The organism is Microcoleus sp. K5-D4 (genome assembly GCF_036704575.1).
Classification (GTDB): Bacteria; Cyanobacteriota; Cyanobacteriia; order Cyanobacteriales; family Microcoleaceae; genus Microcoleus.
In genome coordinates this window covers 1-57,671 of record NZ_JAUBSD010000020.1, presented here as the reverse complement: position 1 = coordinate 57,671, position 57,671 = coordinate 1, and the positions used below count along the sequence as shown (strand labels likewise).

Sequence of the window (57,671 nt, the reverse complement as noted above, 5' to 3'; positions counted from 1 at the left end):
AAAATTGCCGCTGCATCTGCCCGTTTTGTTCCCCGTGAATTCTTGAAATTTCTCAAAAGAGAAAGCATCGTTGATGCCAGACTAGGAGACTCTGTACAAGCAGAAATGACGATTATGTTTGCCGATATTCGCTCATTTACAAGTCTGTCAGAAAGTATGTCTCCCAGAGAAAACTTTGAATTTCTTAACTCTTACTTAAGCCGAGTTGGCCCAGTTATCCGCGAGTACAACGGTTTTATAGATAAATATATTGGTGACGGAATTATGGCTTTGTTTCCTAACAGGGCTGAAGATGCTGTGCAAGCAGCAATTGAGATGCAGCAGCAAGTGAAAATTTATAACAGACACAGGCAAAACAGTGGCTATCAACCTATTTCGATAGGGATTGGTTTGCATACGGGGACTTTAATGTTAGGTACGATTGGCGAAGCGGAACGAATGGAAAGTACGGTGATTTCTGATGCCGTTAATTTAGCTTCCCGCGTGGAAGGATTGACAAAGCTTTATGGGGTGGCTATTGTAGCTAGCGTCCAAACCCTTTGCCGGATAGACGATCCTCAACATTACAAGTGCCGGTTTCTCGATCGCGTTCAAGTAAAAGGAAAACAAACACCTGTTGCGGTATTTGAAATTTACGATGGCGACTCGCCGACAATGATCGAACTAAAAGCACAAACTCAAACTTATTTTGAACAGGGAATTTTTTTTCACTACCAGCAGCAATTCGCGCAAGCAAGGCAAATGTTTCTGCGCGTTTTACAAATCAACAAGTATGATAAGGCAGCATCTTTTTATGCCGAACGCTGCGATATGTTGATGAAAAATGCAGTCATAATGACTCTGGAAGGAATAGAGATATAGGTAATGGGGAATTGGGAATTGGGAATTGGGAATTGGGAATTGAGAATTGGGAATTGGGCATTGGGCATCGGGAATTGGGCATTGTGCCGAAAAGAATTAGGAAATGGGCATCCGCTAAGATACTGAACAGTGAACAGTGAACAAATAACTTAATTTATGCGCTTCAAATCCCTTGATGTTTTTCGCGGAATTGCGATCGCCTCCATGATTCTCGTCAACAACCCCGGTAGTTGGAAACAGGTGTATCCGCCGCTAGAACACGCAGAATGGCACGGCTGCACCCCGACAGATTTAGTATTTCCGTTTTTCTTGTTCATCGTTGGCTGCGCGATGTCTTTCTCGCTGTCTAAATATATTCAAAATTCTTCAAAAACCGGAAGAGACACCTCAAAAATTACACAAAAAAAGGAAAAATCAGAATCTGCTAAAAACCCTCTTTCTTCTTCCTTCTTCCTTCTTCCTTCTTCAAATATTTACTGGCGAATTGCGCGCCGCGCGGCGATTTTATTTATATTAGGGTTGCTGCTAAATACATCTTCGATCGCCCTTGACGTACTTCTCAACAGCGCCCCAGTGGAAAACTTCGGTAAAATCCGCATCATGGGAGTATTGCAGCGCATCGGCTTAGCTTATTTCATCAGTGCGATCGTCATTCTCAACCTTTCCCCCCGCAATCAAAAACTGCTCGCTCTTGCCCTGCTTTTGGGCTATTGGGCTGCCTTAACCGTATTTACTGTAGGGGGGTACACTGCCGGCGAACTCACGCCAGAAGGAAATTTAGGAGGATATGTCGATCGGCTAATTCTTGGCAGCCAGCATCTTTACAAAGGCGGCCCCTTCGATCCAGAAGGACTGTTGAGCACCTTACCCGCAGTTGTAACAGTCCTGATCGGCTACTTTACAGGAGAATGGCTGCGCGTGCAGCCAATCAAAACCCGCACCAGTATCAACTTAGCAATCTGCGGCCTCAGTTGCGTGGTAATCGGCCGTTTGTGGGGATTTTTATTTCCGATCAACAAACAACTTTGGACAAGTTCTTATGTAGTTTTTACTGCTGGCTGGGCCTTGCTATTGCTAGCAGCTTGCTACCAAACAATTGAAGTGCGGGATTGGAAATGGGGGAGGCCGTTTGAAATCATGGGATTGAATGCAATTTTCCTGTTTGTTGCTTCCGGTATTGTCGCCAGAATTCTCTTAAAAACTCATATCGGTACTGGTGCAAATGCTCCAACAACTTACACTTGGATTTATGAAAACTGGTTTGTGCCGTGGGCGGGGCCGCTGAATGGTTCTCTGGCATTTGCCGTGACTGCGGTATTATTTTGGTGGTTAATTTTGTATGGAATGTACCGCCGTGGTTGGGTGATAAAAATTTGAGTCAAACAGTTGAGTAATACCAAATTCGGGTTGGATCTCCCCTCAGCCATTAACATAGCTTGCGATATAGCTTAAGCGGGCGAAGTTTCTGGGAACCATCATAAATGGGGTAAATAAGCCGGGTTTGGTATAACAAGTAGGTGGTTGGCAAGTAATGAGTAACAAAACTTAACCCTCAAAGGCTCTTGATTATAATACTGTTTATAATACATTTATAGAAATTATGCAAAAACAACGTATTTCTGTCATTACGAGCCAAGGGAAGTAATCGGAACCGTTTGTTTTGAGCCTGATAGTGCGTAAGTCCTGATTTACTTACATCTTTGTTGATATCAATTCCCTGTTATTGGAGCAGGGGTTGCAATCCGAGGATGTCAGTTAATTAATAATACGTATAATACTATCGCAGGAAGATAAATAGCCTCTATTAGTTAATAAATTAGTTCAACAGCTTGGCGTAAAAAGCCTAACCTTTTCACTTGATATAATGGTTTCATGTTTTTTCCGCAAGCCCTACCTAGATGTTAACTACGCTACGAACGGCTGAAGAAATAGAGCGTATATACATAGATGGGGAATGTTTTCTGTCTTCAGGGTGCGTAATTTGTTAGACTCTTTGAAGTATACCGCCAATTGTACTATTAGTCTCTGTGTGTCGAATTATGCCTACTTTTGTTGAAAACCTTGCCAGTTTTTTACCGATTCGTGTCTTAAATTGTTTTGCTGCCGATCCTACTCCTCTTGCTTCTCCGGCTAGTGGCTCTTTTGAGGCAGCAGTGTTATTTGTTGACATCTCTGGTTTTACTGCTCTTACTGAACGTCTTGCTCAAAAAGGTTCTCTTGGAGTTGAAGAATTAACGACTCATTTAAATGCTTATTTTGGTCAATTAATTGAATTAATAATAGCACATAAAGGAGATATTATTAAGTTTGCTGGCGATGCTATGTTGGCGATTTGGCCGGCGGAAAGTTTGTCTTTAGATCTAGCGACTTATTGTGCGGCGCAATGTGCTTTGGCGATTTTAAATGATTTGGGTGAATATCAAGCAGCCAATGCCCAGTTGCGATTGCATATTGGTATTGGGGCGGGTAACTTAAAAGAGTTTTACATCGGCGGAACGAATGGCCGATGGGAGTATCTTGTGGCGGGGGAACCTATTGCTCAAGTGGCGCTTGCAGAAACGGCTGCGGGTATAGGTGAAGCTTGTTTGTCGCTGACGGCTTGGGAGTTAATCAAAGACCAGTTTGTGGGAGAATTATTAGCTTCTAATGTGGTGCGGTTGGAGGGATTTAATCTTTTAAAGTCTGTCGCGGATAGAAGGTTTCTAAATGTGGTTGAATCGGCTCCCACCCCGATTTATGATGAGATGCAAGAACGACTGGAAAGATATGTAAGTTTGGGGGTTTTGCAGCGTTTAAAAGTAGGTCAAACTGATTGGTTAGGCGATTTACGACGAGTGAGTGTGATGTTTTTAAATTTGCCTGGGATGGATTATGATGCGGAGGGGGCTTTAGATTTTATTTCAACTATACTTAATGCTATCCAAAATATTTTGCAAGTTTATGAGGGAACTTTAAATAAGTTTTTGGTAGATGATAAAGGTAGTACATTGGTGATTGGTTTTGGTTTGCCGCCGTTTGCCCATGAGGATGATTCGGTGCGTTGTGTGATGGCGGGAATGGCGTTATTAGAAAACTTAAGAAGTTTAGGATTGCAACCGAATATAGGGATCGCGACTGGTACTTGTTATAGTGGTGTAATTGGCAGCGAGCAACGTCGAGAATACACGATTATCGGGGCGGTTGTGAATTTAGCGGCGCGATTGATGCAGGCGGCGAAAGACGGAATTTTGTGTGATAAAGGGACGTTTGAGTTGGCCAAAGAAAAAATACAGTTTGAATCGTTAACTCCGATTAAAGTTAAAGGTATAGAAGAAGTCGTTCAAGTATTTTGTCCGCTTGGGGATGTGCGTAAAGATTTGCCTTGGTGGATGGCAGGAAAAACGGAAAAGTCGATTGTGGGGCGGGAAAAAGAACGGTTGTTGTTAGGAAATAAATTAGAGCAGTTGAAAGCGGGTATTTCTGGGGTGGTTATGATTTGTGGGGATGCAGGAATTGGGAAGTCTTGCTTGATAGAAAATTTGCTTTTGCAGGCGCAAGAATTGGGGGTCGGAAGTTTGGTTGGTGCGGGGGATGCGATCGCTCGATCGAAGCCTTATCATGCTTGGAACGAGGTATTTAGTCACTTGTGGGATTTGTCTTTTTTACCCGATTTAGAGGCGAAAAAACGTCAGGTTTTAGATTTATTGGAGGATGAACCGCAATGGTTGGAAAAAGCGGCACTTTTAAATGGGGTTTTGGGTTTAGATTTGCCGGATACAGAGGTCTCGGCTGGGTTGGTGGGGCAGCCACGGGCGGAAGCGACGCGGGATTTGTTGGTGCAATTGTTGCAGGATTCGGTGAATCGCTCTCCTAAGTTGCTTGTTTTCGAGGATGCCCATTGGTTGGATTCGTCAAGTTGGGCGCTGATTTTGGCGGTGGCGCAGAAGGTGAAGCGCTTGTTATTGGTGATAGGGACGAGACCAATGGGTGAGCCGATGCCGGAGGAATACGATCGAGTGCTGATGATAGAAGGGGTAGAACAGTTGCATTTGGAAGCAATGCCGGCTACAGATACGCGACTGTTTTTGTCTCAGCGTTTGGGGGTAAAAAGTTTGCCCGATCGCGTGGTGGAGTTAATTGAGAAAAAAACAGAAGGAAATCCGTTTTTTAGTGAGGAATTGGCTTATGGTTTGCGCGAGGCGGGGGTGATAGAAATTCATGATGGGGAGTGTCGGATTGCTGCGGGGGTTGGTAATTTGAGTGAGCTAAAGTTTCCTGCTACGGTGCAGGGGGTGATTGCTTCGCGGATCGATCGGCTTTCTCCTAGCGAACAGCTTACATTGAAAGTGGCGAGTGTGATTGGTAGATCTTTTGGATTTCAGTTGTTGCGAGATATTCATCCTATTGAGGGGGATAAGCCTGAGTTGGCTAATTATTTGATGAAGTTACAGCGGTTCGATCTTACCCCGATGGAGACGCCAGAGCCGGATTTGGGGTATATGTTTAAGCATATTATTACTCAGGAAGTGGCTTATGGTTTGATGTTGTACTCGCAGCGCCGGCAAGTTCATGAATTTTTGGCGTTGTGGTATGAAAGAAGTGATGAAGAGTTGTCGGGATTTTATGCGATTTTAGCACATCATTGGAGTAAAGCGGGGGTTGCAGAAAAGGCGATTTTTTATTTAGAAAAGGCGGGGGAGCAGGCGGTGCGGGCGCACGCTTTGCGGGAGGCGCTGGGGTTGTTTACAGAGGCGTTGCAGTGGTTAGAAACCTTGCCGGGTACGGTGGAGAGAAAAGAGCAAGAATTGCGGTTGCACATAGCTTTGGGTGCGCCGCTAACGGCAATTAAAGGTTATGGTTCGCCTGAATTAATTAAAACTTTTACCAGAGCGCGGGAATTGGCGCAAGAACTCGGAGAAACAGCGAATTTTTTTCCGATGTTGTGGGGGTTATTTGCAGCCCATATTGGGCAAGGAGATACAAAAACCGCCGGAGAATTAGCACAACAACTTCTTTGTCTAGCAGACAATTCCGAAGATTCGGGAATGCAGGTAACTGCTCATCATTCTATGGGTGCGAACTTGCTTTATATGGGAGATTTAGTTCAGGCTCAATTTCACCTAGAACGGTCTTTATTCTATTACGATGATCAAAAACATTCCTCCCTTGCTTTTATTTATGGACAAGATTCGGGCGTAGCGAATTTTGCTCTTCTATCAATATGCTTGTGGTTACGTGGTTATGGTCGGCAAGCTCTTGAGAAAAAGGAACAATCCTTGAGTTTAGCTAGAAAGATAGGACACCCGTTTTCTTTGGCCCTTGCTTATTTCTATGAAACTCAGATTTATCACTACTTACAAAATCTACCTAGTACCCAAAAATATGGGAAAATGACAATTAATTTCTGCATGGAAAACGAGTTTTATTTCTGGGGGACTTTGACAAGTATTGTCGTGGGTTCGGCAAACCAGCAGTCAGGAGAAATCGAGTTAGGTTTGACACAAATGCAGCAAAATTTAACAGCTTATTTAAGCCTGGGGACAAGATTAGGACAAATTTATTATATGATGTTGACGGCTATCGGTTATCTGAATGCTGGTTTGGTGGAAGAATGTGTAAGCTTGATTGATAAAGGTTTGGAATTAGCAGACCCAACGGGCGCTTATTGGAAAGCCGAACTCTACCGGATCAAAGGTGAAGCGTTAATTATGCAATCAAAAGATGCAGAGGCGGAAATTTGTTTTCATAAAGCGCTTGAAGTTGCTCGCTCTCAGGGTGCCGTGTCTTTGGAACGACGGGCGATTATAAGTTTAAGCGAATTTTTACACCGCTGTGGCAAAACCGAAGCTGCACAACAGTTTATGACACAGCTCGATCTAAATGCTGAAGAATTTGACCCAGTGGATCGTAAAAAGGGGATGACATTGCTTGCAGCGATCGGTTATTGTTGAGCTATGCAGCCAGATGGCTGCTTAAACTATAGTTTTCCCATCTTTTCACTAGAATTATAACCATGACTCAACCCACTCTCAAAGCGACTGAAAGTTTAGATAATGTTTCTAGTCAGTCGGATAAATCACATTTTCCGCAGGCGATGTTGTCTGTGAGTCGAGAAGAATTTGATGCTTTGCAATTGACGGTAAAACAAGGGCTAACAGAAATCTCTACTGAACTGCCACCAGATTTAACAGGATATGTCTTTATTGTGGGACCGGCAGGTTCGGTTGATTCGCCCCCCAAAAAACCCAATTCTCCACACATTGTTGACCCCAGTACAAATGGCTGGACTCCTCTATATAACGGCGATGGAATGCTTTACCGCATTGGGTTTGAAAATGGCAAGGCTCATTTGAAAACACGCATTGCCAAACCCCTTAGTTATTGGGCAGATAAATATACTTATGAAAATACTTATAAAAATTCCAACTATGCAACTTTAGGCTTTAAAGATTTTGGCATTGCCCGTGCTTCTCTGGCTTTGGGGGTTACTTCCCAACTCAGTGTTACATTAACGCCTTTTAAAAAATACCAAGCCGATCCTTATCGTTTGTTAATTACTGTGGATATGGGCCGCTCTTACGAAGTTGACCCAAACACTATGGAACTGGTACAGCCAATAGGTTTAATTAAAGATTGGAAAGCTGTGAACCCGCTGTTTCCCAAGCAACCTTTTCCGCTGAGTATGAGTTGCGCTCATCCGTGTTTTGACTATAGCACGGGAGAGTTATTTACAATTAATTTAGGTCGCTCAATCTCTTCATTTTTACCAACTTTGCGACAATTTCTTTACCAGCTACGGATTTTAACGAAACCTTTGAAGAAATCTTTAGGGTCAAAGAAGACAACCAGTCCTCTGGATGGGTTCATAGAATGGCTGAGCAACTTATACAAAAATATCCTCAAAGCGTTTTTAAGTTTAGGCAAAGCGATTTATCAACTCATCGAAAAGATATACAAAACTGTCCTGCAAATATTGAACGCCTTTGCTAAGGATGATTTTGTTGAATTAGTGTGTTGGCGGGGAGAAGAAAACTTTGACAGGTGGAAAGTCGTTTTACCCAATGGCAAGCCGATTAAAGTCAAACAAACCTTGCACCAGATGGGTCTGACTAAAAATTACATTGTTTTGGCAGATACAGCGTTTAAAATTGCTTTAGAAGAACTTTTATTTGCTGAACATTGGGAATTAATTGAAGAAATAGAATTTTTGATTCGAGAGTTAACAGACATTCCCCAATTAGCAGATACAAAAGTGTGGATTGTTCCTCGGGAAAAATTAATACCTGGAGAGAAAACAGTCACAGCGCACGAAGTTATTATCCCTCGCGAAATTGCTCATTATGTCGTTGAATATGAAGATGCAGATGGCATTGTTATACATACGGTTCATAGTTGTGCTTGTGATGCGGCGGAGACAATTCGCCGTTTTGATAAGTCAGTCTATAGCGATGTCGAAATCAATAACCGAATGCGAAGTTTACCCGGCGTTTTAGTGAGTGGGATGGACGTGGGTATCATTGGATGTCATGTTATTGACCCTGCAAAACTCCCTAGTTCTGATGCTGTGAGATCCTGTTTAATTGAACGTGATTTTAGTTGGGGAGATCCGGTGTATGCCTATAGGGAAATGACGCTGAAGCAGCCCGAAAAAATTGATGATATTTACTGGATCTTTTTTGGAGCCTGGGAAGAACTGTTGCCGCAGTTTGTTGGGGATATTTATAAGGATTATAAATATCGTAAATTCCCCATCAGTAAAGTAAAAGCCATCAGCCAAGAAGGCAGAGCAAGTACGTTATGTCGGGTTCATGTTGAGCGCAAAAAGAATGATCAGCAAGGCTTAGAAATTGAACTGACCACGCCAGATTATTATGAGTTTCCGGCAGGTCATTTCGCCAACTCTCCCCAGTTTGTGCCGCGTCAGGGAGGGGATAGCAGTTCAACAGATGGTTATCTGATTTGTGTGGTTCTTTCGGATCGTAATGATGGCTCTAATAACAGTGAACTTTGGCTGTTTGATGCCGCAAATTTAAAGAGTGGCCCCAAATACAGGCTGTGTAGTGAACAAATCAATATTGGGTTTACAATTCACACAACTTGGTTGCCAGAAGTAGTTTCGCCGCCAAAGTCAGATTACAATGTGCGAGAGGATTATGAGCCGGTGGTGTCGGAACTTGTGAATAAATATTTGCAGTCAAGGGATGGAGACACAAAGAAAATGGGTGAGGACATTCGAGCGTTGTTTGATGAAATTTACCAGCGATTTGAGGGCAAATAAAAATCTTTAAATTCAGCAATTTTTGCGAGTTTTTTTTCTGGTAATTTTCGGGGTAGGGTTGGGTTTTCACACGGTAAACCCAGCCTAATCTGTACACAACTACAAGTTTTTATATGACCATGAATACTCAAATAAACCCTGCTTTTTCAGAGATGACGAAAAACTACCCTCTGTATGTACCACAAGCAGTAATGGTGGCGAAGCGGTGTGAATTAACCGAGCTTGAGCTAAATATTATTGAGGGAAAATTACCGGAGGATTTGCAAGGTCATGTGTTTATTGTGGCACCGGCTGGCTCGGTTGATTCTCGTGGTTTACCCTATCCTGATGGAACTCCAATTTTCAACGGCGATGGCATGATTTATCGCATTGATTTTAATACTCAACAACCAGCAAAAATCACGACACGAATTGCAAAAACTCCTTGTTATTATGCCGATGAAGCAACAAAACGCGGAAGCGAATATCACAAATATGGGTTTCAAAATCACGGACTCACTCGTTTTTCTATGGCGTTGGGAGTTCGCAATCAATTAAACACGGCATTTGTGAAATTTAAAACCTCTGAAGATACAAATGACCGGCTGTTAGTTACTTATGATGCAGGTCGTCCTTATGAAATTGATACGGAAACTTTGGAAGTTGTAACGCCGGTGGGTGCTAATGCAGAGTGGCGGCCTGAAGTTTCTTTATCTATGCCATTTGGGCCAGTCTTGAGTACGGCGCATCCTTTTTTTGATGCGGAAACCCAGGAAATGTTTACGGTGAATTATGGCAGATCAATGGGGAATTTCATGCAAGCAATTCCGTTTATTTATGAGGCAGAAAAGCTACCTCATGCCATCAAAAAACTTTTAGAATTGATTTTCAATTTTCTCAATACCCTAAACGTTATTAAGTTTTTACTTAACTGGATTGCTAAAATTATTTGGGAGGCTTTTAAGTTAATTAGTAGCCTTTTTGAAAATGTTTTCAAATTTAAAATGCAAAATTTCGTTTATTTAATGCGCTGGAATGGTAGCGGCCATATTGAACGATGGAAATTGGTTTTGCAGGATCGTTCCCCGGTGGTTATCCACCAAAGTCTGCATCAAATAGCTGTGACTCGTAACTATGTGATTTTGATGGATACAGCGTTTGGTGTTGGGATAGCGGAAATTTTTAATAACCCACTTCCCAACAGAAAACAAACAGAAAACTTTCTGAGAGATATTTTATCGCGTCCACTTTCTCCCGATTCTTATGTGTACATTGTCCGCCGCGAACGACTGATAGGAGGACAGCAACCGGCTTATTCTAAACAAGAAGTTGAAGTTGTGGCAAAACAAGTAGTAATTCCTCTTGAAGCCTTTCATTTTGCGGCTGATTATGACGATTCAAACGGAAAAATAACGCTCCATATAGGACATATTTGTGCTGCGGATTCGGGGGAGTGGTTGCGTAGTTTTGACTCTGGGGCTGATAGCGCAGAAACAGCTGTACCGCCACGCTTGTATGGAATGCTCAGTGGTGAGGCAGATATTAGCCGGCTGGGACGTTATGTTATTGATGTAGAAAGTGGACAAGTGGTTGAATCAAATGTCATTTCAGATGATAAGTTAACGTGGGGTATGGCGCTGAACACCTATTGCGATACATTGCCATCTGGTAAAACTGCTGAAAAAATAAAAAATATCTACTGGAATTCGGATGGATTCTGGCCTGAATTGCTAACAAAATTTATTTTAAACTTGTATAAAGACTATAAATATCGAGTGGTGTCAAATGAGGATTTGCTAAAACTTTTAGATCGACAGGAAGGAAAGCCCGCTTGTTTGTTGCGCCTCGACACTCAAGAAATGAAAATAGCTGATGCGTTTGTGTTTATGCCAGAAATTGAAGCCGATAATACAGCCCAAGGATACATGATAAACTCCCCGCAATTTGTCCCGCGTGCAGGGGGAAATGGAGATTCGACAGATGGCTATATTGTCTGTACAATTTACTTGAAAAACTCGTCAGAAATTTGGGTTTTTGATGCAAAAAACTTGGTCGGGGGGCCGATTTGTAAGTTAGGTCATCCTGAATTAAAATTTGGGTTTACGCTACACACAGCTTGGTTACCAAAAATTGCTAAACGCACAGCAAGTTACAATATTTCTGTTGAGGAAGATTATAAAGATGTAGTTGCACAGCAGCCGGCAGAAATTCAAGAATTATTTGAGAAGGAAATTTACCCGCATTTTAAATCGAAAAACCCCTCAGTTTGAAGTCTGATAAGGACAGATTGACATCCTCCCCGGCGTCAGCGCACGGGGATTCCTAAGAATCGCTGACTTAGGTTTCTGCTTCGTAATAGATCGCCCTTGGATCGGAAATCCGATCGCACCCCCGCCACAATTTCCCCAAATGACCGCCCCAATCCCTTCCAACTAAAGGATTTTGCCGATTTCTCGATCGCGCGCCACCCCTCCCTAACTATAAATGAACCCAAATCGCTAAAATTAAAAAAAGATACGTAATAGGCAGGCCCGGTCAATGATCCCAACCGTTATAGAACAATCCGGTCGCGGCGAACGCGCCTTTGACATTTACTCGCGACTCCTGCGCGATCGCATCGTCTTCTTGGGCCAACAGGTTGACTCAGACTTAGCCAACCTGATCGTTGCCCAATTGCTATTTTTAGACGCCGAAGACCCGGAGAAAGATATTTACCTCTATATCAACTCCCCAGGGGGTTCGGTAACAGCAGGTATGGGCATTTTTGACACGATGAACCACATCCGCCCCGACATTTGCACTATTTGTCTCGGTTTGGCCGCCAGCATGGGCGCTTTTCTGTTGAGTGCCGGCGCTAAAGGCAAGCGGATGAGTTTGCCCCACTCCCGGATTATGATCCACCAACCTCTAGGCGGAGCTCAAGGACAAGCAACCGATATTGAAATTCAGGCCAAAGAAATTTTGTACCACAAGCGCCGCCTGAACGAACATCTTGCCAACCATACCGGTCAGCCGCTTTCCCGCATTGAAGAAGATACCGAACGGGATTTCTTCATGTCCGCTGAAGAAGCAAAGGACTACGGATTAGTCGATCAAGTGATCGATCGCCGTCCTTCCGCCAGCCGCCCGATCGCCGCTGTCGTCTAAATAAAAAGTTAAAAATCAAAAATGAGGAAATACTCTTCATTTTTGATTTTTAATTTTTAACAGTCATATAGCAGTTTTCAGTGGAGTGAATTACAGATGCTGGGGCGCATGATACGGCGTCCTAGTTAAGTCCTTACTGTATTTCATACAATTGAAAACTGCTATATGTAGCTTTTTATAAAAAACATCACACCTAGAAACCCTACATAATTACTAGGGCAAAGATTCGAGATATTGCAGGAAGTCGAGCAATTCTACTTGATTTAAGAAATGGCGCGCTTCTTTGCCATAACCTTGTTTGAGATAATCTTTTCCTTGGTTGGGAGTCCAGCCCAACCGCTTGATTTCCTCAGTGGTTCTGCTGTAGATTTCCAGATATTCTAGAAAATCTACTAACTGTTCGCTAGAAAGCTCTCTCTGGGACGACTTGCCGTAATTTTGTTCGAGACAGTCGCTTTCCTGTTTTTTCTTCCATTGCAGGCGTTTGAGGATGGCGTCTATTTCGGCGATCGTATCAGAATTATCCTCGATCGCATCGCTCGGAATTCCTACTGCGATCGGTTGCAATTCCCTGACTTCGGCCGCACCCTGTAGCAGTTCACTTTGGCTAGAAGTAGGCACATCCAGTTCCTGAAGTGGTTCGCCGTAGCTAGAAGAAAGCCAAGCATCCGAGTCTAACTGCTTCGGTACAAATCCAGTAGCCTCCGCGCGATCGACCGTTGGCGGCAACGGTTCCGGTACAGGTGCGATCGGCTCTTCATTTAATTTCGCTTCAGTCTTGACAAAATTGCTTTGATCTGTTGGCGGCAATTTGTCAGCAACAGGCATTTCTAGAACCGGGAGAGGAACACTTGTGGGCCCAACAGGAACCGGAACAGCAGCAGGAGGGGGAGGGGGAACAGCAGCAACCGGGGAAACAGCAGCAGGAGGGGGAACAGCAGCAACCGAAGCAACCGGAGCAACCGGAGCAACCGGAGCCGGATCGACACTCGCGATCGCACGATCGGGCGCAGCAAATCCAAGGATAGCGATCGCTCGCAACCGGGCGCGGTCTTCCGCATCCTCAACAGACTCAGCAGCCGACATAGCAGTAGCAAGAGTTTTGCCGTCAACCTGAACCAGACAGCGAACAACAAACTTACCGTTATGAACAGTCAGCAACTCACAGATTAACTGTCCAGCGGGATAAAGGGCGCGAAATTCAGCAAACATAATTTTTTGACCCCGAAACCAGAAGGGGCTTATGACTTAAGTGTAGTACAGCCCAGAGAAAACTATTTTCTGAAAGCACCTATTCAACATACAATAAATTAAAGGTGAGTCATCCGCGCAACCTTTCACGCCACTAAACCCCATCCCACATCCGGCAGTTTAAGCTAACAAGCACCGGGCGTCATTTCTACCTATAGGAGATGGCACAGCAACTAAGCAAAAGTAGTAAAAGTCTCCGGTTTTGTGTACCTTGCACTTTCTACAGCACAGATTGCTCCCGACTCGCTCGTTGCACCTCGGTCCGCAAGGACAGATCGCGTGCAAAAAAACAAGGGCATCGCAGCAGCGAGCTACTAGCAATTTTGCCTTAAAGATCCGGTAAATTCTTTGCTAAAGCAAGAAGCAAGAGGCACTTCAAAAGGAAGAAGGAACAAGGCAGAAGGAAGAAGGCAGAAGGAAGAAATGCAAATTTTATCCCTCTCCATCCCTCCATCGGCTCATCCTCGACTCAAGCCGTCGCTTTCAGTATCGAGCCATCTTTTAAGAACCGACAGGGGCTTTCTAATTTGCGAAGTGCTCGGCGCTGTTGACCTAAAAGCAAACAAACCAACGCTAAAAAATTGTATTGGGGAATAGCGTGCGGGACATTTGTCTGCACCGTCAGCAGTCAGTTCAAGACAGACAGCAGACAATTAGCACGAAGCCGGTGTCGGGAGAGAATCTCAAAAAAACCTCGCGATCAAACAAGGTGGCTGTGCTCGCGTCTCCACCTATTAACCCGCGCATTTGTTGGGAAGCAGGCACTGCGAGGGCCCGAGGGAGTGCGGCTGATTTCGCCAAAATTAGACTAATTGCTGGAAACAAGAGGATCGATCGCTACATGGAATTTTCTATCGCTGCACTGCTGGCAAATTTTACAGAAGACAAATTAGTGGCCCCTAAAGCATTGGAGAAAAAACTCGACTGCAACGACGCCACCAGTCAACTCAAACTTCAAATCGCATTAGAAGCTCTAGAGAAAATTGGCATATTAGTCAAAGACAAAGGCCGCTATCGCCGAGTAGCTGAAGACGACGTAGTAGAAGCAAAACTGCGCTGTTCGAGCAAAGGATTTTGCTTTGCAATTCAAGACGCCGAAGGCTCAGAAGACGTTTATGTGCGGGAAAGTCACCTCTCGACAGCTTGGAATGGCGATCGAGTTTTAGTCAAAATCATCAAAGAAGGTAGCCGCCGCCGATCGCCCGAAGGCGAAGTCATGCTCATCCTCGAACGCGCCAACCCCTCGGTACTCGCGCGAGTCAAGCAAACCGCCACCCCCACCGGCCGCGTCAGCTACAGAGCAATCCCCCTGGACGATCGCCTGTTGTTTGAACTAGACTTGCTCGCAAATGGCACAAATCTTCAAGAGGCGATCGACCACCTAGTACACGTCGAAGTCAAGCGCTACCCCCTCGGCACGCACCGCCCAGTCGGCAAAGTAGTACAGGTACTCGGTTCCGACGCCGAAGCCGCTGACGACCTCGACATCGTATGCTGCAAACACGACTTGCCGCGATCGTTCCCCGCCGCCGTCATCAAAGCAGCCGAAAATTTGCCCAGCAAAGTAAAAAAAACCGACATCAAAAAACGCCTAGATTTGCGTAACATTCTGACTGTTAGCTTCAGCAAAAACGTACCGGGAACCACCAACAGCGAAAACAATGCTCCTCAAGCCCAGGAGGAAAATCTCTCCGAAGGAGGAGCCGAAAACGAGTTTGATCCGACCTCATTCCTCTCCGATCCGCCAGTGGAACGCGCTTTGTCGATCGAAACCCTGAAGCCCGGCCGGTGGCAAATAGGAATCCACATCAGCGACGCCGCCGAGTACGTGCAGCCAGAAACCCCGATCGACCGCGAAGCCCGCAAGCGAGGCACCGCCGCCCATCTGGGAGAAAAAATCATCGCCGTACTGCCAGAAACCCTCAACGAGCGCTGCTCTCTGCTGCCAGATACCGAACGGCTGACCTTCAGCATACTGCTCACGCTAGATGAATCGGGAGAACTCTTAGAATACGAAATTCAAGCCAGCGTCATTCAAATTGACTACCACCTCACCTACCAGCAAGCTCAAGCAATTATCGAACCAGGCGATGCCGAAGATCACCCTTTATCATCCGCCCTCCGTCCTTTCCTCGATCAAATGTCGGCTGCCTCACAGGCTGCCAGAAAGGCAAGGCTCAAGCGGGGAGCTTTTGAACTAAATTTGCCCGATGCTAACTCTCACTTCGACGACGAAGGGGAATTAGGAGCTTTTGCATTCGCTCTCCCCGCCCAGTCGGCTGTCTCCGAGTTGATGGTACTCGCCAACCAAGCTGTCGCCACTCACCTGCAGGCCTTGGGAGTCCCAGCAATCTACCGCGTCCAGCCGATGCCAGACCCGGCAGACATTCAAGAGTTCATCAAACTCTCCAACAACCTCGGAGGCGAACTGTATCTCGAAAGCGAAGAAGAAGTTTTGCCCTTGGACTTCCAGCGATTTACCCAGCAGTTTGCCGGCCTTAAGTCCGAAAGAGTTCTCACCTACCTGCTAGAAGATACGATGAAGCCCGCTGTTTACAGCACAACTCCCAAGCCGCACTTCGGTTTGGCGCTGTCAGAGGGTTACACGCGCTGCACTTCGCCGCTTTCCCGCTACGCCGATTTGTTGATACTGCGGGTGTTGCAAGCGGTGTTCGAGCAAGGCCGCAGCAGCCGCACAACACGGGCTAAGGAAAAAGTTGACTTGCACCATTCCTCCTGTCACGGTCAAATTACTTGGAATGTTCTCCCCCCAGATTTGCACCACGAATTTGAAACAGAGTTTGCATCGGCCGTGGTACACCTGACGGAACGCGAAAGGGTTGCTGAGGATGCCGAAAGCGATTTGCAGGGATTGAAGAAAACCGGATTGATGAAAGAACGCACCGGCCAAACTTTCCAGGGTTTGATTACAGGCGTGCAGTCTTATGGTTTCTTTGTGGAAATTGAGGTGCGGCCGCCGGAGAGCGATATCCTGCGAGTTGAAGGACTGGTACACGTTTCTTCGCTGAAGGATGACTGGTACGAATATCGATCGCGCCAGCAAACTCTGGTGGGTCGCAAAAACCGCAACCAGTACCGTTTGGGCGATCGGGTGGAAGTTCAAGTCAAGAGCGTTGACTACTACCGCCAGCAAATTGATTTAGTTGCAGTTGGCGGCGGCAGTCAAGCTTTTGATGATGATGAATAATCAGTTGACTGTTGACAGTTGACTGTTAATTTTCCTCAATACTTAGTTGTCATTGTCTAGCAACTAAGTATTTAGAGGTGGGCGAAAAACTATACTCAGCAATCATCAAAAAATAATTAATGACTAATATCAAATCCGATAGCATCGGAATTGTAAAATACAGTAAACAGTTAACAATCACTGACGGTGCAACCGGAATTTATATAATTTATCTGCGTTAATCTGTGTTAATCTGCCTATATCTGCGGTAAAAAGAAGAGAATTTATTTACCGCAGATGACAAGGGAGGAACGCTGATTCACGCAGATGAAAATAAGAGATTTATGAATAATTCCGATGGTAACAGAGTTGATATAACAACTAATTACTAACAGTCAACAGTCAACTAAAAAATAACTAATGACGAATAACTACCCCCTGATTGTAGGAGTTACCGGTGCATCGGGACTGATTTATGCGGTGCGAACTCTGAAGTTTATGTTGGAGGCCGATCGCGCGATCGAACTGGTCGCTTCCAAGTCTACTTACATGGTTTGGCAAAGCGAACAGAACACCCGAATGCCCGCAGAGCCGACGCTTCAAGAGGAATTCTGGCGGGAACAAGCAGGAGTAGCCACAATGGGTAAACTTCGGTGCCATCCCTGGCAAGATGTCGGTGCTAATATTGCTAGTGGCTCCTTTCGCACTCAAGGGATGATCGTTATTCCCTGTAGCATGAGTACGCTGGGCAAATTGGCGGCTGGCTTGAGTTCGGATTTACTCGAAAGAGCGGCCGACGTTCAGCTCAAGGAAGGGCGAAAATTGGTACTCGTGCCTCGCGAAACGCCTTTTAGCTTGATTCACCTGCGGAATTTGACTACCTTGGCGGAAGCTGGAGCTAGAATTGTACCAGCGATTCCTGCTTGGTATCACAATCCGCAAACTATTGAAGATTTGGTAGACTTTGTGGTGGCTCGCGCTTTAGACCAGTTGGGGATTGATTGCGTTCCTCTCAAACGCTGGAAGGAAGAAGAGTAATAATTAGTAATTAGTCATTAGTCATTAGTTATTAGTCATTTACAAATTACCAATTAAAATTTGATATGCGACCTGTATTTTTGCTAGTAATTGTGGTGGGGCTGACTATTTTTGCCCTGCAAAATGTGGAGCCAGCATTATCTCTGGTATTTTTGGGAATTCGATCGCCTGCTGTGCCCTTATCTATCTGGATTTTGGTGAGCATGGCGGTGGGAGCTCTCACATCTTTATTGATTTCTGGTTTGCTGGCTTTTTCAAATTACCTATCTTCAACGCGAACCCGCACCGGCCGATCCAGTCGCAGCCGTCCCGATACTTTCCCCGAAGACGGGAGAACACCTTACACGCCACCTCCCCCTCCTAGAAAACAGGAAATTGACCCGGATCTGAATAGGGAAAATAGCCAAACTCAGGCTGCTGGTTCTTACCGAACAGACTACGGTACGCCGGCCGGTTACAGTTCCCGGACTTTCCTGCAAGAAACTCCGAACCCGGATGGGGCGAAGAATTACGCTCAACCGGGGACTTATGCAGCAGCAGACGATGAGGACGATTGGGTCTCAGATGGCTCAAAATCAGGCTCTCAAGGGGGTGATGACGATTGGGGGGACGATCGTGATTTTCCCGATCGACCGCAGGTAAATGATGTTCCAGCGGCAAATCCGAGGGCTTACGAAGCTCAGCAGGAACCGAAAAGCAAATCTTGGGCTGGCTCAGTATATTCTTACGGCTATAGAGATCCGAGCCAGTCTGGGGTGGGGCAAACTGAGGCTGTATACGATGCGGAGTATCGAGTGCTGGTTCCTCCGGGAGGGGATATTCCTAAACCCGCTGATGAAGCACCAATAAATCCTCTTGCAGAAGCAGAGGATGATTGGGGATTGGATGAGGGTGATGAGTTTGAGGACGATGATGGCCTCAGTGGCGGATCATCGATTAACCTGAAAAAATAGAAAAATATCGGAGGATTTGGCAGTGGATGGGTTGAGGGGAGTAAATATCTATCTTGTCGGGATGATGGGTGCGGGGAAAACAACGGTAGGGCGGATTTTGGCAAAAAAATTAAAATACCGTTTTTTTGATACTGATGAACTAATTGTTCGAGTTGCTAATCAGTCAATTGCTGAGATTTTCGATCGAGAAGGGGAAGAGGCTTTTCGGGAACTAGAAACTAAAGTGCTGGGGGAATTGTCTGCGTATCAAAATTCGGTCGTGGCTACGGGCGGCGGCATTGTGACGCGATCGATGAATTGGGGTTACTTGCACTACGGTGTAGTAGTTTGGTTGGATGTGCCTGTGGATCAATTGTACGATCGACTGCGTTCGGACACCGCTCGACCCCTACTGCAGGAGGGCGAGATCAAATCTAAGCTGCAAAGCCTTTTGAAAGAGCGAGAGCGTTTCTACACTCAAGCAGATGTCCGAGTCTATGCTGGTGTGGGGGAAAGGCCTGAAGCAGTGGCGACTAGGGCGATCGAGGAAATCCAAAAAGTTATCAAATCCGAAACCGGGCCCGATCTCAATTGATACTTTCAGAAACCGGGTTTCTAAGGACTTTTGGTATTAGTTCCCAAAAATAATGCAACTCTACACAAGCTCCCAAGCACCAGATTCATCATTCATTCCCAAAATCTAAAATCTAAAACCTAAAATCTAAAATGGTATGACTTCGGTAAAAATACTGATTTTTGTCTCAGTGTGTCCGTTTAACCATCCAATATTTTGAAATCCACCGGGTTTGAGTGGATGTGAAGCGTAACTTTTATAAGTATGAGGATATGGCGATGGGGAGATTTTATACAACAACTAATGGCAGACTCATCTGATGCGTTAAAGTCGGCTATTGAGTTCTCCCTAAAAATAAAAGGGCCCCACCGCTGAAGGGCTGTAGGGCGCAAGGACAGTTAAACGCTAACTTGATTGTCGGGAAATTTAGCATCAATGCTATCCTCCTATGTGACGATTTTACGATCGTCCATTCACTCATTAACTCTCCCGTATCAAAAAATGTAACCCAGCACCGATCAAATTCCACCTGCCCTATTCTAAAAACAATACCTCATGCATTCTGACTAGCAGCTCCCTAAAGCTGCTTTTTTATTGCGATAAGTTTTTGGGTGCGGGACTTGCGGGATCTTGGCAATAACATTTTGAGCAAAAGTCGCTACAGTTCAATACTGCCATAGGGGTTTTCAGTTCCACCCCAGGTTTGTCGGTAATTGGTAATTAGTAATTAGTAATTGGGAATTAGTAACCCGCAACGGGGAATCGGCAATTGAGATGCTGTACCTCACCAGGCTTGAAAACTGCTATGATTACGGCGCGGAACGGGGAATTAATCCGGTGGGAGATTGAAAAAAAATAAGCTGTATTTATTGAGGGGCGATCTGATAGTTTTCGGCTAAATATCCGTTGCGAGTTATAGAATTTGGTTGGATGAATTTCCCGTTCCTCATTAAGAGAATACGATCCTGCCTGTCCTTGACCAAAACTCGATCGCTCCGCCCAACCCCACACCTGTTAAAGAAATGGTAGCTAATACCGCAAAAGCCCGCCAATTCTTCCAACCAGACATTTGAATATCGAGTCTTGCCAAAGCTCCGGCTGAAATCAAGAGTAAACAAGTAGCAAAAAGGTGCATCCAGGCAAAAACTACCACTGCCACAAAAGCTCCTACAATAATAGAAAGAAAAGCACCAATATCACTCGAAAACCACCGCAAAATTAAGGCCTTTATGCCTCTCAGAGGGAACGCCAAGGCGACAGCCAACACTAAAATTGAAGCTATGGCTAGAAACCAAGTCAGGTGCGGTGGAACATCAAACTCCGATAATTTCCAGCCCAAAGTGAAATAAGTAACAAAAAGTAGAGTTAGGGAAACCCAAGAGTTTTTTTTCATCCAATGGCACAATTAGGAGAACCAGGCAAAAAAAAGATGATGATCCCGATGAGTTTGTACAGTGTCTAGAGGTTAGTAGAAATAGCTTGCACCGGACAAGTGGGGATGCACTGCTCGCAAACGATACACCGCGATCGAGCAAAACTTAGTTTAAGGCTTTCTGGGTCAAGGGTCAAGGCTTCTGTCGGGCAAACTCCCGTACACAAACCGCAGTGAACGCAGATATCTTCGTCTATGAGTATTTCCCGACTGGCTAGGGAAACGCCGATATTTTGCGATCGCATCCAGTCGATCGCCGCTTCTAGTTGGTCGATGTCCCCTGATAACTCTAGCACCAGTTTGCCCACTTGATTCGGAGCCACCTGAGCACGGATAATGTTGGCTGCAACATTAAAATCCTTTGCCAGTCGATAGGTGACAGGCATTTGGATCGATCGTTGAGGAAACGTCAGTGTTACCCGTTTTTTCACCCTGCAAGTCCTCGGTAATTTACAAACAATCTTTGTTATCTTCTGTTTTAGCGCACTTAGTCTAATTACTGCCTTTAGCACAATTTTTTATGAGATGGGTCTGATTATCTCAAAATGTGGTATAATCTGAATCTAATATTTAAAATAAAAACATAGAAATCAAAGCGCCATTTATTTTATGACCCAGAATTCCCCCAAGTCAACTGTTGCCCCCGCCGCCCCAAATCCCGAAACAAAAGTCGCCACGCGCCTCAGAAACTTATTGATCGTGTTAACAGCGATCGCCCTTTCAATATCCATCTTCTTCGGGCTGCAAACCCAAACGCCGTCAAGCAGTCTCACCGACATGGCAAAAGCTTCAACGCCATTAGAAACAGCTTTGGTAAATGGCAAACCGACACTCATGGAATTTTATGCTAATTGGTGCGGTAGCTGTCAGGCAATGGCTAAAGATCTGAGCGAAATAAAACAGAAATACGCCGAACCGATGAATTTTGTGATGCTGAATGTAGACAATGACAAATGGCTGCCAGAAATCACAAAATATCGAGTAGATGGCATTCCGCACTTTGTCTATTTGAACGATAAAGGTAGCGCCGTTGCGGAAACGATGGGCGAAATGCCGCGCAGTATTATGGAAGCTAACTTAGAAGCTTTAATTGCAGGAAAACCTCTGCCACACGTCCAAGCAGGCGGTCAAGTTTCTAATTTTACTCCCCCCACAGGGCCTGTGAAAACAAGTAGCTCTGACCCCCGCGCCCACGGCTCTCAAGTACAGTAAAAGAAGTCATTAGTCCTTAGTCAGTAGTCAGTAGGAATAAGAGGCGTTGCTGATTTACGGTATGAAAGGCTAAATATGCCAGTCATAGAAACCAGTATTGACACAGCTTGCGGATTTTCAACTTATTTTTTTCATACCCTGATTAAGCAACGCTTTAAGTTCAAGTTATGATAAGGCTCACTCGTGGCTAGTGGAAGATGAATATCAGCGAGGTGATAGTAGGCTTTTAGCCTCGGCAATAGTTTGAGACTGTGATATTATGAGGGCGATCGCACCTGACCCAAACCCTACAGTTTTCTTGCTGGAGAAGCTGAGCAGCCAAGTGCGATCGCGTAAGTGGGAAGGTATGGTTAATTCCCTGAAAAGGTGGGGGACTCAATTTAAAATGCCAGCAAGAAAGCGCCGATCATTTGTAAGATATGGATGACAAACTCAATAGACAGTCCCAGTGAGCCGGCCAAGGAGCCGATGGCTGTCGCTATTTCCGTAACACCGGCACCTGAACTGATTAAAGCTATCAACTGGCTAATAATTTCAATAACAGTGGGTACGCTAGTAACCAAGCCAAATAGAGCCGCAACAGAAACAGATCCCACTTTGAGAGCTTCGAGTAGTGCCGTTAGCTGCACGATCGCGTCTGGCCCTTGGGTGTGAATGTAATCTAAAATTTGTGTGATTGCTGCTACAAGTGCATCCATGCTTATTTCCTTTTAGCGTCAAATACCTACGATAAATCAATACTCTTAGTCAACTAACTGAAAAAGCAGTTCAAAAAATAGTCGAATTATTTCAAACCCACTCAAATCCTTTCTCATATCGATACGAGGCAAAAAAACGACTATTTATTAGCTTTAACCCGTAATTTTTCTCACAATTCTTCTATGCTTATCAATGACATCAGCAAACTCTTTGATCGTCTCCTTTTGCTCTTGGGACAGCGGACATTTCAGCTTGGGTTCTTTTTTTTGTTTGTCAGCCATGAGCTTAATACTCCTATGTTTTGCTATAGTTTGTTAGCGGAAAATGCTTGCTTATCTTTGGATAATATCATTATATTTATAGTGATGTCCAGTCATAAAAAGTCAGAAAATGTAAGTTATTTTACCTGACGCTAACTCTCAAAAAAAGTCAAATGTTGCCATCCATGTCAGAAAATGTCATAAAATAGCAGGTATAATAGGCTAAACCCCTAAACTTAACTCACCGATGGACGTTAAAGAAGTCTTGAGATTTGCCGACGACCTGGTTTTCGCTAAGACGGGAGAACATTTGGAGGATTTGCAAGAAGCTATCTTGGGGGGTGTATGGGAAGGTCAAAAATACTCTCAAATCGCAGAAGCATCGCATTGTAGCGAAGGTCACGTCAGGAATGTAGCTTCAAAATTATGGAAGCGTTTATCAAATGTATTAGATGAAGAAGTCACTCCATCCAATTTACGATCGACACTGGAGAGACGACAATTATTCATCATTTCATCAAATTCGGGAAACGATTTTTTTATTGGTAATGTCAATGTCTGTAAGGATAGTCAATCTTCAGAATATCCAGAAAAGCGATCGCCCTCAACCCCCACCTCAGACACCTCCCAACCCCAAACCAGACTAGACTTAGCAGACGCACCTCATATTTCATCATTGTGCGATTCGCCTGATGGCGATAGCTTCGCTTCACGCACATCCGAACTCGCCACCCTCGAAAAATCGATCGTTCAAGACAAGTGCAACCTTGCAGCCATATTAGGAATAAGCGGCATCGGCAAAACCGCACTTTCCCTCCACCTCATCCAAAAAATTCAGCATAACTTTGAATACGTCATCTGGCGAAGTCTCCGCCACTCCCCACCGTTAGAAACTACCCTAAAAAATCTCCTAGAATTTCTCTTAAATAAACCAGAAATCGAACTCCCTAGCAGCATTCCCGATCGCCTTTCCCTATTAATGGAATATCTGCGAAAAACCCCCTGTCTCATTATCCTCGACGACGTGCAAACCATTCTCAGCAGCGGAAAATTAGCAGGAAATTACCGCCCCGAATGCGAAAATTACAGCATCCTCTTCAGACAAATCGGAGAAACAACCCACAACAGTTGCTTAATCCTCAACAGTTGGGAACCACCCAGAGAAATTACCGCGTTAAAAGGTGAAAATTCACAAGTTCGCAGCTTACAACTCAAAGGCATAGGTACAGCAGCAGCCGAAATTTTCCGACAAAAAACTTTACTCAATCCCGAAACATGGGAAAACCTAATTAACACCTACCGAGGCAATCCATTGTGGTTAAAAATAGTCGCCACTACCATTCAAGAAATATTCCGAGGTAGGGTTGCAGAATTTTTAAAATATGATATGCTATTTTTAGGGGAAGAATTGGCTGCAAACTTGCACCCGCAGATAAATCGTTTGTCAGAATTAGAGAAAAACCTCATCTCCCGCCTCAGCCGCGAAGCAAATTCAGTTTCAATAGAGCAATTACTACAAGATGCCGATTTATCGCCCTCTGAGTTATTCAACGGGCTGCAATCTTTGGGGAGGCGATCGTTAGTTGAAATAGAAGAAATGGAGAATGAAACGCTATTCAGCGTTTGTCCTGTGGTGAGACAATATGTAATATCAAATCTAGTTAATTAGCCACGAACTCTGTAGGAAGACGGCAATGCCGTGTCTTCAAAATAGGAGACACGGTATTGCCGTCTTCCTAGCCGCAGCTATGATTTAATATGAAATTATGAATACTGCTGAACCTTCATTAACTAAAACCGAATTAAGAAAATCGCTCCTCCACACCCGCAAATCCCTATCAGCACAAGAATGGAGACAAAAGAGCGATCGCATCTGCAATCATCTCCAAAACTCGCCCCTATTCACCCAAGCAAAAACAATCCTCGCCTATTTCAGTTGTCGCCAAGAACCAGATTTAAGTCCCCTATTTGTAACTCCCCGCAAATGGGGATTTTCCCGCTGTGTAGGCAAAGAGCTATCCTGGCACATCTGGCAGCCCGGAGAGGCTTTACATACTGGAGCTTATGGCATACTCGAACCCCTGCCGGATGCTCCTAAAATAGACCACTCAGAAGTAGATTTAATGCTCGTACCCTCAGTAGGCTGCGATGTGCGTGGCTATCGCTTGGGCTACGGCGGTGGCTATTACGATCGAATGCTTAGTTTAGCTGAGTGGGAATCAAAAGTTACGATCGGCATTATCTTTGAATTTGCCTTGCTCGCCCAGCTACCAGTTGACTCCTGGGACAAAGCGCTGCACGGAATTTGCACGGAAAGCCATTTGACAATCGTACAGCAAAAATTAAGAAGGTCGATCGAGCAATAAATTTTCAGAAATTATCCCTAGATCCATGTTTATATATATTCTATTTAGGACTTGCACAAGTCTTTTTGAATCTAGAATCTAAAACCTAAAATCTAAAATACTATGGCCCAGCGCTACGTTCGAGTTAAAACAACACAAGGACACATCCATTACGGTTTACTGCAACTAAGCCACAGCGTTCAAGTATTTGATGCACCGCCCTGGTTAAAAGGACAACCAACCGATTTGGAACTTTCACCAGATACTTACCAAATTCTCGCCCCGTGCTCTCCCTCAAAAATTGTAGCCGTAGGCAAAAATTATGTCGATCACGCCGCCGAGATGGGAACCCCAGTACCCGAAGAACCCCTGTTGTTTTTCAAGCCTCCGAGTGCCGTCATCCCAGCAGGTGCAGAGATTCGTTATCCGCAGCAGTCGGAAAGGGTAGACTACGAGGGAGAATTAGCCCTGGTAATTGGCGAACATTGTACCAACTGTACTCCCGAACAAGCACACAGCAAAATTTGGGGCTATACGATCGCCAATGACGTAACAGCTAGAGATTTGCAAAAGCGGGACAACCAGTGGGCGAGGGCCAAAGGGTTCGATACATTTTGTCCCTTGGGGCCTTGGATTGTCCGCGAACTGAGTCCTGCAGCACAGTTGCAGACTTTTATCAATGAGAGCGAGCGACCGGTACAGTCATCCCAGATCGATCGCATGGTTTTTTCCCCAGACTTTCTCGTCTCCTACATCAGTCAAATAATGACCCTAATTCCCGGCGATGTGATACTGACTGGAACGCCACAAGGAGTAGGGCCGCTACAAATAGGCGATCGAGTCCGCATCGAAATTGAAGGCATCGGCAGTCTTGAAAATACAGTAGTTATTAGTAATGGGTAAGTGGTAATTATCACCAACAACTGTCAAGTGCCAACAGCCAACTGCCCATTGACTAACGTACCTGCATATAAACAGCATCCGAAAGCGGAGGAATCTCTGCATAGCGTCCCAAAAGCGACTGCACAACTGCATAGACAAATGCAGCAAAAGCGCCCAAAAACACCATGTTATACAGAGTTTCCGTAATAAATGCGACTTGTAAGCCGTTAGAAAACGGCAAAACCAGACCGCACAGCATCAAAACAATGTCTAAAAGAATTGCCTGCATCGCATTAAAACGAATGAAGTGACTGATGTTTTCGTTTCTAACTACTCCTAAATACAGAGCAAAGAAGATAATCAAGCTAGCAAAGGGCAAACTATAAATTTGCATCAAAGGAGCTAGCGGTATCAACAACAGTTGCAGGACAGGAAACTGTGTAAACAGAAACCTGCCAAAGGCAAGCCCGTCAACCAACGGGAGCAAATAAGGCAAAGAAGCAAAAATCCGGTCTGGAACAGTTGTAGATCCGCGCCAAGTCATAATGAACTCTCCTGAGTCGATCGATTAACTATGAATTCCATTAAACTCAGGATAACGCAGCAGCAGGGTTTGTGTTTCGACTCTGCCGGAACTTGCTTTTCACTCAGCAGGGAGCAGCCTCAACTACCAACGGCAGGCTTTCTTATTTAATATTGGCAATGACGAAGCCCATTTGACACTCGTACCGATCGGGCAAATTTTCCGTAGGTTTAGCAACTGGATGTCCACAGCGAAGCTCTCCACCGCTCCAGCGCGGTTGGCCAGTGCGATCTGCCAGCAAACAACTTTGGCAAACACACTGAGGGGCAAGCATCTGATTTTCCATTAAAATGACTAACATTTGATACCTCCGACAGGTTTCACACCAGTAATTTCATTGTATGTCAGGAGTTGGGGACAAACGGCTTAACCTGAACACAACGTAATATTTATATCAATGGGGCGAAATCCGTAGTACGGTATAAGATCCCCAATTCCCAATCCCAAATTTGTCAAGAGGTTGATTATTGTGACGGACACTAACTTAGAATTCCTTTCCAAAACCGATCCGCTGATTGCCGATTTAATCGGGCAAGAGCTCCAGCGGCAGCGGGATCACCTAGAACTCATCGCCAGCGAAAACTTTACCTCCGCAGCGGTAATGGCAGCTCAAGGCTCAGTGCTGACCAATAAATACGCCGAAGGCCTGCCAGCGAAACGGTACTACGGCGGCTGCGAATTTATTGACGGCATCGAGCAAATTGCGATCGATCGCGCCAAACAGCTATTTGGAGCCGCTCACGCCAACGTTCAGCCCCACTCCGGCGCTCAAGCCAACTTCGCAGTATTTTTGAGCTTGCTGGAACCCGGAGACGGAATAATGGGCATGGATTTGTCCCACGGCGGGCACTTGACCCACGGTTCGCCAGTGAACGTATCCGGCAAATGGTTCAAAGCTTTTCACTACGGCGTCAGCCAAGAAACAGAACAGCTCGACTACGACGAAATTTTGGCACTTGCCAAAGAAAACCGACCGAAATTGCTAATTTGTGGCTATTCAGCATATTCGCGAATTATCGACTTTGAGAAGTTTAGAGCGATCGCCGACGAAATCGGAGCCTACCTGCTCGCCGACATCGCCCACATCGCCGGGTTAGTCGCCACAGGGCATCACCCCAACCCCCTCCCCCACTGTCACGCAGTCACCACCACCACTCACAAAACCCTGCGTGGCCCCCGTGGTGGCTTGATTATGACCAATGACCCGGAATTAGGTAAAAAGTTTGACAAAGCAGTTTTCCCCGGCACTCAAGGTGGCCCCTTAGAACACGTCATTGCGGGCAAAGCAGTAGCTTTCGGCGAAGCCTTAAAGCCTGAATTTAAAACTTATTCCGGTCAAGTAATTGAAAATGCGCGCGCATTAGCTGCACAGTTGCAGCAGCGGGGTTTAAAACTCGTTTCCGGCGGCACGGACAATCACTTAATGCTAGTTGATTTGCGATCGGTAAACATGACAGGCAAACAAGCCGACCAATTAGTCAGCGGTGTGAATATTACTGCTAATAAAAATACCGTGCCTTTCGATCCGGCATCGCCCTTTGTCACTAGCGGTTTGAGACTCGGTTCGCCGGCGATGACCACCAGGGGAATGGGAACAGCAGAATTTACCGAGATTGGCAATATTATTGCCGATCGCCTGCTAAATCCAGATGATGAAAGCGTCGCAGCCGACTGCCTGCGTCGAGTAGCAGCACTGTGCGATCGCTTCCCCTTATATCCCCACTTGTACTTAAAAGTGCCGGCATTAGCTTAATTTTCCTGATCGGCAATGGGAAATTGGTAGTTGGAAGTGTACGGGTAAAAGGGTAAAAGAGCAGGAAAAGATTGAGAGTTGCCGGTAGCGATATTGACAAGCGGTTTTCACCAAAAATATCGATCGCCAATACGGTTTTTAGTAAAGATATTTGTCGGGCGGGGCTGGTTTGACTAACGGTATTTGTCGGTTGTGAAAGATACCGCTCAACTGGGCCCGCTCGCCAAATATCGACTTTTTTGCTCGCGAAAAAGTCGATATTTCAAATCGTTAATTCGAGAGTTATGAATGAACAACCTGACTATTCGCCCCAGGGTAACTGCCATTGTGGCAAATCTCCGACTCCCAAACCCCCAGTCGCTCTTCAAGATGTTTCCTTGTTATAAGCCATCTGAAATGTAGTAGACTCTGCCTGACAGCCTAATTGCCCCGCACTATTTAAAATTGATTTCAGATGCCGTACCAGTATCTGTACCACATACTCGCTTTCCTGGTTTCTGCGATCATCGTCCTCTGGAGTACGCCAATAGTCAAAAAAATTGGTCTCAAAAGCGGGCGAGTCGATCGACCAGGCGAGCGAAAAGTCCACAAGCGCCCTATGGTGCGCTTGGGAGGAGTGTCCATCTTTCTCGGCACTATCACTGCCCTCTTATTTGTCTGGCTCTCAGGAGGCTTCATTGATGCTAACGGACAAGTTCTCAATCCCAAAGACGAATACGAAATTTGGGGAGTAACCCTCGGCGGCATCGGATTCTTCCTCATCGGTTTAGCAGACGACCTATTTTCGCTATCGGCATTAAAACGCTTGCTCATGCAAATTGGCGTATCCAGCATCGTTTGGATGGCAGGCGTACAGATTGAGTTTCTGACAGTTCCCTCCTTGGGACTGACTAATATTGGCTGGCTGAGCTTGCCAATTACCGTGATTTGGCTCGTCGGCATGGCGAATGCCATCAACTGGATTGACGGTTTGGACGGTTTAGCGGCCGGAGTTTCAGGGATTGCAGCAGTTGTGATGCTGATTGTCAGTCTGGCGATGCACCAACCGGCGGCGGCCCTGATTGCAGCGGCTTTAGCTGGCGGGGCCTTGGGATTTCTGCGCTACAACTTCAATCCGGCTCAAATCTTTATGGGAGATGGCGGGGCTTATTTTATCGGGTTTACTCTCGCTGGAGTGGGAGTAATTGGGTTAGTTAAAACTACGGCTGTTACTTCTGTGTTGCTGCCATATTTAATTTTAGCTGTACCGATTTTAGATATGTCGGCGGTGATTCTCGATCGACTTCGCAACGGCAAGTCACCGTTTATTGCTGACAAGCGCCATCTCCACCACCGACTTCTAGAAGCCGGACTATCCCATCGATTTGCGGTTTTATTTATTTACTCACTGACACTGTGGGTGGGAAGTTTAGCCCTAGCTTTTTCGCTTCCGAGCGGCGTAATTTACGCTATGGGTGCAACAAGTTTGCTGGGATATGCTAGCTGGAAAGTTTGGAGACACGCTCGATAGTTAGTTGACGGTTGACGGTTGACGGTTGACTGTTGACTGTTGTCATTCCCCAATTAATTCCCCAATCTAAAATCCAAAATCTAAAATCTAAAATTGAATGGTTGCTGAAATTATTTGTGTTGGCACTGAATTGCTGTTAGGCGATATTCTTAATAGCAATGCCCAGTTTTTAGCCAAAGAATTAGCAAGTCTGGGAATCCCTCACTACTATCAAACAGTGGTGGGGGACAATCCAGAACGTATCAAACAAGTGTTAGAAATCGCTGTCAGTCGATCGCAGCTTTTAATCTTCACCGGAGGCCTGGGGCCCACACCAGACGATCTGACAGTCGAAACGATCGCCGATTTTTTTGGGGTTCCCCTCATCGAAAAGCCGGAAATTATCGCAGATATCGAATACAAATTTGCCCAGCGGGGACGCACCATGAGTCCCAGCAATCGCAAACAAGCTTTAATTCCAGAAACTGCCGACATTCTGCCGAACCGCAGCGGTTCTGCACCGGGCATTATTTGGCAGCCGGTTTCTGACGTGACAGTAATGACATTCCCCGGCGTACCGGCGGAAATGCACTTGATGTGGCAAGAAACCGCCGTTCCTTATCTGAAAAATGGCGGCTGGTGCAGCGCCACTATTTACAGCCGCACATTGAAATTTTGGGGGATTACTGAGTCGGCATTGGCCGAAAAAGTAGATAGTTTTCTGAATTTAACTAATCCTACTGTGGCTCCCTACGCCAATCACGGCGAAGTCAAACTGCGAATTTCGGCCCGCGCGGAGTCGTCCTTAGCTGCGAAAAACTTGATTGAGCCGATCGAACAACAGTTGCTGCAGATTGCTGGCCTAGACTGTTACGGTGCCGATACCGATACCCTAGCCTCGACTGTCGGTAAATTGCTGCTGTTGGCTGGCGAAACTCTTAGCGTGGCTGAATCCTGCACGGGAGGCGGGTTAGGAGCGATGCTGACCGGTGTTGCCGGGAGTTCGAGGTACTTTTTGGGCGGGATTATTTCTTACGACAATCGGGTTAAGGAAGGATTATTAGGTGTTAATCCGCAAGATTTAGCCGAATTTGGGGCAGTCAGCCACCAAGTGGCAAAACAAATGGCTGCGGGAGTGCAATCTCGCCTCAACACCAGTTGGGGATTGAGCATTACAGGCATCGCCGGGCCCGGAGGCGGCACAGACGCTAAACCTGTCGGACTGGTTTATATCGGTTTAGCGGGCCCCCGCGGCGACGCAGAAAGTTTTGAATACCGCTTTGGCGATGCCCGAGGCCGCGATTGGATTCGGAATCTGAGTAGCTGTACGGCGCTCGATCGGCTGCGGCGTAAATTATTGTTGGCAAAAGCTTAGAAAAAATCCTACGATTGGTCAATTGTCAACAGTCAACCGTAAGCTTAAGCTTTATTTAACACTCTATACTCCGATATAATTCGGCAATTTTCCTTTTGCCTCTTGATTATCTGTAAAGATTCGTTATGATAATAAGATAGGACTGATTGGCCAAGATACTGACTCTCTCCATTGCTCAAAACAACCAGCAAGTGAGAAAGCAAGTTTGACCTTTGGTTTCAAAGTCGTGCTTGCTTATTTTCAGATATTTAGCCGTCGGTTTAGCAATCTAGACTATAAAAAAAGGAGCTATCCGTTCAATGGAAGACATTGAAAAGGTGCTGGAACAAATTAAAGAATGGGTTCGCAAGCTGATAGAAGGACTGCTGAGTCCCGAACCTGAACCGGAACTCGAACCTATTCGTATTCCTGTCAACCAACCTAGGAATCGCAGGTAGTCGGGACTGAATTAGAACTTTGAGGTTTAAGGTTTGACGTTTGAGGTGGCAGACTCGTTCTAAATCTCATGTCAAAACTCTCATAATTTTTGTTGCACTGGAAATTTTAAAATTGTTAAATATCCTGGTACTTCACGGCCCTAATCTGAATCTATTGGGTCAGCGAGAACCTGGAGTTTATGGTTCTGCGACTTTAAATGATATCAACAAGTTGCTAGAACGAGAAGCGCAAGCCCTCCAGGTGCAAGTCTCAATTCAGCAGTCGAATCATGAAGGGGTATTGGTGGATGCAATTCACTCAATGTTAGGGCAGCACCAAGGCTTATTGATTAATGCTGGAGCTTATACTCATACGAGTGTGGCAATTAGAGACGCGATCGCCGCGGTGAATATCCCTGCGGTAGAAGTTCATCTGAGCAATATTTACCGGCGGGAAGCTTTTCGGCACCACTCGTTTATCGCAGCAGTGGCGATCGGGCAAATCAGCGGTTTTGGCTCAGAAAGTTATCGGCTGGGGTTGCAAGCTCTAGTTAGTTACCTGATTAAAAATTAAAAATTTACCGATTATAGCGATCGGATGAGGGCAGGTTTTAGATGGAAAACCAGCCCTTATATGTTTGAGTTGAATTCCAATTAATCACAAGAGTTAGGCAAAGAAGGAAACCAGGAAGAATTCTAAATTACCAATTACTAAAAACTTGAGTTAAATTCAAATGCGGCATTCCCTGTTGAACAAGTTTCAAGGAACCATCCTGGGGGCAGTTTTAGGAGACTCTATAGGCCTGCAATACCAGAGGCAACTCGTGGGTATTCCCCCCCAAACAGAAGACTTGCAGCCGATTTTACAACTGACGAAACACCAACAATTGACCGTAAGTGGCGCAACATTGGGGTTGAATTATGTCAACAGTAAAATCCCAACTGGCAAAGACTCATCGGCATCCGGGAGACTTGCGGTAGCGTGCGCTCAAAGTTTAATTAGGTGTAGAGGTTTAGATTTAAAAGATTGGCGCGATACTTGGGAAGCATTTGCCAAGTCGCAAATCTACCATCCCCGCAACAGTGAGTTTCAAACCCTGCTTAACCCTGGTGAAGCTGCCGTGGCTGCGCTGCCATCCGCGATGTTTTTTCACGAAAATAAAGCCAAGCTGCGAGAAAAAATCATGCTGGCGATAGAGGTGTGGCACAACGAAAACCAGCCAGAATGGGAAACAGCAATTTTAGCAGTAGCATATACGCTCGCCCGATCGCTCAAAGAAAGACTTGACCCCGCGACAGCGATCGAGCAAACACTTGCCTACCTGAAAACAGATAATGCCTTAACAGAGCTGCTGCTCCAAGTGCAAATACTACTAGAAAAGGGAGCCGATTTAGAAACAGCCGCCACTCATCTGTGCAAAAGCGCCACAGCTTTGCGAGAAAGACAGGGCGAAGATGAAAAAAAATTACAAACCGAGTCAATTGTCAACCCTGGAAATTTCATTCCCATTGCCTTAGCTTTCTACTGCTTTTTGAACACCCCAGAAGACTTGCGGTTGTCCGTGGTGCGGGCCGCCCGCTGTGGCATAGCCGGACAAATAACCTGCGCTTTGACGGGAGCTTTGTCTGGAGCCTATAACGGCGTTGCTGCGATTCCTGTAGAATGGCGACAGGTATCTTCGGCTGAGCTTAAATCCCAGCAGCTAGCCGACGGCCAAGAACCTTCGCTCTGGCGAACTGGCAGCGATGTAAAAATTGTAGAGTTAGCAAATAACCTGTTTGCTGTTTGGGCAGGAGTTTACAGCCCAGATGCCCGACTGGATTCCGCAGCGCTAGCCCGATCGGTGGCTGCACCTTATGTCATTAGACCTCGTAAAGTATAAAGTTGGGAACTTTTGACGGTAAGGGGAAACCAGAAATTAGCAATTAGAAATTAACAAGTCAAAAGCAAAAGTGGAAGGAGAGCGACAATTAAAGATTAAAAAGTGAAAAATTAAATCGGACACGCCTGCCCCAACAAGCCAGGTTTAAACGAGAATACGGGGTTGGAAAACGAAGAATCTACGGAGAAACAAGGTTTTTAGCCCTCGCGCGCGAGTTCTGTTCAAGACAGACAAGGGAAGCAAAGAAGCTGCTTGCGTTGTTGGCCACCGTCAGGAAAGCCAACTGCTGGCAATAGTCAGGCAAAGTAGCCTGGAGGGTTGAATATTCAGCCACGGTAGTTCGGATAAAATCAATCAAGATGCATAGTCAGAAATTCTGACAGAGCTGCTGGATAACAGTGATATATCTTCGACACAAATGAATACGCTCTCCTCATTGATGCGGCAGATTGAGCAGCTAGGGGCTGCGCGCTCACTGCGCCAACACATTGCTAAAGTGCAAAATGGCAGCAGCAAAGCAGATACCTCACGCGCTGGCGGGCCTCTCCTGAGCCGTTTGTCGCGCCCGAAATGGATTCTTCCCGAGACTTTTACTACTAAATTTACAAGTAAAACCTCCAAATCAAGCCTCAAAAATCAAGCTCGTTCCCCTATGTTGGCGCTGGTAGCGGTAGTTTCCCTAAGCAGCACTCTGGGCCACCGCTTCTACAACCAGCCGAAGCTGGATGTGGGGACGAAAGCTCCTCAGACGATTAAGGCTCCTGCTACTGCTAGCATCCCCGATTACAAAACTACTGAAGAACAGCGGAAAGCAGCGCGGAGCGGGGCTGTAGCGATATTAATGCTGGATTCTGCGGTCGATAGACAAATTTATCGAGAATTACAACAATTTTTGCAGCAGGGAAGCGAGCTGCGGGAAGCGGTAGGCCCGTTTCCGTTTGCGAGTCCCTCGGTGCTCTCAAATGCGGCTCAGATTTACTTGCGGGGCTGTCCCGAGTGGGAGTGGCGATCTATTGTGGCGCAAGCGGGGGACAAAAGTGCAACTTCCGAGCGATTGAGTTTGGATTCCGCCGCAATTGCTGCGGCAACAGATAACAAGTCTCAGCAAGATGCGATCGCTCAACTGCAAGCTTACAGCCGATCGGTCCGGGCAGCAGAGTTTCAAAGCCTGACAGAAACTATTTCCTCTGCTCGCCGCCGCTATCTCAATGCTGTGGAGGCGCTGGGACAACCCTCGGTTTTGGGGCTGCCACAGATTTACGATACTTCGCTGTTTGATTTGTCGGATGCAGCTTGGCAGAAAACCCAAACCGGTATGAGTCGGGCGGCAAAAAGGATGGTGGCTCAAGGTATCCCGCAGGGGTTGCCAAAAGAGATTTTGAAAGAAGCTGTGAAGCTGCAAGTTGCTGATGAAGTGCCGTTAGAGTCCCAAGCTTTGGCGGTGGAGGGTTTAACAGCGATTTTGCAGCCAAATCTGGTGAGAGATCGCGAGGAAACCAAACAGCTAGCTGAATTAGCGGCGCAAAAGGTGAAACCCGTCATGATCGCAGTAGATCAGGGCGAAATAATTGTTGTGCAAGGAAAAGAGATCTCGCAGGAAGATTTCGTGTTGCTGGACTATTTTGGTTTAAGCCGGCGGGGGGTGAATTGGCTGGGGCTGACGGGTTTTGTTTGTTTAGTCGCGGGGGCAATTGCGATCGTACTGCTGGTGGAAAGGCACTACCGGTTGCGCCGCAGAGATCATTTGCTATTGCTGCTGCTGACTTTGAGCGCGCCGGTGCTGGTGAGTTTGGGGCTGCCTTGGACGAGTTTGCCGGCGATCGGGATTTTAGCGGGTGGCTTCTACGGTTCGGCGGTAGGAGTGACTGTGGTGGGGCTGCTGTCGGTGCTGCTGCCCGTTGGCTTAAATGTGGAGTTGATTCATTTAGTCGCTAGCGGGGCGGGGGGATTGCTAGGCGCTTTTATGGCTGGGCGGCTGCGATCGCGCGAGGAATTGGCTCTTTTGGGCTTGGCTCTTGGGTTGACTCAGGGCACGGTTTATCTGGTGGGGACTTTGATTGCCAGCGCCGCTGTCGGTGCGATTTGGTACGTCGTGCTCGGTACTGTGGGCGCGCAAAGTTTGGCCGGTTTGGCTTGGAGCGTTGTGGCGATCGGCATCAGCCCTTATTTGGAACACGTTTTTGACTTGATTACGCCGACTCGGCTGGCGGAACTTGCCAATCCCAACCGCCCGCTGTTGAAGAAATTGGCTGCCGAGGCTCCGGGGACTTTTCAGCACACGCTGTTTGTGGCGAGTTTGGCGGAGGCTGCGGCCCGGGAACTCGGCTGCAATGTTGAGCTGGTCAGAGCTGGAACATTATACCACGATATTGGAAAAATGCACGACCCGCTCGGATTTTGTGAAAATCAAATGGGTGGAGGTAACAAACACGATGAAATTAATGACCCTTGGGCGAGCGCGGAGATTATTAAAAAGCACGTTAGCGAGGGCTTGGTGATGGCGCGGAAGCATCGATTGCCGAAGGCAATTCAGGCGTTTATTCCCGAGCACCAAGGTACAATGTTAATTGCTTATTTCTACCACCAAGCGCAGCAAATTGCTGCCAAAGAAATAGAAGATTTAAAGATTGCTTTGCCAGATGCCGATAATTCAAAGTTAACAATCGCAAGTCGCCAAGTGAGGGAGGAGGATTTTCGCTACGATGGGCCGATTCCGCAGTCGCGGGAAACCGGGATTTTGATGCTGGCGGATTCTTGCGAGGCTGCTTTGCGATCGCTCAAGGATGCTACTCATGAAGAGGCTTTGAATATGGTTAATCGGATTTTGAGGGCTCGCTGGCAGGATAATCAGTTGATTGATTCGGATTTAACGCGGGAGGATATGTCTCTAATTGCGGAGATTTTTGTGCGAGTTTGGGAACAGTTCAATCACAAGCGGATTGCTTACCCTAGTGCAGTTTTTACTCCTAGGTAGGAGGAAATTTTTAGTTAAGACAAATCAGCTCGCATTTCAGTTGTGAATGAGATTTCATTGCGATTGGCCCCCGCGAATAGCCATGCACTTCAGAATTGTCGCTGACAATTACCACAGGTTGTTTGATTCCTCAAAACTCCGAATAGTCGATATCTCTTTCGCCGGCTAGGTGCGATCGCAATTTTTGCCAGTCTGGGGCATCGATCGCATTTGCAAAAGCGATGATAGTATCTACAACCCCCGCGCAGTCAACAATCCAGTGGATTTCTGGTCGTTCCTACATCACAAATAAATTTTGTGAGTTGTGAGTTCAAAAGATTTTAATTTTTAACCGCAGATGAACGCGGATCAACGCCGACTTTTTATCTTGATTCTATCCTTTGACTCCAGCAGCGGTTTCTGTTGGCACAATGTATTTTTGCAAGAGCAAAAATAGTCCTAAAACAGGAACAATAGAAATAATCGAACCCGCCGCAACTAAACGCCAATCTAAAGAAAATGTCCCGGCTAAATTGGCTACCCCTAGAGGTAAAGTGTAATATTCCGGTCTGTCTAAAACTAGCAGTGGCCATAGAAAGTCGCTCCAAGAACCGATTAATACGAAAATTCCTAGAGTGACTAAGGCTGGCTTAATTGCCGGAATCATGACGTGCCACCAAATGCCTAATTCGCTGCAGCCGTCGATGCGGGCCGCTTCTTCTAGTTCTTTGGGAACTGCTAGGAATGCTTGTCGTAATAAAAATATGCCGAAGGCTGAGGCTAGTCCGGGAAAGATTACGCCTAAATAACTATTTTTGAGTCCGAGTTGTACAGTCAATATGTATAGGGGAATCATGACTATTTGGAAAGGAATCATGATTGTGGAAATGATTGTGATTAAGATGGCTTCGCGGCCGCGAAATTTGAGTCTGGCTAAGGGGTAAGCGGCAAGGGCACAAAAGAGGACGTTGATGCTAACTGTGAGGCCGGCAATTAGGGTGCTGTTGAACAGGTAGCGGCCGAAGGGGTTGGTTTGCCACACTTTGATGAAGTTTTCGAGGGTTGGCTGTTGTGGCCACAGTTGCGGGGGAAATTGAAAAATGTTTTCGTTGGGGGATTTGAGGGAGGTACTGAGCAGCCACAGCAAGGGAAACAGCATTAAAAGTGCGATCGCGCTCATGATGCTGTATGTCCACAGGGTGTTCCACGGCGAGGGAGTGTTGTTTGGGGAATTTGGTTTTTTAGTTTTGAGATTGTTCATTGTTGGGATATGATAATAAGTCCTTGCTTCGTGAGAAGCCTTGTTGTCCATAAGGGGATTATTGCCATGAAACCGTTTATTTACGAAACTATGTACATTCTGCGCCCTGATTTGGGTGAAGAAATGACAGACCAGGCGATCGCTAAATATCAAACTATTTTGCGCGATCAAGGTGCTGAAAACATCGAAACTCAGCACCGTGGCAAGCGCCGTTTGGCTTACGAAATCGGCAAGCACCGGGACGGAGTATACGTTCAAATGAACTATACAGCTCCGGGCGCTGCAATTTTTACCCTGGAGCGCGCGATGCGTCTGAGCGAAGAAGTGATTCGCTATTTGACAATCAAGCAAGATGTGCCAGATGCACCTGAAGCGGAAGCGGAAGCTGAAGTCGCCGAGTAGCATTGGTGTCAACTTAACGTCTTATGTGGTACCAGTCTACTGTTTGACGATTAGGGCCGCTTATTCCCCGGCACGCCTTTCTTCAGGGCTACCCTGTACACACAACTTGAAAACTAACGTCAGAGCCTTTCGCTCCCCGTGGCATCCTCGTGAACAAGAGGCTAGGGGGATCTCTGGAATTGTGGGTACAGCATAGTTTCTTAAGGGCGGGACTTGATGTTGATTGAAATTATAGGTGAATAATGGGCGATTGTTTTTCTAGGGGAGGACGATCGCTCTTTTTTGTGGGGAGGCTGCGGGGACTTAATCTATTTTTATCAACAAAGAAAGTTCGCTTTTTGAGGATGGCGAGGGCGATTCACTTAGCCCAACTCTATTATCTAGTTGACTACAAAAAACTTGATTGTGCTTGAGCAGAGCGGCTTAATCATTCTAAATCTAATTGTGATTCGCTACTTATTAAATTTACTGCTAACTAAGGCACATTCGACTTCCTTGAGAGGCAAAATTCTGCATCTATAGCTCTGAACCAAACTATAAAGTTATTTTTGCCCTTGGCAATTAGGTAGCCGCTAAAATGTGGCTCTTAGAAGAGGAATATTGTCAAATTTTGCCAACTGCTGCTTGAGGTTGGGGCTCAATCAACTAGCCCAAGCTCGATCGCACTCCCTGCAACCTCGATCGAGATTCTCGCCCCATAGCCCAATTGTAAAGTTTTGTGACAATTTTAATTTGGTAGCTTTAGATACAGAATTGTCTGTTATAGTGATAGAAGAGAAGAAAAAACCAGCTCAACATTAATCTAAAGAATACGGAGGAACCCCCTATGTCTACTGAAAATCAAGCTCGCTCTCTGATGATGCGCCACCACCAACTGGTGAAGAACCGCCAGCAATCCATGCTCAATCGCACCGCCACCGAAGTCGGGATGGAAGATACGCACTACTGGGGTCACATTCAAGGCAAACCGCAGCCCAGTTTTCAAGCCAGTTACGATCGCAGCAACGCCACCATGAGCTAGGGCAAGCTCAATTTCGACAATTGTCTACGAAGTTATTACCTATAATTTGGAGAAATCAGTTATGTCAACTCAAGAACAAGCCCGCAACCTGATGATGCGCCATCAACACGTAGTCAAAAACCGTCAGGAATCCATGCTGAGCCGTGTGGCTGCTGAAGTGGGTTTAGATGCTGGTTCTCCAGCGAATATTGATCGCAAATAACTCCTTTTTTCAACGGCGAGATAGTTGAATCGAGTTTGTTGTTTGCCAGCTAAAAATTAATAATGTCAATTACAAAACCGTCGCGACTTCTTCTTGAGTTCTAACTCTAGATTGGAAGCCGCGATTAGTTTTATGCGGAATTGGGAATTGGGAATTGGTAATATCTCGCTCGTACTGCTTGTATAGAGAGCCGTTTGAGCAAAGGGTGAGCTAAACCAGAGTGGGATAGCCTCAAAAGTATACATCACAAACCATAAAAGACGTTTGTGCCGAGAAACTTGATATAATCCCCTTTCAGCAGATTGAAGGCTAGTAGGGAGGTCATCATGTCGGACTGGAAAGAAATTGACGGCGGAGTTACAGCACCCAGAGGGTATCGAGCATCGGGAATTACAGCGGGTTTGAAGCCTTCAGGCTTGCCGGATTTAAGTTTAATTTTGTCAGAGGTAGACGCGATCGCCGCCGGAGTCTTCACCACATCGACTGTCCGGGCCGCTTGCGTGGACTACTGCCGCCAGCGTTTGCAAGCTAAACCCAGCGCGAAAGCAATTTTGTGTAATGCGGGACAAGCTAATGCTGCTACGGGCGAACAAGGTTTGGCAGATGCCCTCGAAAGTGCCAAATTGTTGGGAGAAGCGCTGAATATTCCTCCAGAATCGATTCTTTTGGCCTCCACTGGCGTCATTGGACAGCGGATAAAAATGGAGCCGCTGAGGGCGGCAATTCCCCGATTAGTTGCTGAGGCATCGGAAACTGGTTCTAATGCGGCGGCTAAGGCTATTTGTACGACTGATTTAGTGCCGAAAACGATCGCCCTGGAAACCATGTTTGGCGATCGACCCGTCCGCATCGGCGGCATCTGCAAAGGTTCGGGAATGATTCACCCTAATATGGCAACAATGCTGGCATTTGTAACTTGCGATGCAGCAGTGTCATCGCATTTGTGGCAAGAAATGCTGAGTCGGGCGGCTAACAGAAGTTTCAATCAAATTACTGTAGACGGCGATACCAGTACCAACGATTCGCTAATTGCTTTGGCAAACGGTCAATCCCGCACACCGGCAATTACGGAAATGGGGGCAGATGCTGAAAAATTAGAGGCGATGCTGACAGAAGTTTGCGTGCATTTAGCAAAGGCGATCGCCCGCGACGGCGAAGGTGCAACTTGTTTGGTGGAAGTGCAAGTTAGTGGGGCGCTGGATGAAGTTTCTGCGAGTAAAATTGCCAAAACAATTGTCGGTTCTTCTTTGGTGAAAGCTGCTATTTTCGGACGCGACCCGAATTGGGGCAGAATTGCGGCGGCGGCGGGGCGCGCTGGCGTACCTTTCGATCAAGAGAATTTGCGGATTCAATTGGGGGATTTTTTGATGATGGAAAACGGACAACCTAAAGAGTTTGATCGCGCGGCTGCAAGTAATTATATGAAAGCGGCTGCAGAGGGCGAATATTTGAAGGCTGATACGGTTGTAATTCAGGTTAGTGTTGGGAATGGCAGCGGTTTTGCGAAAGCTTGGGGATGCGATTTGAGTTACGACTACGTGAAGATTAATGCGGAGTATACGACTTAAATAAGTCCAGGCGGTTAGAAGTCCGGGCGGTTAGAAACCGCGCCTACACAAACAAAACCAGACGATAGAAAGTTGAAGGCAAATTTCACACAATTTAAACTAAAATCCCCCCCCAGGGGGGAAATCCAAAAATCTGAAACTTGTGTTCAGCGAGTGAATCTCTGTTTTTTTGCTCCTCCTTTGAAAATCCTTGAAGTTCTTACAAATATCAGCGTTCTATGATTTTCACTAAAGATAGCTAAAAATCTTACTCAGACTAAATTCCAACGCTTTTTAAGCTTATTACCAATAAGTGTAATGTATTACCTTTTCCTTTTCCAAAAATTGCTAATGCTTATTGGAACAATTTTGCTAACAGAGTATATAGCTGCTTGTGCGTTTCTGCTAGTAAAGTTTGAAAGCACGCCCTAACCAAAACTATCGGAGACAAACACATAGCCATCACCATACCCGACAGCATTATCCACTAATATTAAGCCGTCATTGGTCTGCGGATCGCCACTCTGGGCAAGTCCATAATTGACCACGCGCAACAACCGCTGTGGCGTAAACGATTCTAATTCCACAAAATTGCCTGCCTCCAGCCATGCTAGTTCTTCTGCTGTTAAACTTTGCCTTACAGCGTCGGGTAATTGACGGGCGGTTTGTGCCATTGTTTGAGATTGCTGCACAAACATATCACGGGTTGCTAAGATTTGACGGGGAGAAATTCCCAAATCCAAAATCGTGACGGCTTGATTTGCAAACCAGTTTGGACTGGTTCGTAATTGATGTACTAAACTAACTCCAGCAGGGTTCGCATCGTGCAGCGCATAGACTTTTAAATCGGCATTGCGTCGCAGCATTTCGATTACGGTGTTGAAGATGCTTTGGGGATAGCCACTAATACTAAGAATGGCGCAGTTATTCTCAAAATGGACGTTGTTGGCAATCAGGAATTGAGCGATTTCGTCACTGTCACAGATAATTGCGCGATCGAAGCTGTAGGCGCTAACTTCGCGATCGATGCTGGCGGGTAAAGCTTCTTGACGAGGTGCAGGGAGCAGTTTTTCTAATGTGCCGTTGACTGTTTGCCAGTCTCGCAGCCATTTATCGCTCTGCGCTGCATTGACAATAAATACTTCACTAATTTCGTGTAGGCGATTTTTTTGTGAAATGCCGAGCCAGTAGGAAAATAGCCCTAGTGTAATCGCTACGATGTATCCTGAAAAATAATCAAATATCAGGCTTCCTGAAATGCCCAGCACTAAAATAATTACCCCTAATATCTGGAGAATTTTAGCATTATTTCTTCTGCCGCGAATACCTTGAGTAGGAGATTTGCTGTAGTTGAAAACTACCCATATCCAAATCAAATTGTAGAGAGCGAAGGGAATAACAACTGCGAATTGTGACGGAAAAATAGCAGGAGCCCAGTTAAGGGCGAAGATGCCCACAAATACGCCATAAAAGAAGTATAAAACAATCCAAGTGGTTTGTGGCACGCGAGATTTAAGCTTTTGGTCAATAAAATACAAAAACTGTTTGTGGGTAAAAAACAACATATTTTGGCTGGAAATCTTTTCGATCACATTTTTGAAAAAGGGATCGGTGAATGCCAACTTTTTATCAGTGACGGTAGTGGGTTCAAACACAAACGGATGGTTGCACTGTTTACAGCGACCTGAGTTGGTGGTACGATCGCTCAAAATGTTGTCGGTATTACACTGGACGCATTTCATTCCCATTTCGGTTACTCCTGATTGATTTAATGGATTTATATCGTTGACGGTTGTTTTGGAATGGTTTTACCGCAGAGGCCGCAGAGGGCGCAGAGGAAGAGAAGAGAGATAATAAGTAGAAGGAAGAATGAAGTTCGGCAACGGATTCTGTAACGGATGTAACGGATGTAACGGATGTCAGTCCGATGGAAGTCGCAAGAAGGAAGAAACTATGCCCAATGCCCAATGCCCAATGCCCTATTAAAATATTTGCCCGTTTAATAAAATAGAATAGTCTTCTCGCTGTCGAATTAATCGATCGCCCTTAGCATCAATCAACACCTCAGCAGGGCGGGGGCGGTGCAGAAAATGCGACGACATCGCATAGCCGTAAGCCCCGCTATCCAAAATCGCGATCGCATCTCCAATTTTGAGTTTCGGTAGCCAACAGTTGCGCCCCAAATAATCCCGCGAATAAGTCGTGTTGCCGCAAATATCCGTTTCATGTCGCGATACATCGTCGGTTTCCCAAGTTGCGATCGCCCGATAGCCACCGTGCACCGCAGGCACCGATAGATTTGATACAGTCGTATCCACCCCGACAATTTGCCGCGCGCCCAACCACTTCACCGACACAACTTTCGCAAGCAAAACGCCACAACCTGCGATCGCCGATCGTCCCGGTTCAATCACCAATTCGATCGGGCGAGATAGCGCACTCAATCGTTCAGTAATCGCCGCACCAAACTCCCGCCAGTCAAACACCGCACCGCCTCGATAGGGATAGCCAAAACCACCGCCAAAATCGAGGGTTTTCCAATCGGGTAACTGTTGGGCGATCGCAATTAGCCGATCGATCGCCTGGGTAAAAGCACTTGTGGCATTCGTTCCTGTCCCCCGATAAAAATGCAATCCGGTAATCCTCAACCCCTGCTGCTGCGCGATTTCGTTGGCTTTCTCGAATTCGGCGGGACGCACTCCAATCCGACTGTCTCCCGTCAATTCCGGTGAGTTGAGGCGCAGTCCGATTTCGGCACGGATCGATCGCGGTTGACTGCGCGAATATTCGCAAAAATCCTGGAGTTGCGACAGACTATCGAAATTGAATCGATCGATCTTCCATTCAATCAATTGCTGAATATCCGCCCTGTTGAGGTTACTGCCGGTGTAGACAATGCGATCGCTCGTAAAACCCGCTTTCAGTCCCAAAAACACATCCCCCGGTGTATTCGCGTGTAGCCCCCAACCAGCCTGCTGAATCAATTTCAAAAGAGCAATATTGCCGTTGGTGACAGTAGCAAAATGAAACTGAACGTGCGGATAGTCGATCGATCGCGTAATGTGCTCAAGAGTCTGATTGAGGATCTCGGCCTGATACACATATAAAGGCGAACCATAAGTTGACAAAAGTCGCTTGGCTAATGCTTCCGAGAACGGCGGCGAATGTATTTTGGTTTCATTCTGTAGCAAAGATTCAGTCATATAGAAGAAGTTCGGCAACGGATTATTTAACGGATGTAACGGATGTTTGACAACGGATTTTGTAACGGATTTAACGGATGTTTGGAACAGGGAAGATTGTAAAATCAACTGTCAACTGTCAACTGTCAACTGTCAACTGTCTTCGATATTTCCAAATGCGTTGCCCGATCGCAGGTGGCAACCAAAACACATGATCCAGCGATCGCTTAACCGGAATTTCGCCTAAAACCTCGGTTCGCCATGCCTGCCACATCAGCAGCAGCCAGAGATTATTGCCAATATAGCGATCGCGCATAGCAACTCCGAGTTGTCCCGATAACATCGCGTCGGCCAAATGGGGCTGCCAGCAATTTTGCGATCGCAACAGATTCGGATTCAGCCGATCGCCGATCGCAGCCCAAAACTCCCGGTAATACCAAACCTTTAACGGCACACCCATCCCGCGCTTTTCCCGCCAGACAATTTCCGGCGGCAGCCAGCGTTCGGCAGCTTTTTTGAGGATGTATTTTTCGCACGCACCTTGCAGCAGCAGCTCGCCAGGGAGTTGAAACGTCCATGCTGTGAGGTCGGGGTCGCAGAAGGGCGATCGCACCCACAAACCGCAAGCAAACGCCAATGCCGTTGCCCTCGGCTGAATATTTTGGGCACCTTTGAGCATCAGCGAAGCGCGCCGCAGCCTCGCTAGCAGGGAAGGACAGGTTTCGGGATCGATCGCGTCTTGCAGGTAAACGCTCAAATCGTGAGACTGGATGCGATCGAGCATTTCTGGCGAAAAAATCTGTTTTTCATAACCATAAAATCGCTGAAATGTCCGCAAATACTGCTGTTCAAAAGTCTCTCCTCCGGCGGGATGTTCTGCAGTGTAAACTCCGTTTGCAATCAAAGGCTTGTTTGTCCATCCAGCAAATAGCTGATCGCCATTCTCGCCATTGAATACAACTCGCACGTCTTGCGCCGCCGCCTGTTTGAGCAAAAACAGTGCAGCCGTCGTGCCATCTCCATAGGGTAAATCGAGGGCTTTGGCGGTTGGCCCGATCGCGCGCAAAACTGCATCGCCCGTCGCCGCCACCCGGATCAGCGGAATCTGGAAAAAGTCGGCCACCTGTTGCGCGTAGGGCAGTTCGGAATAGACTTCTACACCAAAATCGAGGGCATAGGCGCGCACCTGCAAGCCTGCTTTAACTAGCAGCGCTGTCACCAGGGAAGAATCGATGCCACCGGAGAGTAAAACGCCTACAGGTTCGTCGATCGGCAAATCGGCCACTTGTCGATCGATCGCCTGTTGCAACAGCCCTTGCAATTGTGCGATCGCCTCATCCTCACGGCGCAGTAATTGGGGCGCTTCTTGCCAAGCCGATTGCAGCGATTCCCTAGAGGATAGCTTCGCCGCGCGTACTTTCGGCCGATCGTTAACATCGGCGATTTCCCAAATCATCTCGCTTCCGGCTGCTACGGATGCAATTTGCTCGATCGGAGTTAACGGCGCGGGTACGTAGGAAAAGCAAGCATAGCTGTGGAGGGCGATCGGGCTAATTTGAGGGGAAGCAATCAGCGGTAGCAGCAATTGCATTTGCGTCGAAAACCAAATCGTTTCTCCCAACTGCATCCAGTACAACGGCACTCGCCCAAACGGATCGCGCCCCAGCCGTAGCTGTTTCGCTTCTACCGCCGCCCAAGCATCTCCCGGTAAATCGGTTGGCTGAAATCGCCCGCAAGCATTCAGCGTCACTGTGTCAGCGGTGAGTACAGATGCAGAGGCGATCGCCCACTCGGATAATTTGCCCTGCCGAATGCAGTAATCTGGGGCTAAACGGCTGAGCATTTTTGTGCGTGAAGCGAAGCTATCCCGTAGGGAATCGTCCAGTCCCCAATAGCCGATAAAATGTGAAGGTTTGTCGATCGCACCCATCTATTTCACCGTGAAAGGTTCACTGCTGATGACGCGCCCATCCAGGGACATCCGCACTTCCCATTTGCCTGGGGCGGCAGCAGATCCGAGATCGTAATAGCAGTGGGTATTCCAAACCGCAGTATCGATCGTGCGAGTTTGATACCTGCCCTGATGCACAGTTTGACCGCTAGAATTAATCCAGTCGCATTGTAAAGACAACTCACGACCGATCAGGGCATTTTGCAACGTCACCTGGTAGTAGATGCGGGGATTAATTTGACGGTTGACTTGAGTGAGGCTGTCACCGCCCTTTTGAGATAGGGCAATTCGGTCTTCTCCTGCGACAATTTGAGCAGTTTGCTGCTGCTGATTTTGCCCGAACAGCACGCCTATACCGATCGCAGAAATGACAACGGCTGTGGAGGCGATCGCGATCCAGCGGTTGCGTCGCTGCTGTTTTTCTAGGACTTCGCGGCGGCGCATTTGGGCGATCGCATCTTCTAAAAGCTCATCAGGCAGATTCAACTCCCGTAAAATTTCTCTTACCTGATCCGGGGCCAATTCTAACTCGCGCTGCTGCGATAACTTGTCGATCTCAGCGATCACCTGTGCTAATTGAGTTTGAGTAAGTCGAGGTTCCATAAAGTTCTTTCCAGTTAAAATTAGATATATAAATCACCCCTCTCTTCTCTTCCTCTGCGCCCTCTGCGCTCTCTGTGGTTAAATTATCCATATTATTCAATAAACAGCTCTCTAAGTCAATTCATAAAAATCATAACCTTAACCTCATAAAATTCATATTTATAGTCCTGGACGCATCGGGACTCATGCAAAACCTGGTTTTTTGTAGGAGTGTGTCTAGGACTGACTTATATAAAATCCAGACTAGGACACTCTTCTACTTTTTGGGAATCAGTTAAATTCCACTTTCCTGAATCTATTGTTTCCTGTTGGCGATTCAACCAAATTGCGTTTAATCCTGCATTTTTAGCACCACAATAATCTGCTTTGAAGCTGTCGCCGATATGCAACACATTCTCAGCAGTGCAGTTGTGCTTTTGCAAAGCAGCAGTAAAAATTTGAGAGTCTGGTTTTGCTGCACCAACCTCGGTAGAAATTGTCACTGATGTGAAATATGCAGCTAAATTTAGTGCTTTTAATACTGCATAAATTCGGGAATCGAAATTGGATACTACTGCCAATTCAATTCCTTGTTGCTGCCATTTATTTAATGCTGGCAATACGTCGGGATAGACGAACCAAGGTTCGGCGGTGGCAAAATGAGCGTAGAGTTCCACAAAGAATGTGGAAAAGTCTGAAAATTGGTGGAAAATGCCTGCTATTTGGAATGCTTTTGCGGAAACTGTTTGCCACCACTCAAATTCTAATTGGGGAATTTTTGCCGCTTCTCTCCCTGGAAATGCCATCGGACTTGCTGAGGCAAAGCTTTGGGAAAATGCTGCATTTAACTCTTCACTCTTAACTGTTACTCCAAAACTCTTAGCTATTTGTCCGTATACCTCGCCGACGCTACCGCGAACATCAAATAGTGTACCTGCGGCATCTAGAAAAATAATTTTGGTCATTTTAGAAGAAAAAGGGAAGAGGAAAGAGGACTTATCGCACATCCGGTTGCATCGGAATGATTTAACCACAGAGGACACAGAGAACACAGAGGAAGAGAAGAGAAGAGAAGAGAAAAGAGATTTGAATAATTCTTTCTTTCTTCTTCCTTTTTCCTTCTTCCTTCTAATTAGTTGTTTGCGGATTCACCACACCAGAATGATTGGCAATGTTGCCCGCAGGTTCAAATCTGCCTCCTAAATATTTGGCTAGGAATTCTTCGGCGATCGCAAAAAAGTGCAGCCGATTTTCTGGCCGCGCAAATCCGTGTCCTTCATCTGTATAAAGCACGTATTCTACAGGTTTGCCGGCTTGCTTCATGGCATTGACAATTTGCTCGCTTTCTGGTAATTTAACTCGCGGGTCGTTAGCGCCTTGGGCGATGAGTAAAGGTTTCTGAATGCGATCGACAAAAGATAAAGGCGAGATCGATTTCAAAAACTCTGGTTCTGTTTCCAAATTGCCCACGCGGTGATACAGGCTGGCTTTTCTCGGTTCCCAGTAAGGGGGAATAGTTTGCAGCAGTGTAATCAAATTGCTTGGCCCGACAATATCGACGGCGCAGGCAAAAACATCGGGACTAAAAGTCAATCCCACTAAGGCAGCATAACCACCGTAAGAACCGCCCATAATCGCAATTTTATCCTGTTGGGCAATTCCTGTTTCTACCAGCCAATTTACGCCATCTAGCAAGTCGTCGTGCATTTTAGCTGCCCATTCGCGATTGCCGGCATTGAGGAAGGCTTTGCCGTAACCGGTGGAACCGCGAAAATTGATTTGCAAAACGCCGTAACCTCGGTTTGCCAGCCATTGGGCTTGTGGATTGTAACCCCAGGTATCGCGTGCCCAGGGGCCGCCGTGAACCAGCAAGACTGTCGGTACGGGCGTTGAGACACCAACGGGTTTTGTCAGGTAGCCGTGAATGGTTAAACCATCTCTTGCGGTGTAAGAAATGGGTTCCATTGATGATAGTTGTAGCCCTTCGAGTTTGGGTTGGTTGCTGAACAGAAAGGTGAAAGTTTTGGAAGCGCGATCGTAGGTATAGTAGTAGACTGGGCCGTCGTCTGTCCTGTAAGCAATTAGCCAAGTAGTGTCGGCGAGGTTGCGACTGGTGATGGAGAATTCGCCGGGACGGAATTTGCCGAGATTCTCAAAATCCTCTGCTATGCTTTGATCTAAAATTTGCCACTCTTGCTTGTCTTTGTAGAAGGAAACTGCTTGAATCTCTCGGTTGGTCGGGTGTATCAAAATATCGCCGACATCGTATTCTGGATCAGAGGCGATCAAACTTTCTTGCTTGGTTTCCAAATCGAATGCGATCAAACGTTCGGCGTTAGCATCGTGATCGCCTCGGATGTAGAGAATTTTGCCGTTTTCTGAGAACATGACGGCAGCGCCTTCGTCGTCGGGACCCCAGCTTCGCAGGCTTTCCCAAGACTTGTCCGCAGTTTCCCTCCATAGCAATTCTTTACCGCCGTCGGCAGTTGTGGCTGTGGCCGCCCGCACTTGAAAGTGGGCGTCAGCAGCCCAATTGACGATGTTACCTGGGTTGTCGGTGTCGAGTTCAACTGCACCGTTTTGCAGATTGATGCGGTAAAGATCGTGTTTGCGCCGATCGCTGATGTTCATTTCCACTAAAATTTCATTAGGGAAGTTGCGGTCAAGGGCGATCCGATGAGCTCGAACACCTTGGAATGGTGTCAAGTCGCGAACCTGATTTGACTGGATATTGACTGAGAATAAATGCCATTGTTCATCACCATCAATATCTTGCTGATAAATGAGTTCTTCGCCACTGTAAGTCCAGAAAAAGATGCGGATGCCGCGTTTTTTATCGGCTGTTAGTTGGCGATCGTCTGCTTGACCGACGGTACGCAATTGCACTTGCAAAACGTTCTGTTCATCGGGTGCAATGTAGGCGAGATACTTGCCGTCGGGTGAAAGTTTGGGGCTAGTTTTTTCTGGGTTTCCGAACAGAATTTCCCGCTGAATTAGGGGCGGAACTTCTGTTTTTTGGTGTTGAAATGTTAAATTTTGCATTTTTTATTTGGGCTAAGATTCTCTAGCTGATGCACTCGCCCGCCAGTCCGCCAGTCCGCCAGGGAATGAATTCCACGGGGCTTATAGCTAAAGTCCTCTAAAAGAGGACTGAATAATTCATTAGACATCTCCCAAAATGATGTTTTTGTCCAAATACGGCAAGGCTTCCCAAATTTTATTAGGAGATGTCTATTAGTCCTCTTTTAGAGGACTTCAGCTTTGAGGCAGGGGTTGAAACCCCTGCCGGACTGACGGACTGAGGGAAACAGCCTTAAATTGACAGGCTTTGGACTCTTGGAGTGCCCCTACGGGTATCGATCGATCGGGGGTGTACTTCATAAACGTAGAATCTGCTGTATCTATTTGAAGAAGCATTGATTAGCTTTTAAGCAACTCTTGAATCGGCTTGCTAATCCAATTAAAACCAACTTTTAGCTGATGCTCAAATGTTGGCATCCGATAGAGATAAGCTAAGCGGCGAGCAATGTGGGCTAGTTGTCCGTCGAGTTTAATTCCTAAACCGGCTAGGGTGGCGTTGTCAATTCCTAATGTCATCATTTCTCCTAGCGGCTGATAGCGGAAAGGAAGTAATGGGCGGCCGGTGAGGGAGGCCCAAATGTTCCAGGCGGTGTAGTCAGCTTGCTGGAAGGCTGTTTGGGCTGTTCCGGGGACTTTTTGACCCGTTGCATCGTAACATTCAGCTAAGTCTCCCAAGGCAAATATATCTGGATGGTCGATAATTTGCATCTGCGGATTGACGATTAATTGACCGCGCTGGTTTTGTTTGAGGGGTAGAGATCGTACTGCTTGACTAACTTGAGTTCCTACTGTCCACAGCACTATGTCTACGGGGAGAACATCTAATTGTCCTTTGTAAAGTAAGGATATTGTGTCCGCTTCGATCGCCTCTACTTCTGTTTCTAAGTCGATCCACACTTTCCGTTTTTCTAAAGCTTGGCTGGCGGCTTCGCGGTTAAACTCCGGTGATGTCCGCAGAATCATGTCGCTTTGCTCAACTAACCGCACGCGACCTTTTTCTCCGAGTCGATCGGCTAATTTACAAGCTAATTCTACTCCTGAATAACCGGCCCCGACGATCGCCACCCGAATTTTGTCGTTGTTGCTGGCTTCTAAAAACCGCAGTCTTTCTTCTAAGCGGTAGGCGTCGTCGAGGGTGCGAAACGAGTAAGCATATTCAACCGCACCCTTGACCATATCTAGAGGGGTTTTGCCGCCTAAAGCTAAAACCAGGCGATCGCACGGAATTTCTGGCCCGTCGTGCAACTGCACTCGCTTTTCCTCCACATCGATGCCGGAGACAGTGCCTTGACAAAAGCGCACGCCTGTGTTTTCCAAGAGTTCGGCAAACGGGGGGGCAATTTCCCAGGTTTGGAGTTCGCCGGTCAGGAGTTCGTACAGCAGGGGAACGAACAAAAATCGATCGCGGCGGTCAACTAGGACAATTTCGGGTTTTTCGGTTTTGGAGAAGGGTAACTGACTCAAGCGCAGGGCTGTGTAGAGTCCGCCGAAGCCTCCGCCGAGAATGCAAATCCGGGGTTGTTGTTGAGTCATGGTGTTTTGTTTGAGGGGCGATCGGTAGCAAGGAAACTTATCTTATTCTAACGAGAGTGAGGGAGTGGGGAAGGGGGAGAGTGGGGGAGTGGGAGAGTCGGAGAGTGGGAAAGTGGGAAAATCTTCGCTCTTTCCCTCGATCCTCAACATCCATTCCTTAAATCCGTTAAACTCACATCTTGCACCATTCTCACTTAACAGGCTTTCGGGCCTGTTCCACAAAGAATGAATTTCTTGTGCGGTGGGCCCTTCTAGCCCGCTCCTAAAAGGCTTATGGAGAATGGTGGAACATCTCAGTTAAATCCTTTAAATTCGTTAGAAAATTCGTTGGCGAAGTGTTTTCTACATCTCTAGCCTTGATTAGCTCTACCTATTAGCCACCCTCAAGTTTTCTGAATGTTCGCAGAACTAATTTTGTACTATATTAGTTTATAACGAATTGTTACGCAAATTAAATTCACTTTTTATAGGGTCATCTACTCTCACACTTGCCCTCGCACTTACAAGTGAAAAAAAACCATGCAAATTTCTTCCAATTCTTCTAAATTTAAGAACGACGATCACAATAACGAAGACGGCTCATCTTTGTTAAAAAGCGAAGAAAAATATAAAAATTTAGTAGCTAATATTCCCGGTGCTGTCTACCGCTGTACCTGCGAGTATACGGACGCCGGGGAATTAACACGGACAACGGCGTTTTTGAGCGAGGCTGTTCAAGAAATATCAGGCTATCCCTCTTCTGATTTTATCAACGATCGCGTCCGTTCCTTGGCAAGCATTATCCATCCTCTAGACCGCAAAAATGTGGATGCTGTTGTCAAAAAAAGTGTAGAAACTCGAACTCCGTACATCCTTGAATACCGGATTGTCCGGGCTGACGGCGGCATTAGCTGGGTTTACGAAAAAGGCAAAGCTGTTTGCTGCGAGGCGGACGAGGCGAGAGGAAGACAAGAGGGACAAGGGGAAATTGAGGGCTTTTTGTCGGCTGTGGTTTCGCAGGTTTCGCCGATTTCGCCGATCGCAAATTCTCTGTGTCGGGTTGTTTATCTCGACGGAGTGATTTTGGATATTACTGAACGAAAGCGAGCTGAGGAAAAACTGCGAAACACTCAAGATTTTCTCAATGCGGTACTGCAAAATCTACCGATTAGTGTCTTTATTAAAGATGCTGTAGAGCAAAAATTTATTTATTGGAATACTGCTAGCGAAGAATTGTTTGGCTATTCCAGGGATGAAGTGCTCTTAAACAATGCTGCTGACTTGTTGGAGCCAGATCATGCCAATTACTTGCAAGCCCAAGATTTAGAAGTGCTGGCAACGAGAAAAGGCGTCGATTTGCCCGAACAAACTATCGAACTTCCGCGCGGGGGAAAGCGGATTTTGCACACGAAAAAAGTTCCTTTGTTTGACGATTCAGGCGCGCCTAAGTACATTCTGGGTATTGCTGAAGATATTACGGAAAGAAAAAAAAATGAAACCGAATTGTCGCGCTTGGCCATTGTGGCTCAAAAAACGCAAAATGGTGTGATTATTACTGATGCTCAAGGCTGCATTGAATGGGTGAATGAAGGATTTACTCGCATTAGTGGTTATGTGCTGGCAGAAATGCAGGGAAAAAAACCAGGTGATGTACTGCAAGGCCCTGAAACGGACCCGCTAACTATTGCTCAACTGCGATCGGCTTTGTCTGCGGGGGTGCCGTTTAATCAGGAAATCTACAATTACAAAAAGAATGGAAGGGGTTATTGGGTGGCGCTTTCAATCGCCCCCATTTATCAAGAAAATGGTGAACTCGAAGGTTTTATTGCGGTGCAAACTGATATTACGGATCGCAAGCAAGCAGAGGCAACCGTCAGGGAAAGCGAGAGTTATTACCGCTGCATTGTCGAGACGGCTTCGGAGGGCGTTTGGATGTTTGACAGCGAAAGTATCACGACTTTTGCTAACTCTCGGATGGCCGAAATGCTGGGGTATACTGTGGAGGAAATGCTGGGGCGATCGCTATTTGAGTTTATGGACTGCGAATCTAGGGAAATAGCAGAAAGTTACGTCCAGCGCAGGCGGGAAGGCATTCGCGAACGCCACGATTTTAAGTTTACTCGCAAAGACGGATCTCACTTGTGGGCGATTGTGTCGGCGACGCCGATGTTCGACGCTGAGGGCGAATTTTCCGGGGTTTTACGAATGATTACCGATATTAGCGATCGCAAACAAGCCGAAGCAGAATTGCGCCAAACTCTCAAAGAGTTGGAATTTGAAAAATTTGCTTTGGATCAATCGGCGATTGTCTCTAATACCGACGAATTTGGCTCCATTACCTATGTCAACGATCAATTTTGCGAACTATTTAAATATTCCCGAGAAGAATTGATCGGCAAAACCCACAGACTTGTTAATTCGGGTTATCACCCAGCCGATTTTTTTAAGCAGCTTTGGTCAACCATCCGCCAGGGAAAGGTTTGGCGGGGAGAAATGAAAAATCAAGCTAAAGACGGTACATTATTCTGGTTGGATACTACGATTGTACCTTGCTTAAATACCAGCGGAGAACCTCATCAATATGTAGCAATTCGCAAAGATATTACCAAGCGCAAACACGCCGAAGAAGCGGTGCAGCTTTCCGAAAGTCAATTGAGGGCTAAAAATCTAGAATTGGCAAAAGCCCTACGGGACGTGCATAAAACTCAAAGCATGATGGTTCAAAATGAAAAAATGGTAAGTTTGGGGCAATTAGTCGCTGGCGTAGCTCACGAAATAAACAATCCAGTTAGCTTTATTTACGGCAACGTCATGCACGCTGACGATTACTTTAAAGACTTGCTAAAAATGCTGCAACTTTACCAGCAGGAATACCCGAACCCAACACCGGCAATTCAACAAGAGATAGATGATGTAGATTTAAATTTTCTGCTCAAAGATTTGCCGAACCTGTTAAATTCTATGAAAATGGGAGCCGAGCGAATTCGCCAAATTGTGCTGTCCTTAAAGAATTTTTCGCGATTAGATGAAGCCGAACAAAAGCAGGTGGATATTCACGAAGGGATTGAAAGCACTTTGTTGATTTTGCAGCACAGGTTGAAAGAAACGGCAGGGCGTCCTAAAATTGTGCTCCTCAAAGAGTTCGGCAATTTGCCCCGCGTACAGTGTTATGCAGGACAGTTGAATCAGGTTTTTATGAATATTATTGGGAATGCAATTGATGCTTTGGAAGAGGCAATGGAGACTGGACACTGGGCAGAGGGACAACTGGCGCCTATTCCTTATTGTCCTTCGCCGACGCTGCGGATTTGTACGGATGTAAAATATGAACAGGATGCTTTGATGCAGGCAGAGTCTGCTGTTTCTGATGATTCAATGCGGCATCCTTCTCATATTGTGATTCGGATTGCTGACAACGGGCCGGGGATTCCGATAGATGTTCACAAAAGGCTGTTCGATCCGTTTTTTACTACGAAAGAACCTGGTAAAGGTACTGGTTTGGGGCTGTCTATCAGCTATCAAATTGTGGTGGAAAAACACGGCGGGCTGCTTAAGTGCGATTCTGCACCGGGTCAAGGCACAGAATTTGCGATCGAGATTCCTGTAAAAAAAATAGTTAGTTAGGTAGGTGCGCCCCTACGTACCCTACAGCTAGTAAGTAAGGTGCAATTCCTGCAATAGTTCATCCCCCATTTAGGAAGTTATCAAATGAATTACAACGTAATTTACGACGGCAATTGCAATCTGTGCGTTACCTTGGTACAGTTACTAGAAACCTTAGACCAAGGCCAGCGGTTTGAGTATATTCCCATGCAAGATTTAGAGCAATTAAATAGCTTTGGGATTACGTCTCAAGACTGCGAAATGGGGATGATTTTGATAGATGGCAACACCCCAGAACGGCGCTGGCAGGGCAGCGATGCGGCGGAGGAAATCGGGCGGATACTTCCTGCTGGGGAGGTGTTTGTGGCTGCTTACCGGGCAATGCCGGGGATGAAGTGGATGGGCGATCGTGTGTACGAACAAGTCCGCGATAACCGCTATACTTTGTTTGGCAAGCGATCGACTACTTACAAATCTGTTTATCCAGTTGGTTGTAAGTCGATCGACAATTGCGATAATAGGGACTAATACCAAATCCAGCTTATTTCTAGGAGTTACGCATTGACAGAATAACAAAATACTGAATTGATAAATATAGGTTCTCTACTTTCTAGGTATCGAACAATCAGAGAAATCACTAAATCATCCATAGCGCAATGCAATCTAGACCTATACACCTTATTTTTACTGTCAGAGCCAAAGTTGGGAGGTTGTAGCAGGTTATCAGAAATATTGGGAGACGTTTCACATTCAGGGTGTAAATCGCTTTTTATTGAGAAAGCGATATGAACCGAAAGATTTATTCAAGATCAGAAGTGTTGAATGATAGGAAAAGATTGCTAAAATTGGCCCAACAATGTATAATTGCAGAGTTATAAATTATTAATAATTAACTGAAATGCTATTTTCTAACTTCCCCAAAATTGTCAAACGGTATCTCGCCCATTTACCCAAAGATGATTATCCAGTTTTAGATAGCTTCACATTTGTCTCCTGCTGGCTAGGGTTTAGTTTTGACCAAAGTCTGGATACTATGCGTTCCCTATTTTACCGTTTAAACAGTCGAGATATTTCCCTAGATATATCAACTTTTTCCAAGGCTAGTAAGCATAGAGATATTGATGTTTTTGTAAAAATATTTGAAAGATTACAAGCCGATATAAAACGTCAATTAATTAACAAAGATTGTCTCAGCTTATTCCCTTTAGATTCAACGATAGTTACCTTGACAAGTAAATTACTATGGCAACAGGAATACCATCAAGTAAAATTATTTGCTGGAACGGACAATGAACGGGGAATAATTGATGGAGTACACATTCATTTTGGCCAAGGTCATGACAGTGAGCATGGAGATGAAACTATAGCAGCCACACCTCAAAATGGAGTCGCTGTAATGGATAGAGGTTTTTCTAGCTCTGAACGCGTTCAAGCATTAATGAAACAAGAAAATCAATATTTTGTACTACGAATTAAAAATAATTCTACTATCAAGATGAAGGAGGATGGAACTTATGAAGTGTGGAGTGACCAACGAAAAGTTCAAGTAAGATTAGTGACTTTTTCAGATTTAGAAACACGAACTGAATTTAGGTTTGTCACTAATTTACCTAAATCAGGAGAATTAGCATACACCAATGAAGAAATTGGAGAAATTTATCGCAGACGATGGCAGATTGAATTGCTGTGGAAATTCTTAAAAATGCATTTAAAATTGGCTCGTTTAATTACTAAAAATACTAATGGAATCAAGATACAAATCTATGCCTGTTTGATTTGTTATTTGTTGCTTCAGTTAGTTGAACTTCCTGATAAAATTGGAAATAAACTCTTAGACAAATTACGATATTTACAGGCTTTTATGTGTGAGAAAATCAGCTATATTCACTGGTTTAAGGAACTTGTTTTCAATTGCTAAAATCAGCATTTTATAGGATTCGTATGTCTATTTTCAGAATCCTATCAATAAGCGTTCAACACTTCTGATTCAAGATAATAGATAAAATTATTAACTGGGTAGGAGGAATACTATAGCAATCCTAATTTATTTGTGAACACCCATGTGATCAAATATAAAAAGCATAATAAACAGAGAATTGCCCAAATGGATAGCCAGGTACTCGATCGCAAAAAGCAAGACTTAGAGTTAGATGATTTTATTGAATCAACTTCATATCATCGAGAAATTAAACGAGCATTGGTAGTTAAATGGAGTTTGTCAGGGATATGTTCTCGTCAAATTATTAAACAGTTAAACGTTTCCTTGGGATTTATTAATAAATGGAATAATAAATTTTTAATTTGGGGAGTGAAAGGGCTGAAAATGGGGTAAAAAGGGAAGGATGGCTATTTAAGTAAATCAGAAAAAGCCGAAATAATTCTCTGGTTAAGTCAGAGACAAATGTGGGATTTGGCAGAATTAGCTATCTATATAGAAGAGAAATATGGAGTAATTTATCAATCACAACAAAGTTACTATTCTTTATTTGAATCAGCTCAAATTAGTTGGAAAAAGTCCCAAAAGAAGAATCCTAAAGGAGACCCCAAATTGGTAGAATCTAAAAAAAAATAAATTAACGAGTATTTAGAAACATGGCAGTGAGATATAAAACAAAGAACAATTAAAATGGTTGAGATTTGAACACATAGAGGAGTTGAGAGCAGCGGTGCAAAAAGAGTTAAACAAGTTGACGAATGAAGTCATTGCTTCTTTGACGGGATGGCAATTCATTTTAGATGCATTAGACCTCTTGCAAAAAAAATCTATGTTATAATTAAAGGTTTTGAATTTTAGATCTGAAAGCTAACTCATAATTGTA

The 57,671-nt window shown here is 45.8% G+C and carries 46 protein-coding genes and 1 pseudogene (1 of these 47 running past the window's edge); 31 read left to right on the top strand and 16 right to left on the bottom strand.

Going from position 1 to position 57,671, the window contains the following annotated elements:
• From QUA77_RS09045 to clpP, 6 genes are all read left to right on the top strand, one after another.
• Positions 1 to 861, top strand: the 3' portion of a protein-coding gene (locus QUA77_RS09045; protein ID WP_333035076.1) for an adenylate/guanylate cyclase domain-containing protein. The gene continues 552 nt to the left of window position 1, outside the view; the window shows 861 of its 1,413 coding nt (coding positions 553-1,413); its start codon lies beyond the left edge, outside the window; its stop codon occupies positions 859 to 861.
• 156 nt (positions 862 to 1,017) lie between these two features.
• Entirely contained in the window at positions 1,018 to 2,238 is a 1,221-nt protein-coding gene (locus tag QUA77_RS09040) for a heparan-alpha-glucosaminide N-acetyltransferase domain-containing protein (protein WP_333449906.1), read from the top strand.
• 662 nt (positions 2,239 to 2,900) lie between these two features.
• Entirely contained in the window at positions 2,901 to 6,791 is a 3,891-nt protein-coding gene (locus QUA77_RS09035; RefSeq protein WP_333449905.1) for an adenylate/guanylate cyclase domain-containing protein, read from the top strand.
• A gap of 62 nt (positions 6,792 to 6,853) precedes the next feature.
• A complete protein-coding gene (locus QUA77_RS09030) occupies positions 6,854 to 9,118 on the top strand; it encodes a carotenoid oxygenase family protein (protein WP_333449904.1) in 2,265 nt (754 codons plus the stop codon).
• Positions 9,119 to 9,231: 113 nt separating this feature from the next.
• On the top strand, positions 9,232 to 11,367 hold the full coding sequence (locus QUA77_RS09025) for a carotenoid oxygenase family protein (protein ID WP_333449903.1): 2,136 nt from the start codon (positions 9,232 to 9,234) through the stop codon (positions 11,365 to 11,367).
• Positions 11,368 to 11,611: 244 nt separating this feature from the next.
• Positions 11,612 to 12,244, top strand: a complete 633-nt coding sequence (clpP, locus tag QUA77_RS09020) for an ATP-dependent Clp endopeptidase proteolytic subunit ClpP (RefSeq protein WP_333077590.1) — start codon at positions 11,612 to 11,614, stop codon at positions 12,242 to 12,244.
• A 213-nt stretch (positions 12,245 to 12,457) separates the two neighbouring features.
• Here clpP and QUA77_RS09015 read toward each other — a convergent pair whose 3' ends face one another.
• Entirely contained in the window at positions 12,458 to 13,456 is a 999-nt protein-coding gene (locus tag QUA77_RS09015; protein ID WP_333449902.1) for a hypothetical protein, read from the bottom strand.
• A gap of 880 nt (positions 13,457 to 14,336) precedes the next feature.
• On the opposite strand from QUA77_RS09015, the gene QUA77_RS09010 reads away from it, so the two are divergent.
• The 4 genes from QUA77_RS09010 (at position 14,337) to QUA77_RS08995 (ending at position 19,247) form a co-directional block, all read left to right on the top strand.
• Positions 14,337 to 16,703 carry a ribonuclease R family protein gene (locus QUA77_RS09010; RefSeq protein WP_333449915.1) on the top strand — a complete coding sequence of 789 codons (2,367 nt, stop codon included), beginning with the start codon at positions 14,337 to 14,339 and terminating at the stop codon, positions 16,701 to 16,703.
• A gap of 399 nt (positions 16,704 to 17,102) precedes the next feature.
• A complete protein-coding gene (locus QUA77_RS09005; protein WP_333035085.1) occupies positions 17,103 to 17,720 on the top strand; it encodes a flavin prenyltransferase UbiX in 618 nt (205 codons plus the stop codon).
• Between the two features lie 65 nt (positions 17,721 to 17,785).
• Positions 17,786 to 18,673 (top strand): LapA family protein, encoded by an 888-nt coding sequence (locus QUA77_RS09000; RefSeq protein WP_333035086.1) that lies wholly within the window; start codon positions 17,786 to 17,788, stop codon positions 18,671 to 18,673.
• A 22-nt stretch (positions 18,674 to 18,695) separates the two neighbouring features.
• Positions 18,696 to 19,247, top strand: a complete 552-nt coding sequence (locus tag QUA77_RS08995; RefSeq protein WP_333209801.1) for a shikimate kinase — start codon at positions 18,696 to 18,698, stop codon at positions 19,245 to 19,247.
• A 928-nt stretch (positions 19,248 to 20,175) separates the two neighbouring features.
• Here the strand turns inward: QUA77_RS08995 and QUA77_RS08990 are convergent.
• Together QUA77_RS08990 and QUA77_RS08985 are read right to left on the bottom strand one after the other, a co-directional pair.
• Positions 20,176 to 20,619, bottom strand: coding sequence for a hypothetical protein (locus QUA77_RS08990; protein ID WP_333035088.1), 444 nt, complete (start codon positions 20,617 to 20,619; stop codon positions 20,176 to 20,178).
• A 65-nt stretch (positions 20,620 to 20,684) separates the two neighbouring features.
• Positions 20,685 to 21,089, bottom strand: a complete 405-nt coding sequence (locus QUA77_RS08985) for an NIL domain-containing protein (protein ID WP_333035090.1) — start codon at positions 21,087 to 21,089, stop codon at positions 20,685 to 20,687.
• Positions 21,090 to 21,267: 178 nt separating this feature from the next.
• Between QUA77_RS08985 and QUA77_RS08980 the strand changes: the two genes are divergently transcribed.
• Positions 21,268 to 21,870, top strand: coding sequence for a thioredoxin family protein (locus QUA77_RS08980; RefSeq protein ID WP_333174500.1), 603 nt, complete (start codon positions 21,268 to 21,270; stop codon positions 21,868 to 21,870).
• Positions 21,871 to 22,250: 380 nt separating this feature from the next.
• Here QUA77_RS08980 and QUA77_RS08975 read toward each other — a convergent pair whose 3' ends face one another.
• Together QUA77_RS08975 and QUA77_RS08970 are read right to left on the bottom strand one after the other, a co-directional pair.
• Entirely contained in the window at positions 22,251 to 22,568 is a 318-nt protein-coding gene (locus QUA77_RS08975; RefSeq protein ID WP_333035093.1) for a hypothetical protein, read from the bottom strand.
• Positions 22,569 to 22,721: 153 nt separating this feature from the next.
• Positions 22,722 to 22,850: a hypothetical protein gene (locus tag QUA77_RS08970; RefSeq protein ID WP_333449901.1), complete on the bottom strand. Its 129-nt coding sequence runs from the start codon at positions 22,848 to 22,850 to the stop codon at positions 22,722 to 22,724.
• A 226-nt stretch (positions 22,851 to 23,076) separates the two neighbouring features.
• On the opposite strand from QUA77_RS08970, the gene QUA77_RS08965 reads away from it, so the two are divergent.
• The 3 genes from QUA77_RS08965 (at position 23,077) to QUA77_RS08955 (ending at position 26,077) form a co-directional block, all read left to right on the top strand.
• Positions 23,077 to 24,498: an NB-ARC domain-containing protein gene (locus tag QUA77_RS08965; protein WP_333449900.1), complete on the top strand. Its 1,422-nt coding sequence runs from the start codon at positions 23,077 to 23,079 to the stop codon at positions 24,496 to 24,498.
• A 97-nt stretch (positions 24,499 to 24,595) separates the two neighbouring features.
• Positions 24,596 to 25,195 (top strand): 5-formyltetrahydrofolate cyclo-ligase, encoded by a 600-nt coding sequence (locus QUA77_RS08960; protein WP_333449899.1) that lies wholly within the window; start codon positions 24,596 to 24,598, stop codon positions 25,193 to 25,195.
• 102 nt (positions 25,196 to 25,297) lie between these two features.
• Positions 25,298 to 26,077: a fumarylacetoacetate hydrolase family protein gene (locus QUA77_RS08955; RefSeq protein WP_333035096.1), complete on the top strand. Its 780-nt coding sequence runs from the start codon at positions 25,298 to 25,300 to the stop codon at positions 26,075 to 26,077.
• A 52-nt stretch (positions 26,078 to 26,129) separates the two neighbouring features.
• On the opposite strand, the gene QUA77_RS08950 is transcribed toward QUA77_RS08955, so the two are convergent.
• Positions 26,130 to 26,600 carry a Tic20 family protein gene (locus QUA77_RS08950; protein WP_333035098.1) on the bottom strand — a complete coding sequence of 157 codons (471 nt, stop codon included), beginning with the start codon at positions 26,598 to 26,600 and terminating at the stop codon, positions 26,130 to 26,132.
• Positions 26,601 to 26,742: 142 nt separating this feature from the next.
• The gene (locus QUA77_RS08945; protein WP_006631916.1) at positions 26,743 to 26,940 is read right to left on the bottom strand and encodes a hypothetical protein; all 198 of its coding nucleotides are present in this window, start codon (positions 26,938 to 26,940) and stop codon (positions 26,743 to 26,745) included.
• A 168-nt stretch (positions 26,941 to 27,108) separates the two neighbouring features.
• Here QUA77_RS08945 and glyA point away from each other — a divergent pair, with 168 nt between their 5' ends.
• The 7 genes from glyA to QUA77_RS08910 all read left to right on the top strand — a co-directional run bounded on the left by glyA (position 27,109) and on the right by QUA77_RS08910 (position 36,529).
• Positions 27,109 to 28,392 (top strand): serine hydroxymethyltransferase, encoded by a 1,284-nt coding sequence (glyA, locus tag QUA77_RS08940; RefSeq protein WP_333060851.1) that lies wholly within the window; start codon positions 27,109 to 27,111, stop codon positions 28,390 to 28,392.
• Positions 28,393 to 28,846: 454 nt separating this feature from the next.
• A complete protein-coding gene (locus QUA77_RS08935) occupies positions 28,847 to 29,902 on the top strand; it encodes an MraY family glycosyltransferase (RefSeq protein ID WP_190663118.1) in 1,056 nt (351 codons plus the stop codon).
• A 97-nt stretch (positions 29,903 to 29,999) separates the two neighbouring features.
• Complete coding sequence (locus QUA77_RS08930) at positions 30,000 to 31,256, top strand: competence/damage-inducible protein A (protein WP_333449898.1); 1,257 nt, start codon at positions 30,000 to 30,002, stop codon at positions 31,254 to 31,256.
• 299 nt (positions 31,257 to 31,555) lie between these two features.
• A complete protein-coding gene (locus tag QUA77_RS08925) occupies positions 31,556 to 31,693 on the top strand; it encodes a hypothetical protein (RefSeq protein WP_006631912.1) in 138 nt (45 codons plus the stop codon).
• A 112-nt stretch (positions 31,694 to 31,805) separates the two neighbouring features.
• Positions 31,806 to 32,246 (top strand): type II 3-dehydroquinate dehydratase, encoded by a 441-nt coding sequence (gene aroQ, locus QUA77_RS08920; protein WP_138920973.1) that lies wholly within the window; start codon positions 31,806 to 31,808, stop codon positions 32,244 to 32,246.
• A gap of 160 nt (positions 32,247 to 32,406) precedes the next feature.
• On the top strand, positions 32,407 to 33,555 hold the full coding sequence (locus QUA77_RS08915) for an ADP-ribosylglycohydrolase family protein (RefSeq protein WP_333449897.1): 1,149 nt from the start codon (positions 32,407 to 32,409) through the stop codon (positions 33,553 to 33,555).
• A 418-nt stretch (positions 33,556 to 33,973) separates the two neighbouring features.
• Positions 33,974 to 36,529, top strand: coding sequence for an HDIG domain-containing metalloprotein (locus QUA77_RS08910; RefSeq protein WP_333449896.1), 2,556 nt, complete (start codon positions 33,974 to 33,976; stop codon positions 36,527 to 36,529).
• Positions 36,530 to 36,902: 373 nt separating this feature from the next.
• Here the strand turns inward: QUA77_RS08910 and QUA77_RS08905 are convergent, their stop codons facing one another.
• Positions 36,903 to 37,820 (bottom strand): carbohydrate ABC transporter permease, encoded by a 918-nt coding sequence (locus QUA77_RS08905; protein WP_445302067.1) that lies wholly within the window; start codon positions 37,818 to 37,820, stop codon positions 36,903 to 36,905.
• 15 nt (positions 37,821 to 37,835) lie between these two features.
• Between QUA77_RS08905 and rpsF the strand changes: the two genes are divergently transcribed.
• From rpsF to argJ, 4 genes are all read left to right on the top strand, one after another.
• Entirely contained in the window at positions 37,836 to 38,171 is a 336-nt protein-coding gene (gene rpsF, locus QUA77_RS08900) for a 30S ribosomal protein S6 (RefSeq protein WP_015176119.1), read from the top strand.
• Between the two features lie 826 nt (positions 38,172 to 38,997).
• Positions 38,998 to 39,192, top strand: a complete 195-nt coding sequence (locus QUA77_RS08895; protein WP_006631905.1) for a hypothetical protein — start codon at positions 38,998 to 39,000, stop codon at positions 39,190 to 39,192.
• A gap of 61 nt (positions 39,193 to 39,253) precedes the next feature.
• On the top strand, positions 39,254 to 39,394 hold the full coding sequence (locus QUA77_RS08890; protein ID WP_333035219.1) for a hypothetical protein: 141 nt from the start codon (positions 39,254 to 39,256) through the stop codon (positions 39,392 to 39,394).
• Positions 39,395 to 39,720: 326 nt separating this feature from the next.
• Entirely contained in the window at positions 39,721 to 40,962 is a 1,242-nt protein-coding gene (gene argJ, locus QUA77_RS08885) for a bifunctional ornithine acetyltransferase/N-acetylglutamate synthase (RefSeq protein ID WP_333449894.1), read from the top strand.
• A gap of 407 nt (positions 40,963 to 41,369) precedes the next feature.
• Here the strand turns inward: argJ and QUA77_RS08880 are convergent, their stop codons facing one another.
• The 8 genes from QUA77_RS08880 to QUA77_RS08845 all read right to left on the bottom strand — a co-directional run bounded on the left by QUA77_RS08880 (position 41,370) and on the right by QUA77_RS08845 (position 51,270).
• Positions 41,370 to 42,689 (bottom strand): hypothetical protein, encoded by a 1,320-nt coding sequence (locus QUA77_RS08880; protein ID WP_333449893.1) that lies wholly within the window; start codon positions 42,687 to 42,689, stop codon positions 41,370 to 41,372.
• A 234-nt stretch (positions 42,690 to 42,923) separates the two neighbouring features.
• The gene (locus tag QUA77_RS08875; RefSeq protein WP_333449892.1) at positions 42,924 to 44,144 is read right to left on the bottom strand and encodes an alanine racemase; all 1,221 of its coding nucleotides are present in this window, start codon (positions 44,142 to 44,144) and stop codon (positions 42,924 to 42,926) included.
• Between the two features lie 118 nt (positions 44,145 to 44,262).
• A complete protein-coding gene (locus QUA77_RS08870; RefSeq protein WP_333449891.1) occupies positions 44,263 to 46,053 on the bottom strand; it encodes an asparagine synthetase B family protein in 1,791 nt (596 codons plus the stop codon).
• Positions 46,054 to 46,677 carry a DUF3859 domain-containing protein gene (locus tag QUA77_RS08865; RefSeq protein ID WP_333449890.1) on the bottom strand — a complete coding sequence of 208 codons (624 nt, stop codon included), beginning with the start codon at positions 46,675 to 46,677 and terminating at the stop codon, positions 46,054 to 46,056.
• A gap of 227 nt (positions 46,678 to 46,904) precedes the next feature.
• Positions 46,905 to 47,621 carry an HAD-IA family hydrolase gene (locus QUA77_RS08860; RefSeq protein ID WP_333449889.1) on the bottom strand — a complete coding sequence of 239 codons (717 nt, stop codon included), beginning with the start codon at positions 47,619 to 47,621 and terminating at the stop codon, positions 46,905 to 46,907.
• Between the two features lie 163 nt (positions 47,622 to 47,784).
• The gene (locus QUA77_RS08855) at positions 47,785 to 49,698 is read right to left on the bottom strand and encodes a S9 family peptidase (RefSeq protein ID WP_333449888.1); all 1,914 of its coding nucleotides are present in this window, start codon (positions 49,696 to 49,698) and stop codon (positions 47,785 to 47,787) included.
• 213 nt (positions 49,699 to 49,911) lie between these two features.
• Positions 49,912 to 50,073, bottom strand: a complete 162-nt coding sequence (locus tag QUA77_RS08850) for a hypothetical protein (protein WP_333035121.1) — start codon at positions 50,071 to 50,073, stop codon at positions 49,912 to 49,914.
• A 3-nt stretch (positions 50,074 to 50,076) separates the two neighbouring features.
• Positions 50,077 to 51,270: an NAD(P)/FAD-dependent oxidoreductase gene (locus QUA77_RS08845; RefSeq protein WP_333035122.1), complete on the bottom strand. Its 1,194-nt coding sequence runs from the start codon at positions 51,268 to 51,270 to the stop codon at positions 50,077 to 50,079.
• A 519-nt stretch (positions 51,271 to 51,789) separates the two neighbouring features.
• On the opposite strand from QUA77_RS08845, the gene QUA77_RS08840 reads away from it, so the two are divergent.
• From QUA77_RS08840 to QUA77_RS08815, 6 genes and pseudogenes are all read left to right on the top strand, one after another.
• Positions 51,790 to 54,873, top strand: a complete 3,084-nt coding sequence (locus tag QUA77_RS08840; protein ID WP_333449887.1) for a PAS domain S-box protein — start codon at positions 51,790 to 51,792, stop codon at positions 54,871 to 54,873.
• An 84-nt stretch (positions 54,874 to 54,957) separates the two neighbouring features.
• A complete protein-coding gene (locus tag QUA77_RS08835; protein WP_333449886.1) occupies positions 54,958 to 55,380 on the top strand; it encodes a DCC1-like thiol-disulfide oxidoreductase family protein in 423 nt (140 codons plus the stop codon).
• A gap of 96 nt (positions 55,381 to 55,476) precedes the next feature.
• A pseudogene (locus QUA77_RS08830) lies at positions 55,477 to 55,663 on the top strand (IS701 family transposase); the annotation flags it as partial.
• Between the two features lie 87 nt (positions 55,664 to 55,750).
• Positions 55,751 to 56,770: an IS4 family transposase gene (locus QUA77_RS08825; RefSeq protein ID WP_333035126.1), complete on the top strand. Its 1,020-nt coding sequence runs from the start codon at positions 55,751 to 55,753 to the stop codon at positions 56,768 to 56,770.
• 186 nt (positions 56,771 to 56,956) lie between these two features.
• Complete coding sequence (locus QUA77_RS08820) at positions 56,957 to 57,184, top strand: helix-turn-helix domain-containing protein (RefSeq protein ID WP_333035127.1); 228 nt, start codon at positions 56,957 to 56,959, stop codon at positions 57,182 to 57,184.
• Positions 57,185 to 57,253: 69 nt separating this feature from the next.
• On the top strand, positions 57,254 to 57,424 hold the full coding sequence (locus QUA77_RS08815; protein ID WP_333035128.1) for a winged helix-turn-helix domain-containing protein: 171 nt from the start codon (positions 57,254 to 57,256) through the stop codon (positions 57,422 to 57,424).
• Positions 57,425 to 57,671: the final 247 nt, after the last annotated feature.

Bases quoted from the DNA above. Each gene is read 5' to 3' on its own strand.
- QUA77_RS09040 (WP_333449906.1), top strand. From the start codon at position 1,018: ATGCGCTTCAAATCCCTTGATGTTTTTCGCGGAATTGCGATCGCCTCC.
- QUA77_RS09035 (WP_333449905.1), top strand. From the start codon at position 2,901: ATGCCTACTTTTGTTGAAAACCTTGCCAGTTTTTTACCGATTCGTGTC.
- QUA77_RS09030 (WP_333449904.1), top strand. From the start codon at position 6,854: ATGACTCAACCCACTCTCAAAGCGACTGAAAGTTTAGATAATGTTTCT.
- QUA77_RS09025 (WP_333449903.1), top strand. From the start codon at position 9,232: ATGACCATGAATACTCAAATAAACCCTGCTTTTTCAGAGATGACGAAA.
- QUA77_RS09015 (WP_333449902.1), bottom strand. From the start codon at position 13,456: ATGTTTGCTGAATTTCGCGCCCTTTATCCCGCTGGACAGTTAATCTGT.
- QUA77_RS09010 (WP_333449915.1), top strand. From the start codon at position 14,337: ATGGAATTTTCTATCGCTGCACTGCTGGCAAATTTTACAGAAGACAAA.
- QUA77_RS09005 (WP_333035085.1), top strand. From the start codon at position 17,103: ATGACGAATAACTACCCCCTGATTGTAGGAGTTACCGGTGCATCGGGA.
- QUA77_RS09000 (WP_333035086.1), top strand. From the start codon at position 17,786: ATGCGACCTGTATTTTTGCTAGTAATTGTGGTGGGGCTGACTATTTTT.
- QUA77_RS08990 (WP_333035088.1), bottom strand. From the start codon at position 20,619: ATGAAAAAAAACTCTTGGGTTTCCCTAACTCTACTTTTTGTTACTTAT.
- QUA77_RS08980 (WP_333174500.1), top strand. From the start codon at position 21,268: ATGACCCAGAATTCCCCCAAGTCAACTGTTGCCCCCGCCGCCCCAAAT.
- QUA77_RS08975 (WP_333035093.1), bottom strand. From the start codon at position 22,568: ATGGATGCACTTGTAGCAGCAATCACACAAATTTTAGATTACATTCAC.
- QUA77_RS08970 (WP_333449901.1), bottom strand. From the start codon at position 22,850: ATGGCTGACAAACAAAAAAAAGAACCCAAGCTGAAATGTCCGCTGTCC.
- QUA77_RS08965 (WP_333449900.1), top strand. From the start codon at position 23,077: ATGGACGTTAAAGAAGTCTTGAGATTTGCCGACGACCTGGTTTTCGCT.
- QUA77_RS08960 (WP_333449899.1), top strand. From the start codon at position 24,596: ATGAATACTGCTGAACCTTCATTAACTAAAACCGAATTAAGAAAATCG.
- QUA77_RS08955 (WP_333035096.1), top strand. From the start codon at position 25,298: ATGGCCCAGCGCTACGTTCGAGTTAAAACAACACAAGGACACATCCAT.
- QUA77_RS08950 (WP_333035098.1), bottom strand. From the start codon at position 26,600: ATGACTTGGCGCGGATCTACAACTGTTCCAGACCGGATTTTTGCTTCT.
- QUA77_RS08945 (WP_006631916.1), bottom strand. From the start codon at position 26,940: ATGTTAGTCATTTTAATGGAAAATCAGATGCTTGCCCCTCAGTGTGTT.
- QUA77_RS08935 (WP_190663118.1), top strand. From the start codon at position 28,847: ATGCCGTACCAGTATCTGTACCACATACTCGCTTTCCTGGTTTCTGCG.
- QUA77_RS08930 (WP_333449898.1), top strand. From the start codon at position 30,000: ATGGTTGCTGAAATTATTTGTGTTGGCACTGAATTGCTGTTAGGCGAT.
- QUA77_RS08925 (WP_006631912.1), top strand. From the start codon at position 31,556: ATGGAAGACATTGAAAAGGTGCTGGAACAAATTAAAGAATGGGTTCGC.
- QUA77_RS08915 (WP_333449897.1), top strand. From the start codon at position 32,407: ATGCGGCATTCCCTGTTGAACAAGTTTCAAGGAACCATCCTGGGGGCA.
- QUA77_RS08910 (WP_333449896.1), top strand. From the start codon at position 33,974: ATGAATACGCTCTCCTCATTGATGCGGCAGATTGAGCAGCTAGGGGCT.
- QUA77_RS08905 (WP_445302067.1), bottom strand. From the start codon at position 37,820: ATGGACAACAAGGCTTCTCACGAAGCAAGGACTTATTATCATATCCCA.
- rpsF (WP_015176119.1), top strand. From the start codon at position 37,836: ATGAAACCGTTTATTTACGAAACTATGTACATTCTGCGCCCTGATTTG.
- QUA77_RS08895 (WP_006631905.1), top strand. From the start codon at position 38,998: ATGTCTACTGAAAATCAAGCTCGCTCTCTGATGATGCGCCACCACCAA.
- QUA77_RS08890 (WP_333035219.1), top strand. From the start codon at position 39,254: ATGTCAACTCAAGAACAAGCCCGCAACCTGATGATGCGCCATCAACAC.
- argJ (WP_333449894.1), top strand. From the start codon at position 39,721: ATGTCGGACTGGAAAGAAATTGACGGCGGAGTTACAGCACCCAGAGGG.
- QUA77_RS08880 (WP_333449893.1), bottom strand. From the start codon at position 42,689: ATGGGAATGAAATGCGTCCAGTGTAATACCGACAACATTTTGAGCGAT.
- QUA77_RS08875 (WP_333449892.1), bottom strand. From the start codon at position 44,144: ATGACTGAATCTTTGCTACAGAATGAAACCAAAATACATTCGCCGCCG.
- QUA77_RS08870 (WP_333449891.1), bottom strand. From the start codon at position 46,053: ATGGGTGCGATCGACAAACCTTCACATTTTATCGGCTATTGGGGACTG.
- QUA77_RS08865 (WP_333449890.1), bottom strand. From the start codon at position 46,677: ATGGAACCTCGACTTACTCAAACTCAATTAGCACAGGTGATCGCTGAG.
- QUA77_RS08860 (WP_333449889.1), bottom strand. From the start codon at position 47,621: ATGACCAAAATTATTTTTCTAGATGCCGCAGGTACACTATTTGATGTT.
- QUA77_RS08855 (WP_333449888.1), bottom strand. From the start codon at position 49,698: ATGCAAAATTTAACATTTCAACACCAAAAAACAGAAGTTCCGCCCCTA.
- QUA77_RS08850 (WP_333035121.1), bottom strand. From the start codon at position 50,073: ATGCTTCTTCAAATAGATACAGCAGATTCTACGTTTATGAAGTACACC.
- QUA77_RS08845 (WP_333035122.1), bottom strand. From the start codon at position 51,270: ATGACTCAACAACAACCCCGGATTTGCATTCTCGGCGGAGGCTTCGGC.
- QUA77_RS08840 (WP_333449887.1), top strand. From the start codon at position 51,790: ATGCAAATTTCTTCCAATTCTTCTAAATTTAAGAACGACGATCACAAT.
- QUA77_RS08835 (WP_333449886.1), top strand. From the start codon at position 54,958: ATGAATTACAACGTAATTTACGACGGCAATTGCAATCTGTGCGTTACC.
- QUA77_RS08825 (WP_333035126.1), top strand. From the start codon at position 55,751: ATGCTATTTTCTAACTTCCCCAAAATTGTCAAACGGTATCTCGCCCAT.
- QUA77_RS08820 (WP_333035127.1), top strand. From the start codon at position 56,957: ATGGATAGCCAGGTACTCGATCGCAAAAAGCAAGACTTAGAGTTAGAT.
- QUA77_RS08815 (WP_333035128.1), top strand. From the start codon at position 57,254: ATGTGGGATTTGGCAGAATTAGCTATCTATATAGAAGAGAAATATGGA.